The following is a 41460-nucleotide window of genomic DNA, read 5'->3' as shown; positions in this document are numbered from 1 at the left end:
ATCTCCGTGATGATCACCCGGGCGCCCTGGCCGCGCAGCGACTCCGCACAGCCCTTGCCCACATCGCCGTACCCGCACACGACGGCGGTCTTGCCGCCGATCAGCACGTCGGTGGCGCGGTTGATGCCGTCGATCAGCGAGTGCCGGCAGCCGTACTTGTTGTCGAACTTCGACTTCGTCACGGCGTCGTTCACATTGATCGCCGGGAAGAGCAGGGTGCCGTCCCGGTGCATCTCGTACAGACGGTGGACACCGGTCGTGGTCTCCTCCGTCACACCGCGGATCTCCGAGGCGAGGGCGGACCAGTCGAGGGTGCTGGACTTGAGCAGGGCGCGCACGACGGCCAGTTCATCATTGGACGCCTCGGGCAGCTTGCCGGTCTTCTGCTTCTCGACGCCGAGGTGCACGAGCATGGTGGCGTCACCGCCGTCGTCCAGGATCATGTTCGGCCCCGGCGCGTCCGGCCACGTGAGCGCCTGCTCGGTGCACCACCAGTACTCCTCCAGCGACTCGCCCTTCCAGGCGAAGACCGGGATGCCGGCGGCGGCGATGGCGGCCGCGGCGTGGTCCTGGGTGGAGAAGATGTTGCAGGAGACCCAGCGCACCTGGGCGCCCAGCGCGATCAGCGTCTCGATCAGCACGGCCGTCTGGACCGTCATGTGCAGCGAGCCGGTGATGCGGGCGCCGGCCAGCGGCTGGGCGGCGGCGTACTCCTTGCGGATCGCCATCAGACCGGGCATCTCGTGCTCGGCGAGGGTGATCTCCTTGCGGCCGAAGGCGGCCAGGGAAAGGTCGGCGACCTTGAAGTCGGTGAACTCAGCGGGCATGAAGGCTCCTTGAGGTGGTGACACTGCGGTGGATCTCGACCGCGGCCGTCGAGCGGTTGAGGGTGATGTAGTGGAGTCCGGGCGCGCCTTCGGCGAGCAGGCGCGTGGCCATCTCCGTGGCGTACTCGACGCCGATGCGGTGGCCGTCGGCAGGCCGGTCGCGGGCGGCCTCCAGGCGGTGCGCCAGGTCTTCGGGGAAGGCGGCGCCGCTCAGCTCGGCGAACCGGCGGATCTGCCGTACGTCCGTGGCCGGCATGATCTCGGGAATGATCGGCGTATCGCAGCCCGCGGCGGCCACCCGATCCCGGAACCGCAGATAGTCCTCGACGTGGAAGAACATCTGGGTGACCGCGTAGTCGGCACCCGCCCGGCACTTGGCCACGAAGTGGCGGACCTCGCTGTCCCAGTCGGCGGAGCGCGGATGCCGCTCGGGAAAGGCCGCCACACCGATGGTGAAGTCGCCCAACGAGCGGATCAGCTCGACGAGTTCGTACGCGTACGTCAGGCCCTGCGGGTGCGGCGTCCACGCTGCGCGCAGATCACCGGGTGGGTCGCCGCGCAGCGCGAGTACGTCGTGAATGCCCGCGTCGGCGTACCGGCCGATGATGGCCCGCAGCTCGGCGACCGAGTGCCCGACGGCGGTCAGGTGGGCCACCGGGCGCAGCGTCGTCTCCTCGGCGATGCGCCGGGTCACCTCGATCGTGCGGTCCCGCGAGGAGCCTCCGGCGCCGTACGTCACGGACACGAAGTCCGGCGACAGGGCCTCCGCCCGCCGGATCGCCTCCCACAGCACCCGCTCGCCCGCCGGCGTCTTGGGCGGGAAGAACTCGAAGGAGAAGGTCGGCCCGGCCTTCACGCCCGCCTCCCGGCGTTGAAGTAGCCCGCCTCGGGGTGGTGCACGACGATGGCGTCGGTGGACTGCTCGGGATGGAGCTGGAATTCCTCCGAGAGGACGACCCCGATGCGCTCCGGCCGCAACAGGTCCGCGATCTTCGCGCGGTCCTCCAGGTCCGGGCAGGCCGGATAGCCGAGGGAGTAACGGCACCCCTGGTACTCGGTACGCAACATCCCGTCGAGGGATCCGGGTTCGTGGTTCGCGATGCCGAGTTCGGTCCGGACCCGGGCGTGCCAGTACTCGGCGAGCGCCTCGGCCAACTGCACGGACAGGCCGTGCAGTTCCAGGTAGTCGCGGTAGGAGTCGGCCGCGAACAGCTTCGCGGTCTCCTCGCCGATCTTCGAGCCGACGGTGACGACCTGCAGGCCGACCACGTCGGTCTCGCCGGACTCCTCCGGGCGGAAGAAGTCCGCCAGGCACAGGCGGCGGCCGCGGCGCTGGCGCGGGAAGGTGAAGCGGATACGTTCCGTTCCCTCTTCGTCGAGGATGATCAGGTCGTCGCCTTTGGAGACGCAGGGGAAGTAGCCGTGGACGACGGCGGCTTCGAGGAGGTTGTCCGTACGGAGCCGGTCCAGCCACATGCGCAGCCGTGGCCGGCCCTCGGCCTCGATGGTGTTCTTCCTCAGGCCCCACTGGCCCTTGAAGAGCGCGCCTTCGTCCAGCCAGGAGGCGTAGTCGGCGAGCTGGATGCCCTTGACGACGCGGGTGCCCCAGAACGGCGGGGTCGGGATGGGGTTGTCGGTGGCCACGTCGGAGCGGACGGAGCCCTCCTGCGGGCGCGGCTCCTCGATCTGGAGAGTGGATGACTTGACCCGGCGCTGCTTGAGTTCGGGCAGGGTGGCGCCGGGCACGCCGCGCTTGACCGCGATCAGGGCGTCCATCAGGCGCAGGCCCTCGAACGCGTCGCGGGCGTAGCGGACCTCGCCCTCGTAGATCTCGTGCAGGTCCTGCTCGACATATGCGCGGGTCAGGGCGGCGCCGCCGAGGATGACGGGGAAGTCGGCGGCCATCTTGCGCTGGTTGAGCTCTTCCAGGTTCTCCTTCATGATCACCGTGGACTTCACCAGCAGCCCGGACATGCCGATCACGTCGGCCTTGTGTTCCTGGGCGGCCTCCAGGATCGCGGCGACGGGCTGCTTGATGCCGAGGTTGACCACGTTGTAGCCGTTGTTGGACAGGATGATGTCCACCAGGTTCTTGCCGATGTCGTGGACGTCGCCGCGGACGGTGGCCAGCACGATGGTGCCCTTGCCCTCATCGTCGGTCTTCTCCATGTGCGGCTCCAGGTAGGCCACCGCGGTCTTCATGACCTCGGCGGACTGGAGCACGAACGGCAGCTGCATCTGCCCGGAGCCGAACAGCTCACCGACCACCTTCATGCCCTCAAGGAGGGTGTTGTTGACGATGTCGAGGGCGGGCGTGTCCTGGAGCGCCTCGTCGAGGTCGGCCTCCAGGCCGTTGCGTTCACCGTCGATGATGCGGCGCTTGAGACGCTCCTCCAGCGGAAGGGCCAGGAGTTCCTCGGCCTTGCCCGCCTTCATCGACTTCATGTTGACGCCCTCGAATAGCGCCATGAGCTTTTGCAGGGGGTCGTAGCCCTCGGCGCGGCGGTCGTAGATCAGGTCGAGGGCGACCTTGACCTGCTCCTCATCGAAGCGCGCGATGGGCAGGACCTTGCTCGCGTGCACGATCGCGGAATCCAGGCCGGCCTTGACGCACTCGTCGAGAAAGACGGAGTTGAGCAGGACACGGGCGGCCGGGTTCAGGCCGAAGGAGATGTTGGACAGGCCCAGCGTGGTCTGTACGTCCGGGTGGCGCCGCTTCAGCTCCCGGATCGCCTCGATCGTCGCGATGCCGTCCTTACGCGACTCCTCCTGACCGGTGCAGATGGTGAAGGTCAGGGTGTCGATGAGGATGTCGGACTCGTGGATGCCCCAGTTGCCGGTCAGGTCCTCGATGAGCCGCTCGGCGATGGCGACCTTGTGCTCGGGCGTGCGGGCCTGGCCCTCCTCATCGATGGTCAGCGCGATCAGCGCCGCGCCGTGCTCCTTGGCCAGCGCGGTGACCTTCGCGAAGCGGGACTCGGGCCCGTCACCGTCCTCGTAGTTCACCGAGTTGATGACCGCGCGGCCGCCCAGCTTCTCCAGCCCGGCCTCGATGACCGGCACCTCGGTGGAGTCCAGCACGATCGGCAGCGTGGAGGCGGTGGCGAAGCGGCCCGCCAGCTCCTCCATGTCGGCCACGCCGTCGCGGCCCACGTAGTCCACGCACAGGTCCAGCATGTGCGCGCCCTCACGGATCTGGTCCCGCGCCATCTCCACGCAGTCGTCCCAGCGGGCCTCCAGCATCGCCTGGCGGAACTTCTTCGAACCGTTGGCGTTGGTGCGCTCGCCGATCGCCAGATACGAGGTGTCCTGACGGAAGGGCACATGGGCGTACAGGGATGCCGCCCCGGCTTCCGGGCGCGGTTCCCGGGCCACCGGCTCGGCTCCGTGGACCCGCGCGACGACCTCGCGCAGGTGCTCGGGCGTGGTGCCACAGCAACCGCCGACCAGCGAGACCCCGTAATCCCGTACGAACCCCTCCTGGGCGTCCGCCAGTTCAGTAGCGGTGAGTGGATAATGCGCGCCGTCCTGGCCCAGCACCGGCAGCCCCGCGTTGGGCATGCAGGACAGCAGCACGCCCGCATGTCGTGCCAGGTAGCGCAGGTGCTCGCTCATCTCGGCCGGCCCGGTCGCGCAGTTCAGGCCGATCATGTCGATGCCCAGCGGCTCCAGGGCGGTCAGCGCGGCGCCGATCTCGGAGCCCAGCAGCATGGTGCCGGTGGTCTCCACGGTCACCGAGCAGATGATCGGCAGGTTGGTGCCGGTGACCTCCAGCGCCCGGCGGGCACCCAGGATGGCGGCCTTGGTCTGCAGCAGGTCCTGGGTGGTCTCCACCAGCAGCGCGTCCGCGCCGCCGGCGATCATGCCCTCGGCGTTCTGCTGATAGGCGTCCCGCAGCGTGCGGTAGGGGGCGTGGCCCAGAGTGGGCAGCTTGGTGCCCGGGCCCATCGAGCCCAGCACCCAGCGCTGCTGCCCGGTGGAGGCGGTGAACTCATCCGCCACCTCACGGGCGATGCGCGCACCGGACTCGGACAGCTCGAAGACCCGCTCGGGAATGTCGTACTCGCCCAGCGCCGCATGGTTCGCGCCGAAGGTGTTGGTCTCCACACAGTCCACGCCCACCGCGAAGTACTCCGCATGCACGGAGCGGACGATGTCCGGGCGGGTGATGTTCAGGATCTCGTTGCAGCCCTCGAGCTGCTGGAAGTCCTCCATGGAGGGGTCCTGGGCCTGGAGCATGGTGCCCATGGCTCCATCGGCGACCACCACGCGCGAGGCCAGCGCCTCGCGGAAGGCGTCGATGCGGGCGGTGTCGTACCGGGAAGTCACGAGGCCTCCCCGAGCCCCGGTGCGAACTGCGCCGCCGTTTCCGGTCCGTACGCCTCGGCGACCCGCTCCAGCAGTTCCGCGGGCAGCAGCTTGTACTCCTGGGTGCCGACCGACTCCAGTACCGTCGTGGCGACCGCGCAGCCCAGCTGGGCCGCGCGCCGGTACGGCCACTGCCAGGCCAGGCCTGCGAGGAAGCCGGCGCGGAACGCGTCGCCCGCGCCCGTGGGGTCGGCGATGTCGTCGGTGGGCACGGCGGGTATGTGCAGTTGCGGTTCGCCGGCGCGCGTGAGGCGTGCGCCGTCCGCGCCGAGCGTGGTGATCCAGGTGCCTACGTGGTCGAGTACGGCGGCGGTGCTCCAGCCGGTCCGTTCCTGCAGCAGCGCGGCCTCGTACTCGTTGGTGAAGAGCAGGCGCGCGCCGGCGACGAGGGACCGGGTCTGTGCGGGGGAGAGGCGGGCCAGTTGCTGTGAGGGATCGGCGGCCACCGCGATGCCCTCGGCGTGGGCGGTCGCGGTGTGCCGGAGCATGGCCTCGGGGGCATCGGCGCCGATGAGGGCGAGGTCGAGTCCGCCGGCGCGACGGGCGACCGCGGCGAGGTCGATGTCACGCGCCTCGGCCATGGCCCCGGCGTAGAAGGTGGCGATCTGGTTCTGGTCGGTGTCGGTCGTGCACATGAAGCGGGCGGTGTGCAGGTGCTCGCTGATGCGTACGGAGCCGGTGTCGACCCCGTCGGCCGCCAGCCGTGCTGCGTACTCGGTGAAGTCCGCGCCGGCGGCCCCGACCAGGACGGGCCGCAGGCCCAGTCGGCCCAGGCCGCAGGCGATGTTGGCGGCCACTCCGCCCTGGCGGACCTCCAGGTGGTCGGCGAGGAAGGACAGCGAGACCCGGTCCAGCCGGTCGGCGATGAGCTGTTCGGTGAAGCGGCCGGGGAAGGCCATCAGATGGTCGGTGGCGATCGATCCGGCGACGGCGATCTGCACGGTTCTCTCCTTGCCTGCGGGGTGGGGCGTGGGCGTTTCGGCATACGGGGAGGGGCAGGGATCGAGAATGCGCCAGGGCCGGCCCGGTCAGCGCGGTACCGGCCCTGTACGACGAACACGGCTCGGGCGAAGCCGACTACGGCTCGGGCGGAGCCTCGGGTGGAGCCGGGGGCCGCTCAGGCGGTGACCCCGGCTGCCGCGCGGAGCTCGGCCACGCGGTCGGTGCGCTCCCAGGTGAAGTCCGGGAGCTCGCGGCCGAAGTGGCCGTACGCGGCGGTCCCCGCGTAGATGGGGCGGAGCAGGTCCAGGTCGCGGATGATCGCGGCGGGGCGGAGGTCGAAGACCTTGCCAATGGCCTGCTCGATCGCCGCGGCCTCCACGGTCGCGGTGCCGAAGGTCTCGACGAAGAGGCCGACCGGCTCGGCCTTGCCGATCGCGTAGGCGACCTGCACCTCGCAGCGTCGCGCCAGCCCGGCCGCGACGACGTTCTTGGCGACCCAGCGCATCGCGTAGGCGGCGGAGCGGTCGACCTTGGAGGGGTCCTTGCCGGAGAAGGCGCCGCCGCCGTGCCGGGCCATGCCGCCGTACGTGTCGATGATGATCTTGCGGCCGGTCAGGCCCGCGTCGCCCATCGGGCCGCCGATCTCGAAACGCCCGGTCGGGTTCACGAGGAGGCGGTAACCCTCGATGTCGAGCTTGATGCCGTCCTCGACCAGTTCGTTCAGTACGTGCTCGACGACGAACCCGCGGATGTCGGGGGCGAGCAGCGAGTCCAGGTCGATGTCGCTCGCGTGCTGCGAGGAGACGACCACGGTGTCCAGGCGGACCGCGCGGTCACCGTCGTACTCGATGGTGACCTGTGTCTTGCCGTCGGGGCGGAGGTAGGGGAGCGTGCCGTTCCTGCGGACCTCGGACAGGCGGCGGGAGAGCCGGTGGGCAAGGCTGATGGGCAGCGGCATCAGTTCCGGGGTCTCGTCGGTCGCGTAGCCGAACATCAGGCCCTGGTCGCCGGCGCCCTGCCGGTCCAGCGCGTCGTCGGACCGGCCGTCGGAGGCGGCCCCCTCGACCCCCTCAGCCCCCTCGACCCGCTTCTCGTACGCGGTGTCCACGCCCTGGGCGATGTCGGGGGACTGCGCGCCGATGGAGAGCGACACGCCGCAGGAGGCGCCGTCGAAGCCCTTGGCGGAGGAGTCGTAGCCGATCTCCAGGATCTTCTCGCGTACGAGCTGGGCGATGGGCGCGTACGCCGTGGTGGTGACCTCGCCGGCCACATGGACCAGTCCGGTGGTGATCAGCGTCTCCACCGCGACACGGGAGGCGGGGTCCTGACGCAGTAGCGCATCGAGGATCGTGTCGCTGATCTGGTCGGCGATTTTGTCGGGATGGCCCTCGGTCACGGACTCCGAGGTGAACAGCGTTGAGGCCATGGGATCTCCGTAAGTTGTTGGGCAGCCCGGGAGGGCCGGGTCTGGCCGAGCGAGTCAAGGCGCCACGGGCATACGTACATTGACGGGCCGTCAGGGCGTATCAGGCTGCCTCGCGCTTGCGCAGCCGCAGCGCACGCCAGGTCGCGTCCGCGGTCCAGCCGCCGTCCACCGGCAGGGCCGTGCCGTTGACATACGCGCTGAGATCGGGGTCGGCGAGGTAGGCGACGGCCTCGGCGATGTCGTTGGGGGAGGCGAAGCGGGCGAGCGGCACGCGGTCGACGATGTCCTCCGGCGTGTAGGCGCCCGAGGCGAGGTCGGCCTCGTCCATCTCGGTCTTGACGAAGCCGGGGCAGACGGCGTTGACACGGATGCCGCGTCCGCCCCACTCCACGGCCAGGGTGCGGGTGAGGCCGAGCACGCCGTGCTTGCTGGCGTTGTAGGCGACCCGGTCGGGGATGCCGCCGAGGCCCGCGATGGAGGCGATGTTGACGATTGTCCCGGGCGCGTCGGAGTCGAGCATGGCCGTGCCGAAGGCCCGGCTGAGCAGGAACGGGCCGGTGAGATTGACGTCGAGTATCCGGCGCCACTGGGCGGCCCCGGTCGTCTCGGCCGGGGCGATCATCCCGATGCCGGCGTTGTTGACCAGGACGTCGACCCGGCCGAAGCGGTCGAGGACCTCGTCCTTGGCGGCGGCCACGGCGGCCTCGTCGGAGACGTCGGCCGTGATGCCGATGGCCTCGGTTCCCGCAGCTCGTACGGCGTCGAGGGCGTCGAGGGTCTCCTTGGGGTGCTCCAGGTCGATCAGGGCGAGCGAGTAGCCCCGGGCGGCGAGGACTTCGGCGATGCGACGGCCGATCCCCTGGCGCGCGCCGGTGACGACGGCGACTCTGGCGTTGGCGTTCATACCGTTCTTCATGGGCTCCAGCGTCGCTGTGGCGGCCGTGCGGCCACATCCGGCGAAGGTGACAGCGGGCACTGTGCTTTGGGGACACGGGCCGTGGCGCGGTGGCGCACGGTCGGCGCGCCAAGGAGGCACAGTCGGCGCACCAAGGGGGCAGGACCGGTGCGCCGAGGGCCGGGGGAGGGGCGCCGAAGGGCGGGGCCCAGCGGGGTGATCGGTCGTCAGCGGCCCTACCCAAGTTACATAAAGAGCGCTATCTTTTGTTTCGTGAGCGCCTGAAGGGAGGCGTGTGATCGGCGGACCGATTTTCTGTGACAAAGGCCCGGCATGTCGGCCGGATCCCCTCCGCCGCGCCGTAATTGATGCCGCCGTGCCCGCCGGAGCGTGCATTCCGAGCGCGCATTCGGTGCGTTCACCTCCGACCATCCCCGACAGCGGACGATGCTTGAGGAAGTGCTGTGCGATGACACGCAATGCGACGACGCCACAGGGCCGTGCCGGTGTACTGGACCGTCCTCCGATAGCCGAGGACGGCGGGCCGCCGGGCCGAGCGGCGGCAGCGAGTATCCCGGCGGCCGGGAGAGCACCGGCGGACGGCCGGGAGAGGACCGCCGGCGGAGACCGGCCGGCCGGGGCCGACGACCTCTTGGCCCCGGCCGACCGGCAACGGCTCAGCCGTGAGCTCCACGACCGCGTCGCCCACGCCATCGTCGTCGGCCTCAACTCCTTGGAACTCAGCGAGTTCTATGCCGCCGACGACCGTGCCGAGCGCGCCCGCGACAAGTGGGCCGACGCCGTGCGCCTTCTCCACCAGGCCCTGCACACGACCAAGGAGCTGGCCACCCGGCTGCGTACCCCCGGCGCCGAGCTGCAGCGGGCCCTGAGCCATCCGCGCCCGGCCCCACCCGGCAGCGTGGACGTCGGCGAGATCTACCTCATCTTGCGCGAGGCCGTGGGGAACGCCCTCGCCCACGCGGGCGCCGAGGACATCACCATCTCGCTGCGCACCCGGGAAGGCGCGATGGTCGCCGAGGTCGCCGACGACGGCTCGGGCCTCCAGCGGGGCGAACGGGACCGCTCCGCGGGGCTGGGCCTCACGTCCATGAAGGAGCGCGCCGCCTTACTGGGCGGCTCACTGCGTACGAGCCCGGGGCCCCATGGCGGCACCCGCATCACCCTCACGGTACCGCTGGCGGCCCGGTGATGACGGGGGCGGACGCGCCGGCCCGGGTCGTCATCGCCGACGACCACACGCTGTTCCGCGAGGGCATCGTCGAGATCTGCGAAACAGAGAGCGATCTGCACGTCGTCGGCCAGGCGGAGCACGGCGAGGAGGCTGTCGCGCTGGTCCGCAGGAGGAGTCCCGACGTCGTCCTGCTGGATGTGGAGATGCCGGGCCCGGGCGCCGAGGAGACCCTCGAACAGGTGCTCAACGTTCCCGAGCCGCCCCGCGTCGCCGTCCTGACCATGCACGATGACGCACGCATGGTCAGCCGACTGCTCGCGATCGGAGCCCAGGCGTACATCTCCAAGAGCTCCACGCGCGAGGAGCTGCTCGCCGCGATCCGGGCCGTACGCAGGGACCCCGACCGCGTGGTGCTCTCCGTCGCCAAGGAGACCGTCAGCCGCCTGGAGCGCCCGGCCCAGGGCCCGCTCTCCGCCCGCGAACTGGAGGTGCTCGGCCTGGTGGCCCGCGGCCTGAGCAACGCCCAGATCGCCGGCGAGCTCTACATCTCCGAAGGCACCGTCAAACGCCATCTGACCAACATCTACCTCAAGCTCGAAGTGCGCTCCCGCATGAACGCCATCAACAAGGCCGTGGCCATGCGGCTGCTCCCGGCCGCCGAGCCCGGCGCGGCCGCACGCTGACCCGGCGCAGGAAGGCCGCCCCGGATCCCGGGGCGGCCTTCCTGCATGGGGGACGGCGCGGCAGTGTGGCGGCAGGGATCACCCGGCTTCCGCGGGTCCTGACGCACCGCCCGCCGTACGGCCGGCCGCACCCGAGGCCACGACCCGCGGCAGCCACACCGGCCGCCGCCGCTCGTGCGCGTCGATGCCGCCGCCGCGGCGCAGCGTGATCTCGATGTCGTCCAGCCCGTTCATCAGCTGCCAGCGGCTGTGCTCAGCGATCTCGAACGGTATCCGCAGGCTCCCGGCCAGCACGATGCGCTCGTGCAGATCCACGGTGACCTCGGCCGCCGGGTCCGCCTCGATCAGCTCCCACAGCCGTTCCACCGCCTCCTCCGGCACCCGCGGCGTCACCAGCTGGTTCTTCGCCGCGTTGGCACGGAAGATATCGCCGAAGGAGGGGGCGATCACCGCACGGAACCCGAAGTCGCGCAGCGCCCACACCGCATGTTCGCGCGAGGAGCCGATGCCGAAGTCCGGGCCCGCCACCAGCACGCTCGCCCCGGCATACACCGGCCGGTTCAGTGCAAAATCCGCGTCCTGCCGCCAGCGGTGGAAGAGCGTGTCCTCATATCCCGTACGCCCCAGGCGTTTGCAGAACTCGGCCGGGATGATCTGGTCGGTGTCCACGTCGCGACGGCGCAGCGGTGCCGCCGTCCCGGTGTGCCGTACCACGGGTACCGGACTCATGCCGTCACCTCCGCAACGAGCCGCCGGGCCACCGAGCGCAGCGCCCTGGCCAGGCTCTCCTCCTTCGTCGCCGCCACGCCGACACCCCAGCGGGTGGTCGTGCCCACCGACGCCTCGGCGTACGCCACGTGCCGCTCCTCGCCGGCCCGCGGCCCCTGTATCCGCGTCTCGCTCACCGTGCCCTCCAGCGCGTGCCGGGACAGCAGCGCGTCCAGTACGGCCTGCGGTGACGACCGGTCCTCCACCGGGCCCGGCAGCGCGGCACCGTCCGCCTTGTGCAGATACACCTCCGTGAACCACTCCAGGAGCTGATCCGCCGTCACCTCCCTGCCGTCCTCGGCCTTGGTCTGCACGATCGAGGCGAACTCGATCTGCAGCCGCCGCGGCAGCTCGAAGGCGTGCTCGGTCCGCATCAGATGCGAGACGCCGCCCTTGCCCGACTGCCCGTTGATCCGGATGAGCGCCTGGTAGTCCCGGCCCACATCGCGCGGATCGATCGGCAGATACGGCACGTCCCACACCGGCGAACCGCTCTCCTCCAGCGCCCGCAGCCCCTTGGTGATCGCGTCCTGGTGGGATCCGGCGAACGAGGTGTAGACGAAGTCGCCCGCCCAGGGGTGGCGCGGCGAGACCGGCATCCGGTTGCAGTGCTCGGCCACCCGCCGCGCCTCGTCCAGATCGCCGAGGTCCAGGCCCGGGTCGATGCCCTGCGAGTACAGGTTCATCGCCAGGGTGATCAGGCAGACGTTGCCGGCCCGCTCGCCGTTGCCGAAGAGGGTGCCCTCCACCCGGTCGGCGCCGGCCAGCAGCGCCATCTCCGTGGCGGCGACCGCTGAGCCGCGGTCGTTGTGGGTGTGCAGGGTCAGCGAGATCGCGTCGCGGTACGCCAGGTTGCGGTGCATCCACTCGATACGGTCGGCGAACTCGTGCGGCGGATAGGCCTCGACCGACGCCGGCAGCACGATCCGCACCTGGTCCGCCGGCTCCGGGCGCCAGAGCTCCAGGACCGCGTTGTGCACCTCCAGCGCGAACTCCGGCTCGGTCTGCGTGAAGGACTCCGTGCCGTACTGGAGGTAGATCTCGGTGCCCGGCAGCGAGTCGCGCAGCTTCAATGCCCGCTCCGCGCCCCGCAGGGCCAGCGCCTTGACCTCGGCGCGGCTCATCCGGAACACCGCGCGCCGCTGTGTCACCGAGGTCGGATTGAAGATCTGCACGATGGCGCGCGGCGCGCCCTCGATGGCCTTGACGGTGTCCTCGATCATCCCGTCGCGGATGGGGGACATGACCTGGATCGTCACGTCGTCGGGAATCGCGTCCCGCTCGATCACATCGCGGGTGAATTCCAGGTCGGCGCGGCTGGACATCGGAAAGCCCAGCTCGATCTCCTTGAAGCCCAGCCGCACCAGCAGGTCGTACATCACCCGCTTGCGCGCGATGTCCATCGGCTCCAGCAGAGCCTGGTTGCCGTCTCGCAGATCGACGCTGCACCAGGTCGGCGCCCGCTCCGGCACGCGGTCGGGCCAGGTCCGATCGGGCAGCGTGAACGGTCGGTACCGACGGTACTTGTGTACGGGCATGCCGCCGGCGCGTCGCTCCGATGCATTCTTTCCGGGAGAGTAAGTCACGGCCCGAGTGTCACCCCGGCACCGCCGCCACCGCGCCCGACGATGGATGTATTTCCGGAGGCAGTCGGGCGGAAGTGCCTGTGACTTTCGTCGTACTGGCCCTGCGCTCATACGCCCCGAATGGAATTCCTCGCCGATTCTTCTTCAAATGCGGGAATCCCGAGCGGTACCGTCCACGGCCATGGGTCTTACCTTGGCCGAGAAGATATGGCAGGAACATACCGTCGACCGGGCGGAGAATCTGCCCGACCTGATCTACATCGATCTGCACCTCATGCACGAGATGACCAGTCCGCAGGCCTTTGACGGGCTGCGGGCGGCAGGCCGCGGCGTACGCAGGCCCGACCTGACCGTCGCCACGGCGGACCACAACGTTCCCACCGACCTGATGGCGGGACGCCGCACCATCGCCGACCCCGTGTCCCGCGCCCAGGTCGGCGCCCTGCGGGAGAACTGCGCGGAATTCGGCGTCGAGCTCTTCGACCTCGACCACGAGGACCAGGGCATCGTCCACGTCATCGGACCCCAACTGGGCCTCACCGAGCCCGGCATGACCATCGTCTGCGGTGACAGCCACACCAGTACCCACGGCGCGCTCGGCGCCCTGGCCTTCGGCATCGGCACCAGCGAGGTCGAACACGTCCTGGCCACCCAGACGCTCGCGATGCCGCCGTTCCGCACCATGGCCGTCAATGTCGAAGGCACCCTGCCCGCCGGCGTCACCGCCAAGGACCTCATCCTCGCCGTCATCGCCCGCATCGGCACCGGCGGCGGCCAGGGATACGTCATCGAATACCGCGGCGAGGCCATTCGCGGCCTGTCGATGGAAGCCCGGATGACCGTGTGCAACATGTCCATCGAAGCAGGCGCCAGGGCCGGGCTCATCGCCCCCGACGACACCACCCTCGACTACCTCAAGGGCCGCCCGCACGCCCCCGCCGGCGCGGCCTGGGATGCCGCCGTCGCCCACTGGCGCACCCTCGCCACCGACGCCGACGCCGTCTTCGACAAGGAGATCACCCTCGACGCCGCGGAGCTCGGCCCGTACGTCACCTGGGGTACCAACCCCGGCCAGGGCGGCCCCCTCAACGGCACCGTCCCCGACCCGGACGCCTTCGCCGACCCCGGCGAACGCGAAGCCGCCCGCACCGCATTGGCGTACATGGACCTCGCCCCCGGCACCCCGCTGCGCGCCATCCCCGTCGACACCGTCTTCGTCGGCTCCTGCACCAACGGCCGCATCGAGGACCTGCGGGCCGCGGCCGAGGTGCTGCGCGGCCGCCGCGTCGCCGACGGCGTGCGCGCCCTGATCGTCCCCGGCTCCACCCGGGTACGCCTGGATGCCGAGGCCGAGGGCTTGGACAAGGTCTTCCGCGAGGCCGGGGCCGAATGGCGCTCGGCGGGCTGCTCGATGTGCATCGGCGTCAACCCCGATCGTCTCCAGGCCGCCCAGCGCAGCGCCTCCACCTCCAACCGCAACTTCGAAGGCCGTCAGGGGGACCGCGCCCGCACCCACCTGGTCTCCCCGCCGGTCGCGGCGGCCACCGCTGTGCTGGGCCGCCTCGCTTCCCCGGAGGACCTGTGACCACCCCCGGTACCGCCCCCACCGCGCGGCCACGCATCGTCGCCCTCCCCGGTGACGGCATCGGCCCCGAGGTCGTCGCCTCCGCCCTGCACATCCTCCGCGCGGTCGGTGACTTCGACGTGCGCGAATACCCCATCGGTGCCGCCGCCATCGACCGTACGGGGCGGCCGCTGCCCCCGCAGACGCTCGCGGCCTGCACCCGGGCCGACGCCGTCCTGCTCGGCGCCGTCGGCACCGGAACCCAGCCCGCCGACCCCGACGCACCCCGCCCCGAACAGGGCGTACTCGAACTGCGCAAGGCCCTTGGCCTGTACGCCAACCTCCGCCCCGTGCGCCCCTTCCCCGCACTGGTCGACGCGGGCCCCCTCAAACCCGAACGCACCAAGAGCGTCGACCTGATCGTCGTCCGCGAGCTCACCGGCGGCCTGTACTTCGGCCGGCGCGCCCGCACCGCCGACGACGCCTACGACACCTGTGCCTACACCGTCGCCGAGATCGAGCGCGTCACCCGTGTCGCCTGCGAACTCGCCGCCGGCACCGGCCGCCGCGCCCGCGTCACCTCCGTCGACAAGGCGAACGTCCTGGACACCTCACGGCTGTGGCGCGAGACCGTGACCCGCGTGGTCGAGCGCGAGTACCCGCAGCTCGCCCTCGACCATCTCCTCGTCGACACCGCCGCGATGCGCCTGGTCACCGACCCCGCGTCCTTCGACATCGTCCTCACCGAGAACATGTTTGGCGACATCCTCAGCGACGAGACCGCAGCCATCGCAGGCTCCCTCGGACTGCTGCCCAGCGCCTCCCTGCCCGGGCCGCCCGACCCGGCCGCCGGCGTCCGCGGCGGGCTCTTCGAACCCATCCACGGCTCGGCTCCCGACATCGCGGGCCGCGGCCACGCCAGCCCCCTCGGCACCATCCTCTCCGTCGCCCTGATGCTCCGTCATGGCCTCGGGCGACCCGACGCCGCCGACGCGGTCGAGACCGCCGTCGAACGCGCCCTGGACGCCGGGCTGCGCACCCCCGACCTCGGCGGCACCGCCACCACCGACGACACCACCCGCGCCGTGCTCGCGGCCCTGTGAAGGAGGCGAGCCCACGATGACCCCGCCCACTTCGGCCTACACCTACTGGGACGGCCCCGGCGCCCGGCACACCGCGCCCGGCCGCGGCATCCCCTTCGGCAGCAGCAGCGTCCAGCACGGCACCGCCGTCTTCGAAGGAATCCGCTGCTACGCCACACCGGAAGGGCCCGCGCTCTTCCGCCTCGACGACCATCTGCTCCGGTTGCTCGACTCCGCTCGCCTGCTCGGCATCCACCACGACTACGACCTGGCCCGGCTGCGCGAAGCGGCGCTGCGGGCCGCGGCCGAGTGCGGCTTCGCCGACGCCTACGTACGGCCCGGACTCTTCGCGGCCGACCCCTTCCTGAGCATCGACCTGTCCACCGTGCCCTTCACCCTGGGCATCGAGGTCTGGCCGATGGCCGCGCCGCCCCCCGAGGCGGTCGCCGGGCGGACCCAGGCGCACGTACCGGCGCCGGGCGTGCGGCTGACCGTCTCGCCGTGGCGCCGCCCCTCGCCGGAGACCTTCCCGCCGCGCGCCAAGGCCGTCGGTACATACGTCACCTCGGCCCTGGCCAAGACCGCGGCCCTGGCCGCGGGGTTCGACGACGCGCTGCAGCTCGACTGCGTCACCGGCCGGGTCGCCGAGGCCACCGTCTCCAACGTCTTCCTCGTCACCGACGGGCGGCTGCGTACTCCGTGGCTCACCGACAGCCTGCTCGCCGGCATCACCCGCGACACGGTGCTCACCCTCGCCCGCGACCTGAGCCTGGACGTCGAGGAAGGACCGGTGGAGGTGGCCGACGTCAGCGCGGCGCAGGAGGTCTTTCTCACCGGCACCGCCAGTGAACTCGTCCCGGCGGCAGCGTTCGAAGGCCGCCCGTACGCACAGGAACGCCCGGTGTTCGACGCGATCGCGGCGGCGTTTCGCGCGACGGTGACGGGGCGCGCCGCGCCCGCGGGCCGCGCTGCTCATCCGGAGTGGCGTACGCCGGTATCGGCAGCCGTGCCGATCTCCTGAACCACCACCCGACCGGACACCACCCACACCCTCACTTCTGGAGGACAGGCATGAGCACGACCACCAACGAGCGGCAGCTCTTCAGCTCCGGTTCCCCGTTCGAGTCCCTCGTCGGCTTCTCCCGAGCCGTGCGCGTCGGCCCGTTCGTCTCCGTCTCCGGTACGACGGCCTCGGGCCCCGACGGTCCGGTCGGCGGCGACGACGCGGGCAAGCAGGCCGCCGAGAGCCTCGACCGCATCGCCGCGGCCCTGAAAGAGGCCGGCGGCGACATCGGCGATGTCGTCCGCACCCGCGTCTACCTCACCGACATCGCCGACTTCGACGCCGTGGCCCGCGCCCATGCCGCGGTGTTCGGGGAGGCGCGCCCGGCGGCCACCTTCGTCGGCATCTCGGCGCTGGCCAACCCCGCCCTGCTGGTGGAGATCGAGGCCGACGCGATCCTCCCGGAGGCCGGCCGCTGAGTACGGAGCTGCCGCCGAGCGGCGTACGGAGCGTCAGGGCCGCGTCCCGCGCACTGCTCCGTGCGCCGCTTCCGGCGTCCCGGCGCAGGGCGGGCGGGTGGCCGAGGAGGAAAGGCACTTGGTGATCCAGCAACGAGCCGCACGGACACGCCGGCGTGTCCTGGAAGCGGGCGCCGCGGAGTTCGCCCGGCGGGGCTACGCCGCCACCACCCTCACCCACATCACGCGGACGGCGGGGGTGACGATGGGGGCGATCACCTTTCACTTCGCATCGAAACAGGCGCTGGCCGACGCGGTCTGCGCGCAGGGGCACCGGATCACCCGGGAGGCCGTGGCACGCAGCGCCGAGGACGCGGCCTGCGCGCTGCAGGCGGTGGTCGACATCACCCGGGTACTGGTGGTGCTGCTCGGCGAGGACGACCTCGTGCGTGCGGCGAGCCGGCTGGGCGGCGAGGCGGGGGACCGGGCCGGCTGGTACGGCGTATGGCTGCCGAGCCTGCATGCGGTGAGCGCCCGGGCGGCCCGCGAGGGAGCACTGCGGGCAGGGGTGGATGCGGCCACGGTGACCGTACTGGCGGTCGGCCTCGTGGCGGCGGCGGAGACCGCCGGGCTGCACGCCGCCTGCGCCCACACCGGCACTCCGGCCGCGGCCCAGCTCACCCGGGCCTGGCGGGCCCTCCTGAGCGCCGTCACGCCTCCGGGGAACGCCCCCGACCCGTCCCGCTGACCTCGCCGGAGTCGCCTGCGGCCGCGAGCCGGCGGGCGCGGTGCTTGGCGACGTTGAGGCGATTGCCGCACAGGTCGGGCATGCAGTACCGGCGCCGCCCGGCCTTGCTCGTGTCGACGAACATCCCGTCGCACACGGGCGAGGCGCAGTGGCGGATGCGGTCGTGGTTCAGCGCCCGCAGCACGCCCAGCAGGCCGGTGCCGATCATGGCGGCCAGCTCCTCGGCGAGCGAGGCGTCCGGGCCCGTGGTGAGGTACCACTGCCAGCGCCCGTCCGCGTCCCGCTCCAGGGACGGACCCATGCCTGCCCGCCTGACCAGCGCGTTCGCGCCCTCCGCCACCCGGTCCTCGCTGTCGGACTCCAGCAGCGCACGCAGCTCCTGGCGCAGCGCGAGCACCTGCTCCAGATCCTTTTCGGTCGGCCGGCGGCCGGGCGGCGCGGTGTCCACGGGGACCTCGTACTCGCTGAGGAAGCGGCCGAGCGCGGCCGGGTCCACGAGCATCTCGCCGGTACTTCTGCGGACGAGGGCGGAGGTGTTGACCAGGTCGGTCGCGACGCCCGCACCCAATGCGTAATCGGAAAAAGGAATCTTCAAGCCTTACTCCATGCTACGGTAATCGGAGAACCTCGACTATACCCCTTAGGTCTGGAGGGATCGGCATGAGCACGCATGCCCAACCCGCCCCGTGGCAGCTCTACCAGCGCGTACCGGTCGCCGCCGGCGAGGTCGCCACCGGCGTCTTCGGCGAGGGCCCGCCCGTCGTCCTCGTCCACGGGACCCCCGCCTCGTCCTACCTCTGGCGGAGCGCCGTCCCCGCGCTCGCCCGCCACCACACCGTCTACGTCTGGGACCTCCTCGGCTTCGGCGCCTCTCGTATCGCCCCCGGAGCCACCCCCTCCATCGCCCAGCAGGCCCGTACCCTCGCCGAGCTCGTCGACCACTGGGGGCTCACCGCACCCGCGCTGGTCGGACACGACATCGGCGGCGGCGTCGTCATGCGGGCACACCTCCTCGACGGGGTACCGGCCTCCCACCTCGCCCTCCTCGACGCCGCTGTCCTCGGTCCCTGGAACACCCCCTTCACCGAGCACCAGCAGCGGTACGCCGAGGCGTACCGCACCATGCCGACGCACATCTTCGACGACATCGTCACCGCCCGCCTGCGCACCGCCGTGCACCGGCCGATGTCCGAGGAGGCCGCCGCGGCCTACCGTGCGCCCTGGGCGGGCCCCGAAGGCCAGCGGCGCTGGATCGACCAGGTCTGCGCCGTCAGCTTCGAGGACACCCGCGCGGCCGTGGACCGGCTGGGTGAGGTCGCCGTGCCCACCCTCGTCCTGTGGGGAGCCGAGGACGAGTGGCTGCCGACCGCCACCGGAGACCGGCTCGCCGCCGCCATCCCCGGCGCCGAACGCGCCACCATCCCCGGCGCCGGCCACTTCGTCGCCGAGGACCAGCCCGAGGAGACGGCCAAGACGCTGGTGGAGTTCTTCGGGCGAGAGCGCGGCTGACCGCCTGCCGAAGCGCCCGCCGCCGCTTCCCCGAGGTGCCCGCCGCCTCCTGAAGTGCCCGCCCCCCCCCGCGAAGTGCCCGCCGCTGCCTGGAGGATTCGCCATGCCAGCCCTCACCCCGCCCACCCCCGCGCCGGGTTCCCCGCCCGCCGCCGAGCCAGGGGCCGCGGCGTTATCGACGCCGTGGAAGGCGGCCGGCGCGCCCCCGGCTGTCGCCCTGCTCGCCGCGCTCCTCGGCTTCCTCGTCATCACCGTCGACGTCTCCGGCGTCAACATCGCGCTCCCCGCGATCCGTTCGAGCCTGCACGGCGGCATGGCGGGCCTGCAGTGGGTCGTCGATGCCTACACCCTGATGTTCGCCGCGCTGATGCTCTCCGCCGGCTCCTTCGCCGACCGCTCCGGTGCCCGCCGTGCCTACGCCGTCGGCGTCACCCTCTTCACCGTCGCCTCCCTCGCCTGCGCCCTCGCGCCCGGCATCGGCACCCTGATCGCCGCCCGTGTCGTCCAGGGCAGCGCCGCCGCCGTCGTCATGCCCGCCTCCCTCGCCCTGATCCGGCAGACCTACGACGACCCCGGCCGCCGGGCCCGCGCCATCGCCCTGTGGTCGGTCGGCGGCTCGCTCGCCATGGCCATCGGCCCCGTACTCGGCGGTGTCCTCACCGAAACCGCGGGATGGCGCGCCGTCTTCCTCCTCAACCTCCCCGTCGGCGCGCTCATCCTGGCCCTGCTCACCCGTGTCCCCGCCTCGGCCCGCCGCCATGTCCCCTTCGACCCGGCAGGCCAGGCCTCCGCCGTCCTCGCCCTCGCCGCACTGACCTACGCGGTCATCGAAGGCGGCCACGCGGGCCGCCCGACCTGGCAGTCCGGCCTCGCGCTCGGCGTCGCGGCGGCCGCGGCCCTGGCCTTCCGTACCGCCGAGGCCCGGCATCCCGCGCCGATGGTGCCGCTGGAGCTGCTCCGGCAGCGCGAGGTCGTCGCAACGCTCACCGTCGGCTTCGCCGTCAACGCCGCCTACTACGGCACGATCTTCCTGCTCGGCCTCTACTACCAGCAGCTGCGCGGCATGTCCGGCACCGCCGCCGGGCTGATGTTCGTCCCCACCGCCGCTGTGATCACCGCGGTCAACATCCTCTCGCCGCGCCTCGCCGACCGGTACGGGCGCCGCCCCGTCATCGTCTGGGGCCAAGCCCTGCTCGCCCTGGCGATGGCGGCGCTGCTGGCGCTCGGGCCCAGTACGCCCGCCTGGCTCGTCCTGGTACTGCTGCTGCCCTTCGGCCTCAGCGCGGTGACCGTGCCGGCGCTGACAGCGCTGCTCATGGACAGCGTGCCGGGCCACCGCGCGGGCACCGCCTCCGGGCTGCTCAACGCCATGCGGCAGACCGGCGGCGCCCTCGCCGTCGCCCTCTTCGGCACGCTGCTCGCCGGACCCGCCGACGGCGGCTTCTCCGTCGGCGGCCTCCACCTCAGCCTCGCCCTCGCCGCGGCCCTGCTGTGCGCGACCACCCTGCTGGCACGACTGCTGCTGCCCCGCGACTGACCGGCCGGCCCGCTTCCTGGGACCGCCGGCTCATCACCGGAAAGGACCGGACGCTCATGAAGGCACTCCTCCGCTCCCTGCTACGCCTCGTCCAGGACGTGGCCTACGGGATCAACGCGGGTCACGCCGTCCGCCACGGCGCCCCGCTGCCCGCCCGCCGCTCCGGAGGCCGTACGCCCCAAGGCCCGGCACCCGTACGTACGCCCGTGGAGCCGACGGCACCGGTACGTCCCGCACCCCAGCCCCGCCGCACCGCGCCCCCGCAGCCCGTGCGTGGCCTCTCCCGCCGCGCGATCTGACCCGCCGGCCGGCGCACCGCCGGCCTTCCGAACGGAGAACCCCGTGGACACCATTGCCTTCCTCGCCTATCTCGACGGCCGGCAGACCCGCTGGCAGCTCATCCTCGACGACTGCATCGACGACGCCGGTGCGGACCCGCGCGCCCGGCTCCTCGCCGTCTTCGACGCGCTGAAGGAGTGGGCCGTCTCCCCCTCCGGCTTCCGCAGCTGTGCCTTCGCCCACGCCCAGGTCGAACTCGCCCGCCCCGATCACCCGGCCCGCAGCGTCGTCGCCCGTCACAAGAAGGCCCTGCGCGAGCGCGTACGGGAACTCGCCGAGGCCACCGGGGCGCCCGCCCCCGATCTGCTGGCCGACCAGCTCCTGCTGCTGTACGAAGGCGTCATCGCCCAGTACACCGTCGGCACCGTCGAGAACCCGGCGGACCGGGCCCATGCCACCGCCCGCCAGCTCATCGCCGCCGCGACGCCGTATCCGCTGGACGCCTTCTGGGCCGGCCCGCGGACCGCCTGACCGCGGACCGCCTGACCGCGGACCGGACGTGGACGCACACGGACGCGGCGTGCCGGGGGAGAGAACTCCGAAGAGCCTCCCCGGCACGCCGCGTCCGTTGCCCGGCGGTACGTCCTACGGCTGGGCCACCAGCGTCACATGATCGACGCCCTTGGCCGACGGAATGCCCGTGCCGAGGCACTTGAGCGCATCGGGGGTGGGCGAGGCGAGCACCCGGGTCGCCGCGTACCCCGCGAACCGGCCCTCGGTCACCTGCCCCACACCGGCCGCGACGGTCTGGCCCGCGGGGCGCCCGACGGCGTACGTGAACGTGGCGGTGGACTTTCCGCCGGTGTTCCAGCGGAACTTCGGCGAGCCCACCGTGATCAGCTGATTGGACACACAGCTGGACTCCACGGTGTAACTGGAGGAGAAGGTGACCGAGGTGACGGCGCCGCCCGTGCAGGACAGCTTGCTGTGCGCCACGACCTTGGTGGGCCGCTTCTGCACGGTCAGCCCCGGCGAGAACGTCTCCGCGATGGTGCCCGAGCAGGTGATGACGCGCGGCTCGGCCGCACCGGCGGCCTGCGCAGGCGACGCGGACAGCGTGCTGCCCGCCACCGCGAGCAGCAGCGCACCGGACAGCCGGACAGTACGGCGCATGGTGGAACGCATGGTGACACCCCTTCAGAAATCCCTCAGTGATCTTCAGTCGTCGGTTGCGGGCGGCAGGAACGCCACCGCGCGTCCGGGCGCTCCCGTACCGCCCTCGACCTTCAGCGGCAGAAAGCAGAACCACGCGCCGCGCGCGGGCAGCCGGTCCAGCCCGGTCAGGCACTCGACGTACACCGCACCCGCGCTCAGCCCGCGGACATGGACCGGCACGCCGTCGTGCGCGGCGCCCATCGACGGCGCGTCGATGCCGACACACCGCACGCCGCGGTCCAGCAGCAGCTCCATCGCCGCCACATCGGGCGCCGGCCAACCGGGCGCACGCCCGGTCACGATCACGTCGTACAGATACGCGTCGCCCTCGGGGCCGCGCCGGTACCGCGTGTCCCAGCCGGTCCGCAGCAGTACCACCTCGCCGGGGACCAGCCGTCCGTACCGGCGTTCCCACGCGGTGAGGTGGTCCGCCGTGATGAAGGGACTCACGCCATCGTCGCCGCCGCCGGCCGCGAGGGCCGTGACGTCCACGACGGCCGCAGGCCCCATCAGCTGCGCGACCGGCACCCGTTCGGCGGTGACCTCACCCGCGGGAGCGGCGTTCGGCAGGCCGGAGTCCGGGGGAGGGACGAAGTGGCTGGGGGCGTCGAAGTGCGTCCCCGTGTGCTCGTCGATCGCCATCCAGCGGGTGGAGTAGGGAGCGCCGCTGCGGTTGTACGCCGCCTGGGCCCCGTCCTTCCGCGTGGCGAACCAGCTCCAGACCTTGTGCTGAAAGGGCTGATGGGCGGGCCAATGGCAGGGCAGGTCCTCCGCCAGCGACAGCGAGAGGTCGTGCACTTCGAATCCCTGAAGGGGTGACAAGGCAGCTGCTGTGCCCGGTAGTTGACCAGCCGTCATGCTGCCGCTCCCTTGTCGCCGAGCCTCGTCCGGGGCGCGTGGGCCGCGTCGTCCTCCGGCCAGGACACCCGCTCCAGCCGTACGGCACGCCCGTGACGGATCTCCAGGACCACCGCGCCCAGCACGAGCGGGCCCGGGCTCACCGACGGCATCGCGCCGGAGAACGGATTCCCCGTCTCGCGCAGCCCGGAGACGAGGTTGGCGGGTGCGAAACCCTGCACTCCGTCGCCCGGTCCTGTCATGCCGACCTCGGTGACGAAAGCCGTACCGCCGGGCAGCAGATGCAGCGGCCCGGTCGCCTCATGGGTATGGCTGCCGAGCACGGCAGCGGCCTCGCCGTCCACCGCGTGCGCGAAGATCTGCTTCTCCAGCACGTGGTCGCCGTGGTAGTCGACGATCACGGCACCCCGCTTGTCCGCGGCGCGCCAACCCTCGTACGCGGGAAGGAACTTGCCGGCGGTGGCCTTGACCGACTTCATGGCGCAGTGATCGGCCAGATTGACCACCGTCACCGTTTCACCGGCGGCCGTGACATGCAGGACCCCCCGGCCCGGTACCCCCGGCGCGAGATTGGCCGGGCGGACGACCTGGGGGAGGTCCAGCAGTCCGACGGACTCCTCGCTGTCCCAGGAGTGATTACCGCCGGTGATGACATCGGCGCCGGCCTCCAGCAACCGGTCGACCTGTTTGGCGCCCATGCCGAGACCGTTGGGCGCACTGTTCTCGGCATTCACCACCACCAGGTCGACCCGGTGCCGTTGGCGCAGCTCGGGCAGGCTCTCCGACAGCCGCTCGGTGGCGGGTTCTCCGACGACGTCTCCGCAGAAAAGGACGATCACGGGCGACTCCTTATCAGGTCGAATTCGGGTCGTATGACACAACGCAGTACATGCGCACCGAGTCTTGCCGCCCGCGCGGGAGACCCGCATCGGCCACGGGTCGTACGACTCCTGCCACCTAAGTGCCGCCGGTACGAGCGCATGCGCCCGTCCATCCGGGAATTCCGCGCCACCCGTACGGGAATTTCGCGGTATCCGCGCACCCCCAAAGGCCCTTTTTACTGCGCCCTTTACGCCGATACGGAACTGCGTATCACGTCATTACGCTGCCGGGCAGCCATGTCCACCAGCCAATGAATTCCGGAGGCCAGATGTCGCTGTCAACAGCCGACGTCGCCCATTTGCTGATCGCCCTCCTGGTCCTCGTCGTCACCGCACATGCCGTGGGCCGGTTCTTCGCCCGGCTCCGGCAGCCACCGGTGATCGGCGAGGTCGTGGGCGGCCTGCTGCTCGGGCCGACCGTCCTGGGCGCCCTCGCACCCCACTTCACCGCGCGGCTGTTCCCCACCACGGGAGCGGTCGCCACCGGACTCGATGCCGTCAACCAGATCGGCCTGCTCCTGCTGATGTTCCTGGCCGGTGCCGAGCTGCGCGTCCGCGCGGGCGCGCGGGAGCGCCGCACCGCCGCGATCATCGCCGCCGCGGGACTGGTCCTGCCCTTCGTCGCCGGCGTTCTCGTCGTACGCCTGGTGGGCCACCGCGACTTCGCGGGGCCGAACGGCACCGCACTGTCCCTCGCCCTCGTCTTCGGCATCGCCACCGCGGTCGCCGCGATCCCGGTGATCTCCCGGATCATCATGGACCTCGGCATCCAGGACACCTCATTCGCCCGCATCGTCCTCATGGTCGCAGTCGCCGAGGACGCCGTCCTCTACATCGTCCTCGCCGTCGTGCTCGGCCTCGCCGCGGTCCAGTCCGACGAGGCCGTCGGCCTGTGGGCCGCGGTCGGCACCGACGCGCCGCTGCCGACCATGGCGTACTACGTCGTCGCCACCCTGCTGTTCTTCACCCTCACCATGGTCTGGGGGCCGCGGTTCTTCCGCTGGCTCGCGAGCCGTCGGTGGAATCCGGTGGAGCGCCAGAACCCCACCGCCTTCCGCCTCTCGGCGCTCTTCGCCGGCGTCGCGGTGTGCGCGGCCCTGGGGATCAACACCGTCTTCGGCGCGCTGATGGCCGGGATCTGCGCGGCCCGCAGCGACTCCGGCAGCGGCGATCTGCAGGCGGAGGGCCGGGCCCTGCACGCCTGGGAGGCGATCCGGCACTTCTCCCTGGCCTTCTTCGTCCCGGTGTACTTCGCGCTCGTCGGCCTCCGCCTGGACCTGGCCCGCCAGCTCGACCCGCTGTTCTTCGCGTGGTTCCTCGTTCTGGCGTGCGTCGTGAAGGGCGGCAGCGTCTGGCTGGCCGGGGTGCTGGCGGGGGAGGGGCGCGGCGTATCGACCCGCCTCGCGGTCGCGCTCAACGCCCGCGGCACGCTCGGCGTCCTGCTCGCGAGCGTCACCTACGGCGCGGGCATCATCAACGCCCAGTTCTTCGCCGCACTGATCCTGATGTCCATCGTGACCTGCCAGATCGCCGGCTTCTGGCTGGACCGCGCCTGCCGCCGCGACGCCTTTGCCACCGGGCCGGCAACGAGGTCGCCCGGCCTGCTCACCCCGCCCGCGCCGGACCGTACGGCACCGGCCTCGATCCCCCAGGAGGTCCCATGACAGCGCCACCGCCAGCCCGCAGCCTCAGCGGCAAGTCCTGCCTGATCACCGGCGGTGCCCAGGGCATCGGCCGGGCCACGGCCGAACGCTTCGCCGCGGAAGGCGCCCGCCTCGTCCTCGGCGACGTCGACGGCGAGGCCCTCGCCAAGCTCGCCGCCGAACTGACCGCCGAGGGCACCGAGGTCCACACGGTCACCGGCGATGTCGCGGATCCGGGCGCCGCGTACCGGATGACCGACGCGGCCATGGAAGCCTACGGACGCCTGGACGTGCTGGTCGCCAACGCCGGTGTGCTGCCCCTGCAGCGGATCACCGAGGCCACCGCGCAGGACTGGGACCATGTCATGGCCGTCGACGGCCGTGGCATGTTCCTGTCCTGCAAGTACGCGATCGAGGCGATGCTGCTCAACGGCAGCGGCTCCATCGTCTGCCTGTCCTCCATCTCCGGGCTCGCGGGCCAGGAGTCGCAGAGCACCTACGGCCCGGCCAAGTTCGTCGCCTCCGGGCTCACCCTGCACCTGGCGGTGGAGTGGGCGGCGCACGGCATCCGGGTCAACGCCGTCGCGCCCGGCACCATCAGGACCGACCGCGTACGGCGGCTCCCCGACGAGCCGGGCGGCGCCGAGTACCTCGCCGACATCACCCGGCGGCACCCGCTCGGCCGGATCGGCGAACCCGGCGAGGTCGCCGCCGCGATCGCCTTCCTCGCCTCGGACGAGGCCTCCTTCATCACCGGAGCGATCCTCCCGGTCGACGGCGGCTATCTGGCCCAGTGACCCGACGCCCGCCCGCCCGGCACCCGCACGCCCGACGCCCGCACGCCCGACGCCCGCACGCCGGACGCCCGCGCGCCCGGCCCCCCGGCCACCGGCCGGCCCACCCACCACGAGAGCAGGAGAGATGACACCCCAGCCCGCGACGACTCCCGTAGTCCCGCCCGCGCCGACCCCCGCTGCGCCCGGTGCGGCCGCCCTCCGCGCTGCCGTACGGCAGCGGATCCGCGTCTTCCCCGACTTCCCCGAGCCCGGAATCCAGTTCCAGGACCTGACGCCGGTCTTCGGCGACCCGGCACTCGTCAGGCGGCTGGCCGCGGCCTTTGCCGCCGCCTTCGCCGGCGAGTTCGACCGGGTGCTCGCGATCGAGGCCCGCGGCTTCATCCTCGGTACGGCCGTGGCCGCCGCAGCGGACCGCCCGCTCGTCCTCGCCCGTAAGAAGGGCAAGCTGCCGGGGCCCGTACACCGTGCCGAGTACGCGCTGGAGTACGGCACCGCCACGCTGGAGATCCAGCGCGAGGCCCTGGCGCCGGGCGACCGCGTCCTGGTGGTCGACGACGTCCTCGCCACCGGCGGTACGTTCGCGGCGGCCGGCGAGCTGGTCACCGACGGCGGCGGGGAGATCACCGGGTATGCGGTCGCCGCCTCCATCGGCGGCCTCGACGGCGCCGCTCGCCTGGCCCCGGCCCGGGTCTTCTCGCTCCTGACGACGGAGGGCTGATCTGACGACGGAGGGCTGACGGCCCGGTACACCGGCGGTTCCGTATGCCGAGAGCCTGGCCCCCGCACCAGCGGAGGCCAGGCTCTCGGCTCTCACTCGCGTGCGGTCAGGCCGCGGGCCTGTGCGCCTCCGTGGCGAAGTACTTGCCCACCAGCAGCTTGTGACGGTCCCTGGTCACCTCGGAGACGGCGTCCAGCGGAGTGATGATCGATGCCGCCAGCGCGTCCTGGCAGCCGCACTTCGGCTCCGGGTCCAGCGATTCGAGCAGCGCGACCATGCTCGCCTTGGCGGCCGCGCTGTTGCGCCGCATCACCTCCGCCACCCCGCTCGCGCTCACGTCCTCGGTCTCGGCACGCCAGCAGTCGTAGTCCGTGACCAGCGCGAGCCCGGCGTAGCACAGCTCCGCCTCGCGGGCGAGCTTGGCCTCCGGCACGGCCGTCATCCCGATGATGTCCAGCCCCCAGGAGCGGTAGAGCTCGGACTCGGCCCGGGTGGAGAACTGCGGGCCCTCCATGCAGCAGTACGTACCGGAGGCGTGCACGGCCGCATCCGTCGCCCGCCGTGCTGCCGAGCCCAGCAGCCCGCGCAGCCGACCGCAGAACGGCTCCCCGAACGGCACATGCACGACGATGTTCTCGTCGAAGAATGTCGTCTCCTTGCGGCCCCGCGTCCGGTCCACGATCTGATCGGGCGTCACCAGATCGCCGGGCCGGAAGTCCTCGCGCAGACTGCCCACCGCGCTGACGCTGATCAGCTGCCGCACGCCCAGGCTCTTGAGTGCGTAGATGTTGGCGCGCGCCGGCACATGCGTGGGCACGATCTGATGCCGCCGCCCGTGCCGCGGCAGAAAGGCCACCCGGATTCCGCCCAGCGAACCGACGATCAGCGCATCGCTGGGATCGCCGTACGGAGTCGTCACCCGCACTTCCCGCACACCGGTCAGCGCTTCCAGGTCGTACAGCCCGCTCCCGCCGATGATCCCCACCTGAACCGTGTCATCATGCCTTTCGGCTGCCATTCCGCCCACACTCCATTCCGTTTTGCTCCTCGCAGGGAAACATGAATTCTCCGCTCGGACGCTACCGTTCGGCCCGGCGGCGCATAATTCACGGCCGGTGCACTCCGATACATCTCCCTGCGCACCCGGCTCCCACGAAAGTCGTACGCGCCTGTTCCTCATGGCCCGAGATCCGCCGCATCCGCGAATTTCCCTGCTGGGCCCGGGATTCCTCTCGTAAGCTCCGACGCACCGAGACAGCAAGAAAACCCGAAATCGGTTCCCGGAGGGGCGATGCCAGCGAATCCGTTTCTGTGTGGCAGTGACCGTGCTCCGGCGCGTGCGGCGTTACGTGCGACCGGCCTGTCCACCGAGGACCTGTCCCGGCCGATGATCGGCGTGGCCCACAGCTGGATCGGCACCATGCCGTGCAATCTGAACCACCGCCGCCTGGCGGAGTCCGTGATGCAGGGTATCCGCGCGGCGGGCGGCACCCCGATGGAGATCAACACCATCGCGATATCCGATGTGATCACCATGGGCACGGAGGGGATGCGCACGTCCCTGGTGAGCCGCGAGGTCATCGCCGACTCCATCGAACTCGTGGGCCGCGGGCATGCGTTGGACGGCCTGGTCACCATCGCTGGCTGCGACAAGACCCTTCCCGCCGCCGCGCTGGCCCACGTACGCCTCGGCCTGCCGGGCCTGATCCTGTACTCCGGCACGATGCTGCCGGGCAGCTTCCGCGGCTCCGAGGTCACCCTCCAGGACGTGTTCGAGGCCGTTGGCCGCAATGCCGCAGGCGAACTGGACGACGCGAGCCTCGGGGAACTGGAGCGCGCCGCCTGCCCCGGCGCGGGCGCCTGCGCGGGCCACTACACGGCCAACACGATGGCCATGGCCCTGGAATTCCTCGGCCTCAGCCCCTTCGGTTCGATGGATCCGCCCGCCACCGACCCGCGGCGGACGGAGGTCTGCGAGTCGGCGGGCGCACTGGCCATGCGACTGGTCGAGCAGGGCCTGACCCCGGAGAAGATCCTTTCCCCCGACGCGTTCCACAACGCGATCACCGCGGGGACCGCAACGGGCGGCTCCACCAACCTCGTACTCCACCTCCTCGCGATCGCCCACGAGGCAGGCATCCCGCTCGACCTGACGGACTTCGACGCGATCAGCTCACGTACCCCGGTCATCGCCGACCTGCGCCCCAGCGGGCGTTTCACGGCGGTCGACCTCGACCGCGCCGGCGGCACCCGTCTGGTGGGCCGGGCCCTGGACGGGGCGGGACTGCTGAACGGCGGCGCGCCGACGGTCACGGGACGGACCGTGGCAGAGGAGGTGGGCGAGGCCCGCGAGACCCCGGGCCAGGAGGTCGTCGTGCCGGCCGGGCGCGCGCTGAGCCGGACCGGCGGACTGCTGATCCTGAAGGGCAATCTCGCGCCTGCGGGCTCGGTGGTGAAGGCGTCCGCGTCGGCCACGCCGCGGATGACGGGACCGGCGGTGGTCTTCGACCGCGAAGAGGACGCGATGGCGGCGGTACAGGCCGGTCGCATCCGCCGGGGCGATGTCGTCGTCATCCGGTACGAGGGCCCGCGCGGCGGTCCGGGCATGCGCGAGATGCTGGGCGTGACGGCCGCGCTGGTGGGCCGTGGCCTGGGCCCGCACGTGGGACTCGTCACGGACGGCCGCTTCTCGGGCGCGTCACGGGGCCTGATGGCCGGTCATGTGGCCCCGGAGGCGGCGGTCGGCGGACCGCTGGCCGCGCTGCGCGACGGCGACCGCGTGACGATCGACCTGGAGCGGCGTGAACTCTCGGTGGCTCTGTCACCGTCCGAATTGGCGGACCGCCTGTCGAACTGGACCGCACCACACTCGCGTTACGACTCGGGCGTGTTGGGGAAGTACAGGTCCTTGGTGTCCTGCGCATCGGTAGGGGCGGTGACATCACCGATACACACGACGTGAGGCCGACGAGCCCTCGAAGCCCTCGAAGCCCTCGAAGCTCTCCAGGCTTTCGAAGCCCTCTACGAGACCGATGATGGACAGACCACAGACGGGAGAATGCGCGCCATGGCGGTGGACCCCACGGGAAAGAGCCTGAAGCAATTCCTTCTGGAGGACCCCGATGCTCCGGTAGTGATGCTGAACCTGCTGCGTTTCGCGCCCGGGGGAGGGGGCGAGGGCTATGCGGACTACCTCCGGCACTTCCGCCCGCACGCCGAGCGCGTGGGCGCCACGATCCTGTACTACGGCCTGGGCGCCGCCCCCGTCGTCGCCGAGCCGGGGCAGGACTGGGACGCCGTGCTGCTGGTGTCCTATCCGTCCCGTCACGCCTTCTCCGAGATGGTCCGCGACGAGGACTACCAACGCGGTACGCACCTGCGCACGTCGGCGGTGACGGAGGCGGTACTGCAACCGACGACGGACGCCGCAGCACGGGTGTGGGGCGCGGGCCCGGCAGAGGCGGGCCACTGACCGGCACACCTCGGAGCGTAAGGAGGCGTGGCCATGCCGAAGAAGTGGCTGTGGCGCTGGCGGAGCAATCCGCTCAAGCGGCCGTCCGACGTCTTGGAGGCGGTGGTCCTGCTCGTCGCCATGGTGCTCGTGGCCGTCGGGGGCCCCACCGTGGCTGTCATGACGGGCCGAGCGGCTCAGGACACCGTCCGGGAACAGCGTCAGGAGCGTTACCCCACCACCGCCGTTCTCGTGGCCGACGCCCCCGGCCGAACGACGGGCGCCTACGACATGCGAGGCGCTCACGACACGGTGAGCGCTACCGTCCGCTGGCGCGACGAACGAGGCTCTGTCCACACGGGCCTCACACAGGTCGAGCCAGGCCGTAAGGCGGGGACGAGAGTCCCGGTCTGGCTGGACGGCCGAGGCCGCCTCACCCACCAGCCGCTCCCCCCGATCGCCGGCGCCGTCGGAGCCACGCTGGTCGGCGGCCTGCTGGCGCTCGGCTGGTGCGCCGCGGTGTCGGCCACGGTCTGCGGCGTACGCCGGTACCTCAACCACCGGCGCGCCCGGCAATGGGACCGCGAATGGTCCGAGGACGGCTCCCTCACCCAGCACAAACGCACCTGACTCTCCGTCACTTGCGGCAAAACCCAGCTGCGGACGAGCTGGAGAACGGCGATATCCGGCGGGCGCCTGTTTGTGACGTGTTCGGCACCGGTCTGTGGTCCGCGTACCGCTAGCGTCGGGCCCATGATCGTATGGCTCAACGGCGCCCATGGCGCAGGCAAGACGACGACCAGTGCACTCGTGCAGCAGCTGATCCCGGATTCACGGGTGTTCGACGCCGAGAAGGTCGGCGAGACACTCATGGACATCACGCCAGGGCTGCCCGAGACGGACAACTTCCAGCACTGGCCGCCCTGGCGGCCGCTCGTCGTCGAGACCGCCCGACGCGTACTCGACTACACCGGTGGCACACTGGTGATGCCCATGACCGTGCTGGTCGAGCAGTACTGGCGCGAGATCAGCTCGGGCCTTGCCCAGCACGGCATTCCGGTACGGCACTTCGTCCTCCACGCCGACCAGGACTCCCTCCGCCGGCGGATCGCGGGCGACACCGTTCTTGGCCCCGACTCTCCGTTCCGTCTCCAATACCTTGAGCCCTACGCCGAGGCGGCCCGGTCATGGCTGCACGGCGAGGCCGAGGTCGTCGACACCACGCACCTCACGCCCGCCCAGGCCGCTCTGCGGATCGCGGAGGGTGTCGCCCGTCCGGAGAAGTCGCGTTGCTCTGCGGAGTGATCAGGCGTGGGGGTGGCCGGCCGATTCCAGGGTTGCCTGGGTTTCGTAGGGCGTTTGCTTGCCGTGGGTGAACTCGTGGGTGAAGGAAGGCTCGTCGAGTGCGGTGCGTACGCGCTCGGAGATTCGCTCCACGTCGCCCCGTTCGGCGGGCGGGTGGGGAGCGCCGGTCCGCTTTCTGGTGGCCGCGGCGGTGCCGAGGAGGCGGGCGGCGCGCTCGGGGTGGCCGGCCAGGGAGTGGGCGCCCGCGAGACCTTCGAGGGCCAGGGCGACCGAGCGGGGGTCCTTGGTCGTCAGGGCCGCGGCGAGACCGTCGCGGTGGTGGGCGAGGGCGCGCTCGGCGTCGCCGCGGTGTTCCGCGATGAAGCCCAGCTCGGCCAGGACCAGGGCGAGTCCGGGGGCGTCCCCGCGTCTGCGGTTCCACGCGAGCCAAGGGCGCAGCCACGCTTCGGCGGTGTCGTGGCGGCCCTGGCGCCTGGCACCGAGCGCGAGGCCGAGCGCCGCGAACTGCTCGGCGGGCTGGTCGCCCTGCTCGACCGCCAGGCGCAGGGCACGGGTGTGCAGGTCCTCCGCCTCCTCGTAACGACGCCTGAGAAGCGCGACCCTGCCGAGTCCGGACAGTTTGGCGCTCACCTCGCGCCACAACTCCAACGTCTCGGCGGTGCGCAGGCTTTCGCGCTGCAGCTGGGTCGCACGGTCGTAGTCGCCGTTGATCTCGGCCAGCCGGCTGAGCATCTCGCTCGTCTTCAACCGGCCCCAGTTGTCGCCCAGTTCGGCGAACTGGGTACGTGCCTCCAAGGCGTTGTCACGCAGTACCTCCAGGTCGCCGCGGGCCAGGGCGAACGCGGCGCGGGTGGTGAGCGCGGCGGCGGTTCCCCACACGTCGCGCAGGGCGCGGAACTCGCGCAGGACCCGCTCCACGCGCTGCTCGCCGTCGGCCAGTGCTCCCACGGTCCACTGCGCGTAGGCCAGGAACCAGTCGGCTCTGGCCCGGTCGATGCTCTTCTCGTCGGCCGGGTCGTCGTGCTCCGAGCTGTGTACGCCGATCCGGCCGGTCGCGTCGCCGTCCGGGTCGGTCACGTCACCACCCGAGCCGGTGGCGTCGCCCGGACCGTCGCCCTCCCTCTTCCCCTCCACCCCCAGCAACAACGTCATCCCCCGGTGCCACATCCCCGCCTCGTCCCGCTCGGCAGATGAGGCGCTGCCCGCCGTCGTCAGTGCCGTTGCCAGCATTCTGCGGGCCTCGCCCAGGCGGCCGCGTACGAACCAGTACCAGGCCAGGGCGTTGGTCAGGCGCAGGGCGAGGCTCGCCGCGCCGGTGCGGAGGGCCTCGTCCACGGCGCGCTGCACATTGGCCGCCTCCACGTCCAGGGTCAGGAACCAGCCGCGCTGCTCGCGTCCGTACAGGTACGGCCGGGCCAGCTCGGCGAGGTGGACGCACTGGTGCAGATGCCGGGCGGCCGTCTCGTCGTACTCGTGCGACTCGGTCAGCTTCTCGCGCGCGTAGGCCGCGACGGATTCGAGCAGTCGGTAGCGTACGCCGGAGGGGCCCTCGGTCCTGAGGGCGAAGGAGCGTTCCACCAGCACACTCAGTACGTCCAGGACATCGGCGCGGGTCACGTCACCGCCCGCGCACACCTCTTCGGCGGCCTCCAGGCAGCACCCCTCGGCGAAGACGGACAGCCTGCGCAGCACCGTCTGCTCGCGGGTCTCCAGCAGGCTCCAGCTCCAGTCGAGGGTGGCCTGCAGCGTCCGGTGGCGCGAAGGGGCGTCGCGGTAACCGCTGTTGAGTACCCGGAAGCGGTCGTCGAGGCGGTCGTGCAGCTCTCTGACACCCAGGCTTCTGACCCGGGTGGCGGCCAGTTCCAGGGCGAGCGGGATGCCGTCCAGGCGCCGGCACACATCGGCGACCAGGGGCGCGGTGGTGACGTCGAGGACGAAGTCCGGGTCGGCGGCGGTGGCCCGTTCCACGAAGAGCCGCACGGCGCCGGAGGCCGCCACCGCGTCGGGTCCGCGCTGGCCCGGGGCGGGGAGGGAGAGGGGGGCGACCACATGGATCACTTCGGCGGCGGTACGCAGTGGCTCCTGGCTGGTCGTCAGAATGTGCAGGTCGGGGGCCTTGCTCAGCAGGAGTCCCGCCAGGTGCACCACCGGCTCGACGACATGCTCGCAGTTGTCCAGGACCAGAAGCAGGTGCCGGGTGGCCAGCGCGGCGGCCAGGCGTCCCGCCGGCCCGGCGTTGCCGTCGTCCGCCGAGCTCTCGCGGATGCCGAGCGTGGCCATCACGTGCTCGGCGACCGACTCCGTGCTCGCCCCGCGCTGCGGGCCGCCGATGCCCGCCAGCTCCACCAGCCAGGCGCCGTCGGGAAACGCCGTGGAGAGGCTGTCGGCCGTGGCGACGGCCAGGCGCGTCTTCCCGACGCCGCCGGGGCCGGTGAGCGTGACGAGGCGCTGCCGGGACAGCAGGGTGCGGATCCTCTCCACGTCCGCGTCGCGGCCCACCAGGGGAGAGAGGGGCGCACCCGGGGCCGGCCGTGCGGGGACAGCCGTCATCGCCTGTGCGGGGGGTGCGGGCCGGGCCAGTTCCGGGTCGTGGCGGAGGATGGCGCGCTGCAGCGTCTCAAGGGCCGGGCTGGGGACGAGCCCCAGCTCGTCACCGAGCCGACGGCGCAGGTCCGTGAAGCAGTCCAGCGCCTCGGACGGGCGTCCCGCCTGGTACAGGGCGCGCATCAGCGCGGCGCGCAGCCCCTCCCGCAGCGGGTACGTGTCCACCAGGCCGGTCAGTTCGCCGATCAGAAGGCTGTGTTCCCCCAGTTCCAGCCGGGTCTCGGCGTGTTCCTCCATGGCGATGAGCCGGTCTTCCTCCAGGCTCGTGGCGGCCGGCCGTACGTAGGGCTGGTCGGCGAACTCGGCGAACGCGGGTCCGCGCCACAGCGCCAGCGCGTCGGTGAACAGCGCCGCCCGCGCGCGGGGATTCCCGGTCGCGCGGGCCCGGGCCACGAGGGTGCGGAAGCGGCCGGAGTCCAGCGTGTCGGCCGTGACCTCCAGGGCGTAGCCGGGGGCCCGGTGGGTGACCAGGTCGCGGCCACCGGCCTCGGCGTCCTCCAAGGCGCGCCGCAACTGGGAGACCTTCGCCTGCAGCGAGGCCGTGGGCCTGGCCGTGAACGTCGAACCGCCCCAGAGGTCCTCGATGAGCCGGTCCGCCGGCACCACCTGCCCGTGGTGGGCGAGCAGGTCGGCGAGGAGCGTACGGACCTTGACCTCGGGGACGCGCACCGGCCTGCGCTCGTCCGTCCACACCTCCAGTGGTCCCAGCACCCCGAATCGCATGTGATCAGCGTAACTCGGCCACTTCGCGGCGGAATCGGTGGCGAGTACGACATCGGGCCCGCACTCCGAAGCCCGTCCGAAGCGAATCCGAAGCGGCATGGGCCAGTCTTCCCCGAGCAAGCCGGCAAAGGAGCAGGGTGGGAAGGCGGCGAGGTGGCCGAGAGCGAGCGGCTGCGGTTGGCGATCATCATCGGCAGTATCCGGAAGGGGAGGTTCGGGCCCGTCGCGGCGGAGTGGTTCGCCTCGCGTGCCCGGCTGCGGCAGGACTTCGACGTGGACGTCATCGACCTCGCCACGGCCTGGCTGCCGGATGTGATGTCCGCCGACCCCACGGCCCCGAAACCGCAGGCGGTCAAGGACCTGGCGCCCTGGCTGGCCGCGGCCGACGCATACGTGGTGGTGACACCCGAGTACAACCAGACGTTTCCGGCGTCACTGAAGAACGCGATCGACTGGTACGACGAGGAATGGCACGCCAAGCCCGTGGGATTCCTCTCCTACGGCGGGGCCTCGGCCGGCCTGTGCGCGGTCGCCCATCTGCGCCAGGTGTTCAGCGAGGTGCACGCCGTCACGGTCCGCGAGACCGTCAGCTTCCACAACTACTGGGAGCGGCTCGCCCCGGACGGCCTGCCCCGCGGCGCGGCGGAGTGGAACGAACCCGCCCGGCGGATGCTCGACCGGATCGGCTGGTGGGGCCGTGCGCTGCGCCGAGCCAGGGCTGAAGACAAGTACGAAGCACCGCAGTCGGACAGACAGGAGTGAAGGACGCCATGGACGGCCAGTGGTTCCGACGGTTCGGCACGCCCGAGCCGGACGCGGTCAGGCTGATCTGCTTCCCGCACGCGGGAGGTTCGGCGAGCGCGTACGGCCCGCTGTCCCGGCTGCTGCCGCCGCACCTGGAGGTGCGGGCGGTGCAGTACCCGGGACGCCAGGACCGCAGGCTCGAGCCGCCCGTGGACGGTATCCGGGAACTCGCCGCTGCCATTGCCGAACGGCTGCCGGCCGACGACGACCGGCCCTGGGCGTTCTTCGGGCACAGCATGGGGGCGCTGCTCGCGTACGAGACCACGCGGGTCCTTCAGGAGCGGCAGGCTCCGGCCCCGGTCCGGCTCTTTCTCTCCGGACGCGGCGCGCCGGCCCTCCGGGCGGACCCGCACGACGCCCCGCCGGACGACGAGGCGATCCTGACGGCCGTACGCCGGCTCGGCGGCACCGGTGCCCAGCTGCTCGACGACCCCGAACTGGTCGCGATGGTGCTGCCCGCGCTGCGCGCCGACTACCGGGCCCTCGCCGCGTACTCCTGGACGCCCGGGGCGCCGCTGGACGTGCCGATCACAGTGCTGTGCGGCGCCGACGACCCGGTGGTCGCCGTTCCGGACGCGGCCGGCTGGCGGGCACAGACCCGGGCGGGGGCCGAGGTGCGGGTCTTCTCCGGCGGTCATTTCTATCTGGACCAGCACCTCGGCGAGGTGGCCGAGGTGATTGTGCGCGGGGTGCGTTCCGCAGTCGCCGGTCGGGTGGGCAATGGCGCCCGGGCATGAGGGAACGTGGCCGCTCAGTGAACGGGGGGTAGGACATGGAATTCAGAGTGCTGGGGCCGTTGGAAGTGGACCAGGGCGGACGAGGCCTGGCGTTGGGGGGATTCAAGCAGCGCGCGGTGCTCGGCTTACTGTTGCTGAGGGCCAACCAGGTGATCGCCACCAGTGAGCTGCTCGGTGCCCTGTGGCCCGAGGAGTCCCGGCCGGTGACGGCCCGGAAGATCGTGCAGAACGCGGTGTGGGGGCTGCGGGCACTGCTGCCGGACCCCGACGGCACGGAGCCGTCCGGCGGCGTCGTCCGGCCGGAGCTGCTCACCCGGCCGCCGGGTTACGTTCTCCGGGTCGACCCGGAGCGGCTCGACGCGTCCCGCTTCGACCGCAAGGTCGCGGCGGGCCGGGCGCGGCTCGCGGCCGGTGAACCGGCGAAGGCCGCCGCGCTGCTGGGCGACGCGCTCGGCGAGTGGCGCGGCTCCGCGCTGTCGGATCTGGTGGAACAGGGCGTCGAGTGGCCCGAGTTGACCGCACTGCAGCAGTTGCGCCTGGACGCGATGGAGGACCGCTTCGAGGCCGAACTGGCCTGCGGCCGTCACCACGCGGTCCTCGGCGAGCTGAGCTCCTTCGCGGAGGGCGAGCCGCTGCGTGAGCGGCTGTGCGGTCAGTTGATGCTCGCCCTGTACCGCTGCGGCCGGCAGGCCGAGGCGCTGGGCGTGTTCAGCAAAGTGCGGCTCGCGCTCGTCGAGGAGTACGGACTGGAGCCGTCCGCCGATCTGCGGGCGCTGCAGCAGCGCATCCTGCGGCACGACCAGACGCTCGCGACGCCCACCGGCGGTTGGAGCGATGAGCAGGGCGCCGAAGTCCCGCGCGCCCGACCCGCCGTTGTGACCGGCCCGGATGCGGACGCCGCGCCCCGGGCCGGCCACGGCCTGTCCGCGGCGGGCGGGCCGCCCGAGCACGCCGTCGCGGACACACCGACCGCGGCGCCCCTGGAGCGGACCCGGCCCCTCCCGCAGGAGCCGGCCACCGCGGTACGGGGGCCGCAGGACCCGGCGGTCGGCGGCGGCCCGGGCTCGGTCACCGAGCGCCGCCATGTGTGCGTCCTGGTCGTCCGCACCGAATCCGGCGGCGCTGCCGGGCCGGTCGCGCCCGAGCAGCTCGACACCTCCTTGCACGACACGGTCACCGTGCTCGCCGAGAGCGTCGAGGCCCACGGCGGTACCTTGGTCGGCTCGATGGGCGGGCTGTCCGCGGCCGTGTTCGGGCTGCGCGCCGACCCGGGCGAGGCACCACTGAACGCGGTACGGGCGGCCTTCCAGGCGCGCGAACGCCTGGCACACCGGTCGGGCACCGTGCTGCGGGCCGTGGTGACCGAGGGGACGGCGATCGTCCGGCACGAACCGCACGACCCGACCGCCGCGATCTTCGTGGTGGGCACACTGCTGGACCGGGCACACGGCCTGCTCGCCGCCGTCCCCGCCGGAGAGGTGTACGTCAGCGACGACGTGGCCCGCGACACCGACGACTGGGTCCAGTACAGCCAGGTCGTGCGCGGACCGGAGCCGGTGACCGACATCCGCCAGGCGCACGCCCTGCGTCCGCGCGGCGCGGTCGTGCGCGGTGTCGACGCCCCGCACGGACGCGAGCGCGAACTGGCCGTCCTGGACAGCCTCCTCGAGTACTCGGGGCACCACGAGGTCCCCTGCCTGCTGACCGTGCTGGGCGAGCGGGGCGTCGGCAAGACGCGCTTGGTGGCGCAGTTCGAGCGCCGGGTCGCCCGGGACTCGGACGAGGTGCGCGTGGTACGCCCGCGGGCGCTGAAGGGCGGTCCGGACGCCGCGGGCATGGCCGCGGCTCTCCTCGACGCCTGGGGCACGCCGCAGGGCGCCCCGGCCCTGGGCCCACCGGAGCACCGGCTCAGAGCGCTGGTGAGCGACCTCGCGGCATCCGAAGCCGATGAGGCACGGTTGCTGCGCATGCTGGTTCCCCCGCCGGGACTGCCGGGCCCGGCCCGGCCCGGTGACGTCCTTGCGGCCTGGCGGGAGCTGATCGAACGTACGGCACAGAGGCAGCCGCTGGTCCTGTGCCTCGACGACCTCCATCTGGCCGACGACGACGTACTGGACTGGGTGGCGGAACTCTCCTCGGGCACCGGCAGGACCGCGCTGCTCGTCGTGGCCTGCGGCCACCCCGAGCTGCTGCGGCGGCGGCCGTTGTGGGGGAGTGGCAGGCAGCACGGTGGCACGCTGACGCTCTCGCGGCTCCGTGAGCCCGTCCCGCTGCCACGGCGGATGGCGCCGGTCGCCGGGGCCAAGCGGTACGGGGAACGGGGCGTGAGCCGCGGACCGGCCGTACGGCGGGCACGGCGCGGTACGGGCGCTTACGACCGCGAGCGGAGGGGCGCGTCGTGACGCACGCCCGGGTGATGACCGTCGGATGGAAGCGTGAATGAGCGTGGCGTGTGCGGGACTTGGTGTGCTTCGTCCATGGAAGACAGCATCGCCAGGGAAGACAGGCTCGCCAGGGAAGACGGGCTCGCCATGGAACAGGACGCCTCGCTCGCGGTCTTCGTCGGGCGGCAGTTCGCCGCGGCCCTCCACGAGGGGCTGCGGCGGGCCCAGCTGCCGCAGCGCGCCGGGCCACGCCCGGTTCCCGAACGCCCGGCGGCCCCCCGTATGACGCGTGGGGGCGCGCTGCTCGCCGAGCACGCGCACACGATCCTGGCCCGCTTCGACGAGGGCCTGGCGACCGTGCCGGATCTGGACGGTCCGGCACGGGCCACGCTGCGGGCCGGGCTCGCGGTGTGGGCGCGACAGGTGATCGACTCGGTCACCCGGCCCGGGCGGACCGCCCGGCCGGCCCGCTACAGGACCGTGGGCCCGGCGCACCGGCCCACGGCCCGTCCGCATGTCCTCGCGGTGTCCCTGCTGATCGAATCGGCGGTGATCGCCCTGCCGGGCGACGCCCCGGCCACTCCGGAGGCCCTCCGCACCCTGGCCCGCGCGGTACGGACCCCCGGCCTGGGCCTCCCCGGAGGGGCCTAGGCCGCGTCCGAAAGACGCGCCCTCAGGCGACCTCGGGCTCCTGGACCGGCGGCAGCAGGGATTCGAGGAGACGGTCCAGGGCGTCGCCGGGCGCGGGGGTGACGCTGAGGGACATGGTGCGCGGGCGGCCGGTCGCCCAACCGGGGCGCCGGTCCAGCAGTCCGGGGTCCGCACCGACGATGCTGAGCAGCGGCACGCCCGCGTGCGAGGTGGTGAGCCGCTCCACCGCGTCCAGCAGCGCATCGTCGGCGTGCTGCAGGTCGTCCCAGATCACCACCAGCGGCTGCTCCCGCGCCGCCCCTGCCAGGAACGTCCCCCACGCCGCGAGGACGTCCCGCTGGGCCTGGGGGGTGTGCAGGGGCGGGGGAGCGGAGAGGGTCGGCGCCAGCGCCGCGAACACGGCCCGTCTGGTCCGTGCGTCGTCCTCGATCCGTTCGAGCGTCTCCCGCAGCCGGTCGGGGCCGTGGTGGGCGGGGTGCGCGGGATCGATTCCGCAGTACGCGGCGAGACCCGCCGCCGGAACGGCCGGCGGCCGGCCCGCAGCGGGCGGCCGGACCGTGCCGGCGAGCACGCGCACCTGCCCGCCGAAGTCCCGCTCGACCCGGCGCTGGAACTCCATCAGAAGCCGCGTCTTGCCCCGGCCGGAGGCGTCGACGAGCGTGATGAGGTGGGAGGTGGCGCGCTCCCGTGTGCGCAGCAGCAGGTGCTGCATCAGGTCCAGTTCGCTCTCGTGGGCCGATGGCCCGGTCTCGGGGCGGGGCGTCGCGCCGGTCGGCTCCTCGGTCACGGCGTGCAGCTCCCAGGGGGCGAACGCCGAGGCGCAGGCGTGCCGGAAGGTGGCGCTCCGCTCGGCCAGCCGGCGCGTTGTGTCGCAGACATGGATCTCACCGGCCTGCACATGCCCCAGCATCGTCCGGCAGGTGTCGACGATCGCTCCGCCCACCCACAGCGGTGTCGCGCCCCTGTCGGGCTGACGCCGCACGACGGCCTCGCCGGTGGTGACGGCCGCATGCAGGGTCAGCCCCCGGACCGCGGACTGCGGGGGTGCCAGGGTGCCGGTCGGGATGCTGAGGCTTTCGCGTACGGCCGCGGCGGCGCGCACCGCCCCCGCGGCGTCACCGGAGCGTTCCGTATCGCCGGTGAACACCGCGAGCAGCAGCGATCCGAGTATCGAGGCGACCCGGCCGCCGTGCAGCTCCGTCTTCTCCTTGGCGAGCTGGGTCAGGGCGTCGAGGACCTGGTCACCGTCCTCGGGAGGCAGACCGCTCAGCTCGTCGCCGAGGCCGAAGCGGAACATCACCACGCTCGCGGTGCGGGCCGCCGCGCCCGTGTGCGGGCCTTCGTCCGTACCGGCCGGCGGCTGCCGGGGCTCTTCCGCAGCGGCGGTCCGGGGCCCTTCGGCATGCGCGGACCCGGGCGCTTCCGTACGGGCGGACCCGGGCGCTTCCGTACGGGCGGACCCGGGCTCTTCGGCACGGGGCCGGGCGGCCTCGGCCACCGAAAGGGAGGCGAGGGCCGTCGTATCGCGGGCCGGGGTGTCCAGAGCCGGGTCGTGGGTGAGGATCGCCTGATGCAGTCGGCGCAGCTCCCGGCCCGGTTCCAGCCCGAGGCCCTCCACGAGCGCGGCGCGCACCCGCCCGAAGACCGCCAGCGCCTCGGCCTGCCGCCCGCACCGGTACAACGCCAGCATCAGCTGCCCCGCGGCGCGTTCCCGCAGCGGCTCGGCCTCCACGAGGGCCTTCAGTTTGCCCAGGACCAGCTGGTGCCGGCCGCAGGCGAGGGCCGCCTCGAAGTGGTCCTCCATGACGTCGTGCCGCCGGTT

37 protein-coding genes (1 of these 37 running past the window's edge) are annotated in these 41460 nt (G+C 72.1%); 22 read left to right on the top strand and 15 right to left on the bottom strand.

The window, feature by feature from the left end:
- The 6 genes from ACZ4MH_RS28030 to ACZ4MH_RS28005 form a co-directional block, all read right to left on the bottom strand.
- Window positions 1-827 (bottom strand): adenosylhomocysteinase (locus tag ACZ4MH_RS28030; protein WP_351586208.1); only part of this gene is annotated, 827 nt, incomplete at its 3' end.
- Window positions 817-1683 carry a methylenetetrahydrofolate reductase [NAD(P)H] gene (metF, locus tag ACZ4MH_RS28025; RefSeq protein WP_351586210.1) on the bottom strand — a complete coding sequence of 289 codons (867 nt, stop codon included), beginning with the start codon at window positions 1681-1683 and terminating at the stop codon, window positions 817-819. The genes ACZ4MH_RS28030 and metF, both read right to left, overlap by 11 nt.
- Window positions 1680-5156 carry a methionine synthase gene (gene metH, locus ACZ4MH_RS28020; RefSeq protein WP_351586212.1) on the bottom strand — a complete coding sequence of 1159 codons (3477 nt, stop codon included), beginning with the start codon at window positions 5154-5156 and terminating at the stop codon, window positions 1680-1682. Before metH ends, metF begins: the two co-directional genes overlap by 4 nt.
- Complete coding sequence (locus ACZ4MH_RS28015; protein ID WP_351586214.1) at window positions 5153-6136, bottom strand: carbohydrate kinase family protein; 984 nt, start codon at window positions 6134-6136, stop codon at window positions 5153-5155. Before ACZ4MH_RS28015 ends, metH begins: the two co-directional genes overlap by 4 nt.
- A 176-nt stretch (window positions 6137-6312) precedes the next feature.
- Window positions 6313-7563 (bottom strand): methionine adenosyltransferase, encoded by a 1251-nt coding sequence (metK, locus tag ACZ4MH_RS28010; protein WP_351586216.1) that lies wholly within the window; start codon window positions 7561-7563, stop codon window positions 6313-6315.
- A gap of 100 nt (window positions 7564-7663) precedes the next feature.
- Entirely contained in the window at window positions 7664-8479 is an 816-nt protein-coding gene (locus tag ACZ4MH_RS28005; protein WP_351586218.1) for an SDR family NAD(P)-dependent oxidoreductase, read from the bottom strand.
- A gap of 448 nt (window positions 8480-8927) precedes the next feature.
- Here ACZ4MH_RS28005 and ACZ4MH_RS28000 point away from each other — a divergent pair, with 448 nt between their 5' ends.
- Together ACZ4MH_RS28000 and ACZ4MH_RS27995 are read left to right on the top strand one after the other, a co-directional pair.
- The gene (locus tag ACZ4MH_RS28000; RefSeq protein ID WP_351586220.1) at window positions 8928-9668 is read left to right on the top strand and encodes a sensor histidine kinase; all 741 of its coding nucleotides are present in this window, start codon (window positions 8928-8930) and stop codon (window positions 9666-9668) included.
- Window positions 9668-10333 carry a response regulator transcription factor gene (locus ACZ4MH_RS27995; protein ID WP_351586222.1) on the top strand — a complete coding sequence of 222 codons (666 nt, stop codon included), beginning with the start codon at window positions 9668-9670 and terminating at the stop codon, window positions 10331-10333. Before ACZ4MH_RS28000 ends, ACZ4MH_RS27995 begins: the two co-directional genes overlap by 1 nt.
- A 78-nt stretch (window positions 10334-10411) precedes the next feature.
- Here the strand turns inward: ACZ4MH_RS27995 and leuD are convergent, their stop codons facing one another.
- Window positions 10412-11062 carry a 3-isopropylmalate dehydratase small subunit gene (gene leuD, locus ACZ4MH_RS27990; protein WP_351586224.1) on the bottom strand — a complete coding sequence of 217 codons (651 nt, stop codon included), beginning with the start codon at window positions 11060-11062 and terminating at the stop codon, window positions 10412-10414.
- Window positions 11059-12639: a 2-isopropylmalate synthase gene (locus ACZ4MH_RS27985; protein ID WP_351586226.1), complete on the bottom strand. Its 1581-nt coding sequence runs from the start codon at window positions 12637-12639 to the stop codon at window positions 11059-11061. The genes leuD and ACZ4MH_RS27985 overlap by 4 nt, the downstream gene beginning before the upstream one ends.
- A 229-nt stretch (window positions 12640-12868) precedes the next feature.
- Here ACZ4MH_RS27985 and leuC point away from each other — a divergent pair, with 229 nt between their 5' ends.
- From leuC to ACZ4MH_RS27960, 5 genes are all read left to right on the top strand, one after another.
- The gene (gene leuC, locus ACZ4MH_RS27980; protein WP_351586228.1) at window positions 12869-14272 is read left to right on the top strand and encodes a 3-isopropylmalate dehydratase large subunit; all 1404 of its coding nucleotides are present in this window, start codon (window positions 12869-12871) and stop codon (window positions 14270-14272) included.
- Entirely contained in the window at window positions 14269-15354 is a 1086-nt protein-coding gene (gene leuB, locus ACZ4MH_RS27975) for a 3-isopropylmalate dehydrogenase (RefSeq protein WP_351586230.1), read from the top strand. The genes leuC and leuB overlap by 4 nt, the downstream gene beginning before the upstream one ends.
- A 16-nt stretch (window positions 15355-15370) precedes the next feature.
- Window positions 15371-16354 (top strand): aminotransferase class IV, encoded by a 984-nt coding sequence (locus ACZ4MH_RS27970; RefSeq protein WP_351586232.1) that lies wholly within the window; start codon window positions 15371-15373, stop codon window positions 16352-16354.
- Window positions 16355-16404: 50 nt separating this feature from the next.
- Window positions 16405-16815, top strand: a complete 411-nt coding sequence (locus ACZ4MH_RS27965; protein WP_351586234.1) for a RidA family protein — start codon at window positions 16405-16407, stop codon at window positions 16813-16815.
- A gap of 121 nt (window positions 16816-16936) precedes the next feature.
- The gene (locus ACZ4MH_RS27960; protein ID WP_351586236.1) at window positions 16937-17542 is read left to right on the top strand and encodes a TetR family transcriptional regulator; all 606 of its coding nucleotides are present in this window, start codon (window positions 16937-16939) and stop codon (window positions 17540-17542) included.
- On the opposite strand, the gene ACZ4MH_RS27955 is transcribed toward ACZ4MH_RS27960, so the two are convergent.
- Entirely contained in the window at window positions 17505-18137 is a 633-nt protein-coding gene (locus ACZ4MH_RS27955; protein WP_351586238.1) for a CGNR zinc finger domain-containing protein, read from the bottom strand. The two genes, ACZ4MH_RS27960 and ACZ4MH_RS27955, sit on opposite strands and share 38 nt — an antisense overlap.
- A 65-nt stretch (window positions 18138-18202) precedes the next feature.
- Here ACZ4MH_RS27955 and ACZ4MH_RS27950 point away from each other — a divergent pair, with 65 nt between their 5' ends.
- The 4 genes from ACZ4MH_RS27950 (at window position 18203) to ACZ4MH_RS27935 (ending at window position 21398) form a co-directional block, all read left to right on the top strand.
- Window positions 18203-19051 carry an alpha/beta fold hydrolase gene (locus tag ACZ4MH_RS27950; protein ID WP_351586240.1) on the top strand — a complete coding sequence of 283 codons (849 nt, stop codon included), beginning with the start codon at window positions 18203-18205 and terminating at the stop codon, window positions 19049-19051.
- Window positions 19052-19154: 103 nt separating this feature from the next.
- Entirely contained in the window at window positions 19155-20588 is a 1434-nt protein-coding gene (locus ACZ4MH_RS27945; RefSeq protein ID WP_351586242.1) for an MFS transporter, read from the top strand.
- Between the two features lie 56 nt (window positions 20589-20644).
- Window positions 20645-20887: a hypothetical protein gene (locus ACZ4MH_RS27940; protein ID WP_351586244.1), complete on the top strand. Its 243-nt coding sequence runs from the start codon at window positions 20645-20647 to the stop codon at window positions 20885-20887.
- A gap of 43 nt (window positions 20888-20930) precedes the next feature.
- On the top strand, window positions 20931-21398 hold the full coding sequence (locus ACZ4MH_RS27935; RefSeq protein ID WP_351586246.1) for a TetR family transcriptional regulator: 468 nt from the start codon (window positions 20931-20933) through the stop codon (window positions 21396-21398).
- Between the two features lie 114 nt (window positions 21399-21512).
- On the opposite strand, the gene ACZ4MH_RS27930 is transcribed toward ACZ4MH_RS27935, so the two are convergent.
- The 3 genes from ACZ4MH_RS27930 to ACZ4MH_RS27920 are packed head-to-tail and all read right to left on the bottom strand — an operon-like array spanning window position 21513 to window position 23779.
- Window positions 21513-22052, bottom strand: a complete 540-nt coding sequence (locus ACZ4MH_RS27930; protein WP_351586248.1) for a hypothetical protein — start codon at window positions 22050-22052, stop codon at window positions 21513-21515.
- A 33-nt stretch (window positions 22053-22085) separates the two neighbouring features.
- Entirely contained in the window at window positions 22086-22880 is a 795-nt protein-coding gene (locus tag ACZ4MH_RS27925; RefSeq protein WP_351586250.1) for a cyclase family protein, read from the bottom strand.
- A gap of 56 nt (window positions 22881-22936) precedes the next feature.
- A complete protein-coding gene (locus ACZ4MH_RS27920; protein ID WP_351586252.1) occupies window positions 22937-23779 on the bottom strand; it encodes a TIGR00282 family metallophosphoesterase in 843 nt (280 codons plus the stop codon).
- Window positions 23780-24090: 311 nt separating this feature from the next.
- Between ACZ4MH_RS27920 and ACZ4MH_RS27915 the strand changes: the two genes are divergently transcribed.
- From ACZ4MH_RS27915 to ACZ4MH_RS27905, 3 genes are all read left to right on the top strand, one after another.
- Complete coding sequence (locus tag ACZ4MH_RS27915; RefSeq protein WP_351586254.1) at window positions 24091-25485, top strand: cation:proton antiporter; 1395 nt, start codon at window positions 24091-24093, stop codon at window positions 25483-25485.
- On the top strand, window positions 25482-26261 hold the full coding sequence (locus tag ACZ4MH_RS27910) for an SDR family NAD(P)-dependent oxidoreductase (RefSeq protein ID WP_351586256.1): 780 nt from the start codon (window positions 25482-25484) through the stop codon (window positions 26259-26261). Before ACZ4MH_RS27915 ends, ACZ4MH_RS27910 begins: the two co-directional genes overlap by 4 nt.
- 124 nt (window positions 26262-26385) lie before the next feature.
- A complete protein-coding gene (locus ACZ4MH_RS27905) occupies window positions 26386-26979 on the top strand; it encodes an adenine phosphoribosyltransferase (RefSeq protein WP_351586258.1) in 594 nt (197 codons plus the stop codon).
- A 106-nt stretch (window positions 26980-27085) separates the two neighbouring features.
- Here the strand turns inward: ACZ4MH_RS27905 and mtnP are convergent, their stop codons facing one another.
- Window positions 27086-27997: an S-methyl-5'-thioadenosine phosphorylase gene (gene mtnP / locus ACZ4MH_RS27900; protein WP_351586260.1), complete on the bottom strand. Its 912-nt coding sequence runs from the start codon at window positions 27995-27997 to the stop codon at window positions 27086-27088.
- Window positions 27998-28270: 273 nt separating this feature from the next.
- Between mtnP and ilvD the strand changes: the two genes are divergently transcribed.
- From ilvD to ACZ4MH_RS27880, 4 genes are all read left to right on the top strand, one after another.
- Window positions 28271-29941, top strand: coding sequence for a dihydroxy-acid dehydratase (gene ilvD / locus ACZ4MH_RS27895; protein ID WP_351586262.1), 1671 nt, complete (start codon window positions 28271-28273; stop codon window positions 29939-29941).
- 105 nt (window positions 29942-30046) lie between these two features.
- Window positions 30047-30451, top strand: coding sequence for a DUF1330 domain-containing protein (locus ACZ4MH_RS27890; protein ID WP_351586264.1), 405 nt, complete (start codon window positions 30047-30049; stop codon window positions 30449-30451).
- A 33-nt stretch (window positions 30452-30484) separates the two neighbouring features.
- The gene (locus tag ACZ4MH_RS27885) at window positions 30485-31060 is read left to right on the top strand and encodes an Rv1733c family protein (RefSeq protein ID WP_351586266.1); all 576 of its coding nucleotides are present in this window, start codon (window positions 30485-30487) and stop codon (window positions 31058-31060) included.
- A gap of 123 nt (window positions 31061-31183) precedes the next feature.
- Window positions 31184-31735: an AAA family ATPase gene (locus ACZ4MH_RS27880; RefSeq protein WP_351586268.1), complete on the top strand. Its 552-nt coding sequence runs from the start codon at window positions 31184-31186 to the stop codon at window positions 31733-31735.
- Here ACZ4MH_RS27880 and ACZ4MH_RS27875 read toward each other — a convergent pair whose 3' ends face one another.
- Entirely contained in the window at window positions 31736-35062 is a 3327-nt protein-coding gene (locus ACZ4MH_RS27875) for an AfsR/SARP family transcriptional regulator (RefSeq protein WP_351586270.1), read from the bottom strand. It abuts the gene before it with no gap.
- A gap of 153 nt (window positions 35063-35215) precedes the next feature.
- Here ACZ4MH_RS27875 and ACZ4MH_RS27870 point away from each other — a divergent pair, with 153 nt between their 5' ends.
- From ACZ4MH_RS27870 to ACZ4MH_RS27855, 4 genes are all read left to right on the top strand, one after another.
- Window positions 35216-35824: an NADPH-dependent FMN reductase gene (locus ACZ4MH_RS27870; protein WP_351586272.1), complete on the top strand. Its 609-nt coding sequence runs from the start codon at window positions 35216-35218 to the stop codon at window positions 35822-35824.
- A gap of 8 nt (window positions 35825-35832) precedes the next feature.
- Entirely contained in the window at window positions 35833-36603 is a 771-nt protein-coding gene (locus tag ACZ4MH_RS27865; RefSeq protein WP_351586274.1) for a thioesterase II family protein, read from the top strand.
- Between the two features lie 35 nt (window positions 36604-36638).
- Window positions 36639-39005, top strand: a complete 2367-nt coding sequence (locus ACZ4MH_RS27860; RefSeq protein ID WP_351586276.1) for a BTAD domain-containing putative transcriptional regulator — start codon at window positions 36639-36641, stop codon at window positions 39003-39005.
- Window positions 39006-39080: 75 nt separating this feature from the next.
- The gene (locus tag ACZ4MH_RS27855; protein ID WP_351586278.1) at window positions 39081-39638 is read left to right on the top strand and encodes a hypothetical protein; all 558 of its coding nucleotides are present in this window, start codon (window positions 39081-39083) and stop codon (window positions 39636-39638) included.
- Between the two features lie 22 nt (window positions 39639-39660).
- Here the strand turns inward: ACZ4MH_RS27855 and ACZ4MH_RS27850 are convergent, their stop codons facing one another.
- A protein-coding gene (locus ACZ4MH_RS27850) for a BTAD domain-containing putative transcriptional regulator (protein ID WP_351586280.1) crosses the window boundary here: on the bottom strand, window positions 39661-41460 show its 3' portion. It continues 510 nt past the right edge of the window; only the last 1800 of its 2310 coding nucleotides appear in the window; its start codon lies off the right edge, out of view — the gene reads right to left on this strand; the stop codon is at window positions 39661-39663.

The organism is Streptomyces sp. NPDC026301 (assembly GCF_055567935.1).
The sequence above is the reverse complement of the archived record's forward strand: the minus strand, read 5'-3'. Positions and strand labels throughout refer to the sequence as shown.

Excerpts from the sequence above, each read along its gene's own strand:
- metK (WP_351586216.1), bottom strand. The coding sequence starts at position 7,563 with ATGGCCTCAACGCTGTTCACCTCGGAGTCCGTGACCGAGGGCCATCCC.
- ACZ4MH_RS28005 (WP_351586218.1), bottom strand. The coding sequence starts at position 8,479 with ATGAAGAACGGTATGAACGCCAACGCCAGAGTCGCCGTCGTCACCGGC.
- ACZ4MH_RS28000 (WP_351586220.1), top strand. The coding sequence starts at position 8,928 with ATGACACGCAATGCGACGACGCCACAGGGCCGTGCCGGTGTACTGGAC.
- ACZ4MH_RS27995 (WP_351586222.1), top strand. The coding sequence starts at position 9,668 with ATGACGGGGGCGGACGCGCCGGCCCGGGTCGTCATCGCCGACGACCAC.
- leuD (WP_351586224.1), bottom strand. The coding sequence starts at position 11,062 with ATGAGTCCGGTACCCGTGGTACGGCACACCGGGACGGCGGCACCGCTG.
- ACZ4MH_RS27985 (WP_351586226.1), bottom strand. The coding sequence starts at position 12,639 with ATGCCCGTACACAAGTACCGTCGGTACCGACCGTTCACGCTGCCCGAT.
- leuC (WP_351586228.1), top strand. The coding sequence starts at position 12,869 with ATGGGTCTTACCTTGGCCGAGAAGATATGGCAGGAACATACCGTCGAC.
- ACZ4MH_RS27970 (WP_351586232.1), top strand. The coding sequence starts at position 15,371 with ATGACCCCGCCCACTTCGGCCTACACCTACTGGGACGGCCCCGGCGCC.
- ACZ4MH_RS27965 (WP_351586234.1), top strand. The coding sequence starts at position 16,405 with ATGAGCACGACCACCAACGAGCGGCAGCTCTTCAGCTCCGGTTCCCCG.
- ACZ4MH_RS27950 (WP_351586240.1), top strand. The coding sequence starts at position 18,203 with ATGAGCACGCATGCCCAACCCGCCCCGTGGCAGCTCTACCAGCGCGTA.
- ACZ4MH_RS27945 (WP_351586242.1), top strand. The coding sequence starts at position 19,155 with ATGCCAGCCCTCACCCCGCCCACCCCCGCGCCGGGTTCCCCGCCCGCC.
- ACZ4MH_RS27940 (WP_351586244.1), top strand. The coding sequence starts at position 20,645 with ATGAAGGCACTCCTCCGCTCCCTGCTACGCCTCGTCCAGGACGTGGCC.
- ACZ4MH_RS27930 (WP_351586248.1), bottom strand. The coding sequence starts at position 22,052 with ATGCGTTCCACCATGCGCCGTACTGTCCGGCTGTCCGGTGCGCTGCTG.
- ACZ4MH_RS27915 (WP_351586254.1), top strand. The coding sequence starts at position 24,091 with ATGTCGCTGTCAACAGCCGACGTCGCCCATTTGCTGATCGCCCTCCTG.
- ACZ4MH_RS27910 (WP_351586256.1), top strand. The coding sequence starts at position 25,482 with ATGACAGCGCCACCGCCAGCCCGCAGCCTCAGCGGCAAGTCCTGCCTG.
- ACZ4MH_RS27905 (WP_351586258.1), top strand. The coding sequence starts at position 26,386 with ATGACACCCCAGCCCGCGACGACTCCCGTAGTCCCGCCCGCGCCGACC.
- mtnP (WP_351586260.1), bottom strand. The coding sequence starts at position 27,997 with ATGGCAGCCGAAAGGCATGATGACACGGTTCAGGTGGGGATCATCGGC.
- ilvD (WP_351586262.1), top strand. The coding sequence starts at position 28,271 with ATGCCAGCGAATCCGTTTCTGTGTGGCAGTGACCGTGCTCCGGCGCGT.
- ACZ4MH_RS27890 (WP_351586264.1), top strand. The coding sequence starts at position 30,047 with ATGGCGGTGGACCCCACGGGAAAGAGCCTGAAGCAATTCCTTCTGGAG.
- ACZ4MH_RS27885 (WP_351586266.1), top strand. The coding sequence starts at position 30,485 with ATGCCGAAGAAGTGGCTGTGGCGCTGGCGGAGCAATCCGCTCAAGCGG.
- ACZ4MH_RS27880 (WP_351586268.1), top strand. The coding sequence starts at position 31,184 with ATGATCGTATGGCTCAACGGCGCCCATGGCGCAGGCAAGACGACGACC.
- ACZ4MH_RS27875 (WP_351586270.1), bottom strand. The coding sequence starts at position 35,062 with ATGCGATTCGGGGTGCTGGGACCACTGGAGGTGTGGACGGACGAGCGC.
- ACZ4MH_RS27865 (WP_351586274.1), top strand. The coding sequence starts at position 35,833 with ATGGACGGCCAGTGGTTCCGACGGTTCGGCACGCCCGAGCCGGACGCG.
- ACZ4MH_RS27860 (WP_351586276.1), top strand. The coding sequence starts at position 36,639 with ATGGAATTCAGAGTGCTGGGGCCGTTGGAAGTGGACCAGGGCGGACGA.
- ACZ4MH_RS27855 (WP_351586278.1), top strand. The coding sequence starts at position 39,081 with ATGGAAGACAGCATCGCCAGGGAAGACAGGCTCGCCAGGGAAGACGGG.